The organism is Brevundimonas sp. TSRC1-1 (assembly GCF_049898245.1).
GTDB classification, from domain to species: Bacteria; Pseudomonadota; Alphaproteobacteria; order Caulobacterales; family Caulobacteraceae; genus Brevundimonas; species Brevundimonas mediterranea_A.
In genome coordinates, this window is the sequence record NZ_JAFCXI010000001.1 from 277,359 (window position 1) to 331,370 (window position 54,012).

General features: G+C 67.8%; 58 protein-coding genes, 1 other RNA gene and 1 pseudogene (1 of these 60 cut by a window edge). 24 read left to right on the plus strand and 36 right to left on the minus strand.

All coding sequences use genetic code 11. The features are described from left to right. The 4 genes from ACP7CK_RS01390 to ACP7CK_RS01405 all read right to left on the minus strand — a co-directional run. Window positions 1–577, minus strand: the beginning of a protein-coding gene (locus ACP7CK_RS01390; RefSeq protein WP_426024897.1) for a tryptophan halogenase family protein. It extends 962 nt beyond the left edge of the window; the window shows 577 of its 1,539 coding nt (coding positions 1–577); it begins with the start codon at window positions 575–577; the stop codon falls past the left edge of the window. A 71-nt stretch (window positions 578–648) separates the two neighbouring features. Further along, window positions 649–3,813: a TonB-dependent receptor gene (locus ACP7CK_RS01395; protein WP_426024898.1), complete on the minus strand. Its 3,165-nt coding sequence runs from the start codon at window positions 3,811–3,813 to the stop codon at window positions 649–651. A 49-nt stretch (window positions 3,814–3,862) separates the two neighbouring features. After that, window positions 3,863–6,166, minus strand: coding sequence for a beta-glucosidase (locus ACP7CK_RS01400; protein ID WP_426024899.1), 2,304 nt, complete (start codon window positions 6,164–6,166; stop codon window positions 3,863–3,865). Window positions 6,167–6,614: 448 nt separating this feature from the next. Further along, window positions 6,615–7,406 (minus strand): PhoH family protein, encoded by a 792-nt coding sequence (locus ACP7CK_RS01405; protein ID WP_154725752.1) that lies wholly within the window; start codon window positions 7,404–7,406, stop codon window positions 6,615–6,617. 311 nt (window positions 7,407–7,717) lie between these two features. Between ACP7CK_RS01405 and ACP7CK_RS01410 the strand changes: the two genes are divergently transcribed. Then, the gene (locus tag ACP7CK_RS01410; protein WP_035305583.1) at window positions 7,718–8,245 is read left to right on the plus strand and encodes a gamma carbonic anhydrase family protein; all 528 of its coding nucleotides are present in this window, start codon (window positions 7,718–7,720) and stop codon (window positions 8,243–8,245) included. A 37-nt stretch (window positions 8,246–8,282) separates the two neighbouring features. Here ACP7CK_RS01410 and ACP7CK_RS01415 read toward each other — a convergent pair whose 3' ends face one another. The 4 genes from ACP7CK_RS01415 to ACP7CK_RS01430 form a co-directional block, all read right to left on the minus strand. After that, window positions 8,283–9,212, minus strand: a complete 930-nt coding sequence (locus tag ACP7CK_RS01415; RefSeq protein ID WP_372705039.1) for a bifunctional riboflavin kinase/FAD synthetase — start codon at window positions 9,210–9,212, stop codon at window positions 8,283–8,285. Continuing rightward, window positions 9,212–9,673 (minus strand): MaoC family dehydratase, encoded by a 462-nt coding sequence (locus tag ACP7CK_RS01420; RefSeq protein WP_008263736.1) that lies wholly within the window; start codon window positions 9,671–9,673, stop codon window positions 9,212–9,214. Before ACP7CK_RS01420 ends, ACP7CK_RS01415 begins: the two co-directional genes overlap by 1 nt. 39 nt (window positions 9,674–9,712) lie before the next feature. Then, complete coding sequence (locus tag ACP7CK_RS01425; RefSeq protein ID WP_426024900.1) at window positions 9,713–10,582, minus strand: TIGR01459 family HAD-type hydrolase; 870 nt, start codon at window positions 10,580–10,582, stop codon at window positions 9,713–9,715. A gap of 74 nt (window positions 10,583–10,656) precedes the next feature. Continuing rightward, a complete protein-coding gene (locus ACP7CK_RS01430) occupies window positions 10,657–11,931 on the minus strand; it encodes an EAL domain-containing protein (protein WP_008258738.1) in 1,275 nt (424 codons plus the stop codon). A 108-nt stretch (window positions 11,932–12,039) separates the two neighbouring features. Here ACP7CK_RS01430 and ACP7CK_RS01435 point away from each other — a divergent pair, with 108 nt between their 5' ends. Further along, window positions 12,040–12,810 carry an SDR family NAD(P)-dependent oxidoreductase gene (locus ACP7CK_RS01435; RefSeq protein WP_008260395.1) on the plus strand — a complete coding sequence of 257 codons (771 nt, stop codon included), beginning with the start codon at window positions 12,040–12,042 and terminating at the stop codon, window positions 12,808–12,810. A gap of 79 nt (window positions 12,811–12,889) precedes the next feature. After that, window positions 12,890–13,819 carry a lysophospholipid acyltransferase family protein gene (locus ACP7CK_RS01440; protein ID WP_154725749.1) on the plus strand — a complete coding sequence of 310 codons (930 nt, stop codon included), beginning with the start codon at window positions 12,890–12,892 and terminating at the stop codon, window positions 13,817–13,819. Here ACP7CK_RS01440 and ACP7CK_RS01445 read toward each other — a convergent pair. The 6 genes from ACP7CK_RS01445 to tkt all read right to left on the minus strand — a co-directional run bounded on the left by ACP7CK_RS01445 (window position 13,762) and on the right by tkt (window position 20,796). Continuing rightward, the gene (locus ACP7CK_RS01445) at window positions 13,762–14,271 is read right to left on the minus strand and encodes a response regulator (protein WP_035305571.1); all 510 of its coding nucleotides are present in this window, start codon (window positions 14,269–14,271) and stop codon (window positions 13,762–13,764) included. The two genes, ACP7CK_RS01440 and ACP7CK_RS01445, sit on opposite strands and share 58 nt — an antisense overlap. Before the next feature lie 67 nt (window positions 14,272–14,338). Then, complete coding sequence (locus ACP7CK_RS01450; protein WP_426024901.1) at window positions 14,339–15,202, minus strand: M23 family metallopeptidase; 864 nt, start codon at window positions 15,200–15,202, stop codon at window positions 14,339–14,341. After that, the gene (locus ACP7CK_RS01455; protein ID WP_008261088.1) at window positions 15,199–15,396 is read right to left on the minus strand and encodes a DUF2093 domain-containing protein; all 198 of its coding nucleotides are present in this window, start codon (window positions 15,394–15,396) and stop codon (window positions 15,199–15,201) included. The genes ACP7CK_RS01450 and ACP7CK_RS01455 overlap by 4 nt, the downstream gene beginning before the upstream one ends. A 43-nt stretch (window positions 15,397–15,439) precedes the next feature. Then, window positions 15,440–16,708 carry a cation:proton antiporter gene (locus tag ACP7CK_RS01460; protein WP_052004674.1) on the minus strand — a complete coding sequence of 423 codons (1,269 nt, stop codon included), beginning with the start codon at window positions 16,706–16,708 and terminating at the stop codon, window positions 15,440–15,442. 707 nt (window positions 16,709–17,415) lie between these two features. Next, window positions 17,416–18,627 (minus strand): formate-dependent phosphoribosylglycinamide formyltransferase, encoded by a 1,212-nt coding sequence (gene purT / locus ACP7CK_RS01465; protein WP_426024902.1) that lies wholly within the window; start codon window positions 18,625–18,627, stop codon window positions 17,416–17,418. A 177-nt stretch (window positions 18,628–18,804) separates the two neighbouring features. Next, window positions 18,805–20,796 (minus strand): transketolase, encoded by a 1,992-nt coding sequence (gene tkt / locus ACP7CK_RS01470; protein ID WP_426024903.1) that lies wholly within the window; start codon window positions 20,794–20,796, stop codon window positions 18,805–18,807. 95 nt (window positions 20,797–20,891) lie between these two features. Here tkt and ACP7CK_RS01475 point away from each other — a divergent pair, with 95 nt between their 5' ends. The 7 genes from ACP7CK_RS01475 (at window position 20,892) to ACP7CK_RS01505 (ending at window position 23,894) form a co-directional block, all read left to right on the plus strand. Further along, window positions 20,892–21,170 (plus strand): hypothetical protein, encoded by a 279-nt coding sequence (locus tag ACP7CK_RS01475; RefSeq protein WP_292147820.1) that lies wholly within the window; start codon window positions 20,892–20,894, stop codon window positions 21,168–21,170. After that, on the plus strand, window positions 21,170–21,490 hold the full coding sequence (locus ACP7CK_RS01480) for a cell division protein ZapA (RefSeq protein WP_008263136.1): 321 nt from the start codon (window positions 21,170–21,172) through the stop codon (window positions 21,488–21,490). Before ACP7CK_RS01475 ends, ACP7CK_RS01480 begins: the two co-directional genes overlap by 1 nt. Window positions 21,491–21,557: 67 nt before the next feature. Continuing rightward, window positions 21,558–21,720: non-coding RNA, 6S RNA (gene ssrS / locus ACP7CK_RS01485), on the plus strand. Window positions 21,721–21,837: 117 nt separating this feature from the next. Next, window positions 21,838–22,395, plus strand: a complete 558-nt coding sequence (locus ACP7CK_RS01490) for a 5-formyltetrahydrofolate cyclo-ligase (protein ID WP_372706031.1) — start codon at window positions 21,838–21,840, stop codon at window positions 22,393–22,395. A gap of 31 nt (window positions 22,396–22,426) precedes the next feature. After that, complete coding sequence (gene vapB / locus ACP7CK_RS01495) at window positions 22,427–22,660, plus strand: type II toxin-antitoxin system VapB family antitoxin (protein WP_008264254.1); 234 nt, start codon at window positions 22,427–22,429, stop codon at window positions 22,658–22,660. Then, window positions 22,657–23,076 (plus strand): type II toxin-antitoxin system VapC family toxin, encoded by a 420-nt coding sequence (locus ACP7CK_RS01500; protein ID WP_154726295.1) that lies wholly within the window; start codon window positions 22,657–22,659, stop codon window positions 23,074–23,076. Before vapB ends, ACP7CK_RS01500 begins: the two co-directional genes overlap by 4 nt. Next, entirely contained in the window at window positions 23,073–23,894 is an 822-nt protein-coding gene (locus tag ACP7CK_RS01505; protein WP_426024904.1) for a TIGR00282 family metallophosphoesterase, read from the plus strand. Before ACP7CK_RS01500 ends, ACP7CK_RS01505 begins: the two co-directional genes overlap by 4 nt. A gap of 2 nt (window positions 23,895–23,896) precedes the next feature. Here ACP7CK_RS01505 and ACP7CK_RS01510 read toward each other — a convergent pair whose 3' ends face one another. The 6 genes from ACP7CK_RS01510 to purL all read right to left on the minus strand — a co-directional run bounded on the left by ACP7CK_RS01510 (window position 23,897) and on the right by purL (window position 31,285). Next, window positions 23,897–25,462 carry an alkaline phosphatase D family protein gene (locus ACP7CK_RS01510; RefSeq protein ID WP_426024905.1) on the minus strand — a complete coding sequence of 522 codons (1,566 nt, stop codon included), beginning with the start codon at window positions 25,460–25,462 and terminating at the stop codon, window positions 23,897–23,899. 98 nt (window positions 25,463–25,560) lie between these two features. After that, window positions 25,561–26,568: a glycosyltransferase family 4 protein gene (locus tag ACP7CK_RS01515; RefSeq protein ID WP_426024906.1), complete on the minus strand. Its 1,008-nt coding sequence runs from the start codon at window positions 26,566–26,568 to the stop codon at window positions 25,561–25,563. 169 nt (window positions 26,569–26,737) lie between these two features. Then, window positions 26,738–28,123 (minus strand): cytochrome P450, encoded by a 1,386-nt coding sequence (locus ACP7CK_RS01520; protein ID WP_426024907.1) that lies wholly within the window; start codon window positions 28,121–28,123, stop codon window positions 26,738–26,740. 98 nt (window positions 28,124–28,221) lie between these two features. Beyond that, complete coding sequence (locus tag ACP7CK_RS01525) at window positions 28,222–28,725, minus strand: hypothetical protein (protein ID WP_426024908.1); 504 nt, start codon at window positions 28,723–28,725, stop codon at window positions 28,222–28,224. A gap of 2 nt (window positions 28,726–28,727) precedes the next feature. Next, a complete protein-coding gene (locus ACP7CK_RS01530) occupies window positions 28,728–29,072 on the minus strand; it encodes a DUF305 domain-containing protein (protein ID WP_426024909.1) in 345 nt (114 codons plus the stop codon). Further along, window positions 29,069–31,285, minus strand: a complete 2,217-nt coding sequence (gene purL, locus ACP7CK_RS01535) for a phosphoribosylformylglycinamidine synthase subunit PurL (protein WP_426024910.1) — start codon at window positions 31,283–31,285, stop codon at window positions 29,069–29,071. Before purL ends, ACP7CK_RS01530 begins: the two co-directional genes overlap by 4 nt. A 67-nt stretch (window positions 31,286–31,352) precedes the next feature. Here purL and ACP7CK_RS01540 point away from each other — a divergent pair, with 67 nt between their 5' ends. The 4 genes from ACP7CK_RS01540 to ACP7CK_RS01555 are packed head-to-tail and all read left to right on the plus strand — an operon-like array spanning window position 31,353 to window position 32,456. Beyond that, on the plus strand, window positions 31,353–31,613 hold the full coding sequence (locus tag ACP7CK_RS01540) for a type II toxin-antitoxin system VapB family antitoxin (protein ID WP_426024911.1): 261 nt from the start codon (window positions 31,353–31,355) through the stop codon (window positions 31,611–31,613). Beyond that, entirely contained in the window at window positions 31,613–32,002 is a 390-nt protein-coding gene (locus tag ACP7CK_RS01545; protein WP_426024912.1) for a type II toxin-antitoxin system VapC family toxin, read from the plus strand. The genes ACP7CK_RS01540 and ACP7CK_RS01545 overlap by 1 nt, the downstream gene beginning before the upstream one ends. 59 nt (window positions 32,003–32,061) lie before the next feature. Continuing rightward, window positions 32,062–32,205 (plus strand): hypothetical protein, encoded by a 144-nt coding sequence (locus ACP7CK_RS01550; protein ID WP_008260671.1) that lies wholly within the window; start codon window positions 32,062–32,064, stop codon window positions 32,203–32,205. After that, window positions 32,205–32,456: a Tat pathway signal protein gene (locus ACP7CK_RS01555; RefSeq protein ID WP_426024913.1), complete on the plus strand. Its 252-nt coding sequence runs from the start codon at window positions 32,205–32,207 to the stop codon at window positions 32,454–32,456. The genes ACP7CK_RS01550 and ACP7CK_RS01555 overlap by 1 nt, the downstream gene beginning before the upstream one ends. On the opposite strand, the gene ACP7CK_RS01560 is transcribed toward ACP7CK_RS01555, so the two are convergent. Next, the gene (locus tag ACP7CK_RS01560; protein ID WP_426024914.1) at window positions 32,453–33,244 is read right to left on the minus strand and encodes a hypothetical protein; all 792 of its coding nucleotides are present in this window, start codon (window positions 33,242–33,244) and stop codon (window positions 32,453–32,455) included. The two genes, ACP7CK_RS01555 and ACP7CK_RS01560, sit on opposite strands and share 4 nt — an antisense overlap. Before the next feature lie 123 nt (window positions 33,245–33,367). Here ACP7CK_RS01560 and ACP7CK_RS01565 point away from each other — a divergent pair, with 123 nt between their 5' ends. The 3 genes from ACP7CK_RS01565 to ACP7CK_RS01575 are packed head-to-tail and all read left to right on the plus strand — an operon-like array spanning window position 33,368 to window position 35,130. Continuing rightward, window positions 33,368–33,760 (plus strand): hypothetical protein, encoded by a 393-nt coding sequence (locus ACP7CK_RS01565; RefSeq protein ID WP_292147837.1) that lies wholly within the window; start codon window positions 33,368–33,370, stop codon window positions 33,758–33,760. A gap of 55 nt (window positions 33,761–33,815) precedes the next feature. Next, window positions 33,816–33,998, plus strand: a complete 183-nt coding sequence (locus ACP7CK_RS01570; RefSeq protein WP_154726307.1) for a hypothetical protein — start codon at window positions 33,816–33,818, stop codon at window positions 33,996–33,998. A gap of 43 nt (window positions 33,999–34,041) precedes the next feature. Further along, window positions 34,042–35,130: an aspartyl/asparaginyl beta-hydroxylase domain-containing protein gene (locus ACP7CK_RS01575; RefSeq protein ID WP_426024915.1), complete on the plus strand. Its 1,089-nt coding sequence runs from the start codon at window positions 34,042–34,044 to the stop codon at window positions 35,128–35,130. A 16-nt stretch (window positions 35,131–35,146) separates the two neighbouring features. On the opposite strand, the gene ACP7CK_RS01580 is transcribed toward ACP7CK_RS01575, so the two are convergent. The 5 genes from ACP7CK_RS01580 to ACP7CK_RS01600 form a co-directional block, all read right to left on the minus strand. Further along, complete coding sequence (locus ACP7CK_RS01580) at window positions 35,147–35,998, minus strand: hypothetical protein (RefSeq protein ID WP_426024916.1); 852 nt, start codon at window positions 35,996–35,998, stop codon at window positions 35,147–35,149. Between the two features lie 31 nt (window positions 35,999–36,029). Next, window positions 36,030–36,692, minus strand: a complete 663-nt coding sequence (purQ, locus tag ACP7CK_RS01585) for a phosphoribosylformylglycinamidine synthase subunit PurQ (protein WP_426024917.1) — start codon at window positions 36,690–36,692, stop codon at window positions 36,030–36,032. A gap of 11 nt (window positions 36,693–36,703) precedes the next feature. Beyond that, entirely contained in the window at window positions 36,704–36,955 is a 252-nt protein-coding gene (locus ACP7CK_RS01590) for a hypothetical protein (protein ID WP_426024918.1), read from the minus strand. A gap of 18 nt (window positions 36,956–36,973) precedes the next feature. Beyond that, window positions 36,974–38,200 (minus strand): MFS transporter, encoded by a 1,227-nt coding sequence (locus ACP7CK_RS01595; RefSeq protein WP_426024919.1) that lies wholly within the window; start codon window positions 38,198–38,200, stop codon window positions 36,974–36,976. Window positions 38,201–38,271: 71 nt separating this feature from the next. Next, complete coding sequence (locus ACP7CK_RS01600) at window positions 38,272–38,751, minus strand: YbhB/YbcL family Raf kinase inhibitor-like protein (protein WP_426024920.1); 480 nt, start codon at window positions 38,749–38,751, stop codon at window positions 38,272–38,274. Between the two features lie 114 nt (window positions 38,752–38,865). Here ACP7CK_RS01600 and ACP7CK_RS01605 point away from each other — a divergent pair, with 114 nt between their 5' ends. After that, window positions 38,866–40,029: a class I SAM-dependent methyltransferase gene (locus ACP7CK_RS01605; RefSeq protein ID WP_426024921.1), complete on the plus strand. Its 1,164-nt coding sequence runs from the start codon at window positions 38,866–38,868 to the stop codon at window positions 40,027–40,029. A 10-nt stretch (window positions 40,030–40,039) separates the two neighbouring features. On the opposite strand, the gene purS is transcribed toward ACP7CK_RS01605, so the two are convergent. Both purS and purC read right to left on the minus strand, forming a co-directional pair. After that, the gene (purS, locus tag ACP7CK_RS01610) at window positions 40,040–40,276 is read right to left on the minus strand and encodes a phosphoribosylformylglycinamidine synthase subunit PurS (protein ID WP_426024922.1); all 237 of its coding nucleotides are present in this window, start codon (window positions 40,274–40,276) and stop codon (window positions 40,040–40,042) included. After that, the gene (gene purC, locus ACP7CK_RS01615) at window positions 40,276–41,034 is read right to left on the minus strand and encodes a phosphoribosylaminoimidazolesuccinocarboxamide synthase (protein ID WP_008263270.1); all 759 of its coding nucleotides are present in this window, start codon (window positions 41,032–41,034) and stop codon (window positions 40,276–40,278) included. Before purC ends, purS begins: the two co-directional genes overlap by 1 nt. A gap of 285 nt (window positions 41,035–41,319) precedes the next feature. On the opposite strand from purC, the gene ACP7CK_RS01620 reads away from it, so the two are divergent. Beyond that, window positions 41,320–41,643, plus strand: a complete 324-nt coding sequence (locus ACP7CK_RS01620) for a DUF1476 domain-containing protein (RefSeq protein ID WP_196066380.1) — start codon at window positions 41,320–41,322, stop codon at window positions 41,641–41,643. A 184-nt stretch (window positions 41,644–41,827) separates the two neighbouring features. On the opposite strand, the gene ACP7CK_RS01625 is transcribed toward ACP7CK_RS01620, so the two are convergent. From ACP7CK_RS01625 to gcvA, 5 genes and pseudogenes are all read right to left on the minus strand, one after another. Continuing rightward, a complete protein-coding gene (locus tag ACP7CK_RS01625) occupies window positions 41,828–42,433 on the minus strand; it encodes a fasciclin domain-containing protein (RefSeq protein WP_426024923.1) in 606 nt (201 codons plus the stop codon). Between the two features lie 106 nt (window positions 42,434–42,539). Continuing rightward, a pseudogene (gene purU / locus ACP7CK_RS01630) lies at window positions 42,540–42,656 on the minus strand (formyltetrahydrofolate deformylase); the annotation flags it as partial. After that, window positions 42,650–43,180: a DNA-deoxyinosine glycosylase gene (locus ACP7CK_RS01635; protein ID WP_426024924.1), complete on the minus strand. Its 531-nt coding sequence runs from the start codon at window positions 43,178–43,180 to the stop codon at window positions 42,650–42,652. The pseudogene purU and the gene ACP7CK_RS01635, both read right to left, overlap by 7 nt. After that, window positions 43,177–44,478 (minus strand): adenylosuccinate lyase, encoded by a 1,302-nt coding sequence (gene purB / locus ACP7CK_RS01640; RefSeq protein ID WP_426024925.1) that lies wholly within the window; start codon window positions 44,476–44,478, stop codon window positions 43,177–43,179. Before purB ends, ACP7CK_RS01635 begins: the two co-directional genes overlap by 4 nt. A gap of 50 nt (window positions 44,479–44,528) precedes the next feature. Continuing rightward, entirely contained in the window at window positions 44,529–45,458 is a 930-nt protein-coding gene (gene gcvA, locus ACP7CK_RS01645; protein ID WP_426024926.1) for a transcriptional regulator GcvA, read from the minus strand. Window positions 45,459–45,580: 122 nt separating this feature from the next. On the opposite strand from gcvA, the gene cysG reads away from it, so the two are divergent. From cysG to ACP7CK_RS01670, 5 genes are read left to right on the plus strand one after another with little or no spacing between them, the layout of a single operon-like run. After that, window positions 45,581–46,969 carry a siroheme synthase CysG gene (gene cysG / locus ACP7CK_RS01650; protein ID WP_426024927.1) on the plus strand — a complete coding sequence of 463 codons (1,389 nt, stop codon included), beginning with the start codon at window positions 45,581–45,583 and terminating at the stop codon, window positions 46,967–46,969. After that, a complete protein-coding gene (locus ACP7CK_RS01655; protein ID WP_426024928.1) occupies window positions 46,966–47,241 on the plus strand; it encodes a DUF2849 domain-containing protein in 276 nt (91 codons plus the stop codon). The genes cysG and ACP7CK_RS01655 overlap by 4 nt, the downstream gene beginning before the upstream one ends. Then, window positions 47,241–48,911, plus strand: coding sequence for a nitrite/sulfite reductase (locus tag ACP7CK_RS01660; RefSeq protein WP_426024929.1), 1,671 nt, complete (start codon window positions 47,241–47,243; stop codon window positions 48,909–48,911). Before ACP7CK_RS01655 ends, ACP7CK_RS01660 begins: the two co-directional genes overlap by 1 nt. Further along, on the plus strand, window positions 48,895–49,974 hold the full coding sequence (locus ACP7CK_RS01665; RefSeq protein WP_426024930.1) for a phosphoadenylyl-sulfate reductase: 1,080 nt from the start codon (window positions 48,895–48,897) through the stop codon (window positions 49,972–49,974). Before ACP7CK_RS01660 ends, ACP7CK_RS01665 begins: the two co-directional genes overlap by 17 nt. Before the next feature lie 35 nt (window positions 49,975–50,009). Continuing rightward, window positions 50,010–51,008, plus strand: coding sequence for a cysteine synthase A (locus tag ACP7CK_RS01670; protein WP_426024931.1), 999 nt, complete (start codon window positions 50,010–50,012; stop codon window positions 51,006–51,008). A gap of 154 nt (window positions 51,009–51,162) precedes the next feature. Here ACP7CK_RS01670 and ACP7CK_RS01675 read toward each other — a convergent pair whose 3' ends face one another. The 3 genes from ACP7CK_RS01675 to ACP7CK_RS01685 all read right to left on the minus strand — a co-directional run bounded on the left by ACP7CK_RS01675 (window position 51,163) and on the right by ACP7CK_RS01685 (window position 53,990). After that, window positions 51,163–52,956 (minus strand): DUF885 domain-containing protein, encoded by a 1,794-nt coding sequence (locus ACP7CK_RS01675; RefSeq protein WP_426024932.1) that lies wholly within the window; start codon window positions 52,954–52,956, stop codon window positions 51,163–51,165. 63 nt (window positions 52,957–53,019) lie between these two features. Beyond that, window positions 53,020–53,517 (minus strand): hypothetical protein, encoded by a 498-nt coding sequence (locus ACP7CK_RS01680; protein WP_426024933.1) that lies wholly within the window; start codon window positions 53,515–53,517, stop codon window positions 53,020–53,022. 11 nt (window positions 53,518–53,528) lie between these two features. Continuing rightward, entirely contained in the window at window positions 53,529–53,990 is a 462-nt protein-coding gene (locus tag ACP7CK_RS01685) for a hypothetical protein (protein ID WP_426024934.1), read from the minus strand. Window positions 53,991–54,012: the final 22 nt, after the last annotated feature.

Sequence of the window (54,012 nt, forward strand, 5' to 3'; positions counted from 1 at the left end):
CCGAGCGGATCCGGGCGTCGATCCGGGCGCAGCCCCCGGCCTCGGCATAGGCGCGCAGATGCTGGGCGAACAGGCCGGCGTCCAGATGCAGGGCCCAGTCGAACACCGACAAAGACGACGGCGGATTGGGCGAGGGCAGGGTGAACTTGCCGCCGGCGGCCAGCGACGCCCCCAGGGAATAGGACGCCAGCGGCGCGGCGTCGCCCGCGCGGTGCTGCTTCAGCCAGTAATGATGAAACCCGATCCCTTTGACGTCCTGACCATACAGGCCGAAGGGATGGATGAAGTCCGAGCCGGGCCCGGACCAGTCGATGAAACGGATGCCCAGTTTGCACGTCGCCTGGGTGGCGCGCATCACGTCGTCATCGTGCAGGCCCAGCTGCGCATAGAACCGACGGAGGGTGGGAATGGTCGCCTCGCCCACGCCGATCGTGCCGATGTCGGAAGACTCCACCACGGTGATCTTCAGCGGCGCAGTGCGGAAATGCTGGACCAGGGCCGCAGCCGTCATCCAGCCGGCGGTGCCGCCGCCGACGATGACGACAGAACGGATGCGAGGATCGTCGATCTCATCCATGGCCGAATACCAATACGCGAAAAAAGAGGCCGGCGACACGAATGTCGCCGGCCAGTCTGCTCAGGAAGAGATCAGAACCGAGCGCGAACGCCGATGGTGTAACGCGGCTCGAACTCGTTGCGGGCCTGGAACTGCTTCGCGCCGTCCTTGAACTCGAGGTAGTATTCCTCGATTTCGCCCAAGACGTTCGAGCCGTTGGCGTAGACCGTGACCATGTCGTTGACGTCATAGGTCACGTTCACGTCCACGTATTGCGACGTGTCCTGGTAGATCGGGATGAACACCTGCTTCCCGTCGAGGGTTGTGCCCATGGTGCCGTTCAAGCGAGGCGTCCGATAGTTCCAGGCGACCCGAGCCTGAAGCTTGTCGCCCTGGTACCAGACCGCAGCGTTCAGCGAATGCTCGGAGTTGTCCATGAACGGCAGTTCGCTGCCGTCCAGGGCCGGATCATTCGATGTGCTGTCGGAATAGGTGTAGCTGCCGTCGAAACCAAAGTCGGACCAGATCGGGGTGTCGATGAAGTCGGACAAACCGATCTTGGCGCCCAGCTCCACGCCTTGCAGCTGCCCGCCTTCACCCTGCACCGGGCGGTTGACATCCACCAGACGACGGATGACCCCATCGCCGTCGGCATAGGATCCGCTTTGCGGGACCGTACGACGCGTGACGAAGCTTTCGATATCCAGGCGGAAGATCGCGGCGTTAAACATCGTCGCGGGCCCGTGGTAATATTCCAGGGCGAGATCGTAGTTTGTGGATCGCCAGGGGTTCAACTCCACCGTTCCGCCCAGAGTTGCACCCGTGACCCGACGAACGCCGACGGGAGGACGGGTGGGATCGGGGGTTTCGCCCGGTTGCAGTTCGGGCGTATCAGCCGTCGAGATCGTGACGCCCCCGCCGTAGTTGCCCAGATCCAACGGGATCATGGTCTTGGCGTAAGCCCCGCGCAGTCGCAGTTTGTCGGTGAAGTCGTAGGCCAGGTTCGCCGTCGGCAGCCAGTCGTCGTAGCTGCGGCTGGAGATGCTGTCGCCGACGTCGTTGTTGGTGTCGCCATAGGCGCGGGTTTCGCCCGTCAGGTTCTGACGCGCCCGCAGTTCCGTACGGACGTACCGAACCCCGATGTCGCCGTGCAACTGGCCGAACTCGATGGCGCCGTTTAGATAGGCGCTGTCCTCATAGAGATCGACGTCATAGGAGTTGCCGGGGATGATCACGTCATAGGCGTTTCCGAACACCCGTTCCTGGAAGGCGCGAGGATCGTCGAAGTCCCGGGGGTCCGCCACCCACACGCCAGGAATGCCTGACGCGACCGAGCCGAAGTCGGTCAGGAAATAGGTATTGTTGTTCTCACGCAGCAGCGTCGGCCGGTTGACCGTATAGCCTTGGAAGCAGGTCGGGGTGTTGGCGACCGCACCATTGGTGCAGGAACTGGGCGTTGCAGCCACAGGCAGTGCGGCGTTGAAGCCGGGATTGGAGACGAACTCACCCGCCCGGCACTGCGATTGGTCCATCACGACATCGATGGCCTTCCACTGGGCCGAGCAGCCCGCTGGATTGCCTTCGCCCTGTCCGGCGTAGAAGTCCGAGAACAGGTGGAAGCTGGTGATCGACACTTCGCGCGCGCTGTGGCGGACGCCGGCGTCTACGCGGGTCAGGAAACCGAAGGCCGGCGTTTCCTGGAACTCATAGGAACCGTCGAAGCGGACGACGGTCAGGTCCGAGCTGTTGCGCTGGTTGCCTTCCGACGAATAGGCGCCGACCGTATAGCTGTCGAGGTTCGACATATACTGGCTCAGCGGAACATTCCCCAGGCCGCCGACGATGTTGTTTTCGAAACCGCTCCAGGCCAATTTTGATCCGCCGGTGTCGATGTGCAGTTGCGGATCCGCCCCGTAGCCAAACGGGTTGGGACTGATGTAGCGACCGCCCTCGCTGCCGACCACGCCGTTGGAGAAACGCGACGCAGGATACATGGCGGCGATCGAGGCGGGGTAGAAGGTGCCGCGCGTGCGGTCCGCGCCCTGACGGAACAGGGTGAAGGCTCGGTCCGACCCATACTCCCAGTTCGACAGGTCGCCCTGAACCTGACCGTTCATGCTCAGCAGAGAGGCTTCTGCCTTGATGGCCCGGGCGTTGAAGGTGAAGGGGCCGCCCTTGTCGTAGTCCAGCTCAAGGTTGAAGTTCTTGGCTTCGTTGTTTGTGACGCGGTTCACGGTGAAGGAGTTCACCCACCAGGCGTCGACGTCGTATTCCTCGACGTCCAGCCAGCCCAGGCCGGTGTCGGTCGACTCGGTCGGCGTCAGCCAGCCCAGGCCGCTCCAGCGGTTTGAGACGTTAAGGCCGGCGGCGCGGTTATATTCGTCCTGCTTGGTGTAGAAGGCTTCGGCCGTCAGGCGGATGCCGTCCTCGATGTCGAACTGGAAGGCGGCGTTGAGGCCGACCCGCTCGCGCTCGACGACGCGGTTGAACATCTCATAGCCATGCGGCGCGAACCAGGCGTTGCCCGAGCCGCCCCAGTCGTTGCTGCCGAGCAGGCTGCCGGCCGAACCGGCGTAGTTGTTGCCCAGGTTCGAGGTGCTCATGACGCCCGAGATCATTGCGCCCATCCGGTCACCGCGCCAGTTCAGCAGGCCGTTGATCAGATAGTCGTCCTGACGGGTGCGTTCCCCGGTCTGGTATTCGGCGGCGCCTGTCACGGTCGTGCCGTAGCTGAAGTCCATCGGCCGGCGCGTGCGCAGGTCGATGGTGCCGGAGATGCCGGACAAGGCGTTGGACACGTCCTGCGACTTGAACACGACGATCGAGTTCATCAGCTGCGACGGCACGTCGTTCAGGTTCGGCTGGGCGCCGCCCAGGTTGCCCGGGCTCAGATATTGTTCGCCGTTCAGCAGGGTCACGACCTGTGGCAGGCCGCGGATGTTGACGGTCGAGCCTTCACCGGCGGAACGTCGGATCTGGATGCCCGCGATACGTTGCAGGGCGTCGGCGACGGTGACGTCGGGCAGTTTGCCGATGTCTTCGGCCGAGATCGCATCAACCAGCGCCGTCTCGTTGCGCTTGACGTTGATCGACTGGGTCTGCGACGCGCGGATGCCGGTGACGACGATTTCGCCGATCTCGGTCGGGTCTTGGGGCGCCGGGATCGGCGCCTGTTCCGCGGTCTGGGCATAGGCCGGCGCGACAAGCGCCGAACTCGCCATCAAGGCCGCCAGCATGGGCCTCTTGTGGATTCTCATCTCGGTTTCCCTCCTCATTGGCGCCGCGTTTTTGTTGTGCGGCATTGGCTCAAGGCTTGATGATCGACCCTGAAAGCGTGACGTTCGCGCTCAACCCCGCCTCGGCGGCGTCGCGGGCGACGGTGATGCGGTAATCGCCCGGTGCGATGCGCCAGCCGGGCAGTGCGGTGTCATATTCGGCCAGGATGCGCGGCTCGGCCTTCAGCACGATGCGACGCGTCTCGCCCGGCGACAGCGTCATCCGCGCAAAGGCGGCCAGACGCCTGGGCTGGTCGGCCGAGGCGACATACAGCTGGGCCACCTCGGCTCCCGCCCGGTCGCCACTGTTGGTCACATCGACGGCGACGCTCAGACCCTGGGTGTTCGAGACCGCCAGGTTGGAATAGGCGAAGCTTGTGTAGCTGAGGCCGTAACCGAACGGGAACAGGGGTTTGCGCCCCTCGCGTTCGTACCAGCGATAGCCGACGTCCGACCCCTCGACATAATCGACGGCGAAGGGCTGCAGCCCGGCCCCCTGCGGCGCCCCGGGGTTGGAGGCGGCGGCGGCGTCCACGGCCTTCATCTCGGCCAGGCCTGGCACGGTCGGGCGCGGCGCCTGGTCGGCCGAGGCGGGGAAGGTGATCGGCAGGCGGCCGGACGGATTGACCTCGCCGAACAGGATGCGGGCGATGGCCTCGCCCCCCCGCTGGCCGGGATACCAGGCCTGGATCACCGCCGGGGTCTTTTCCAGCCAGGGCATCAGCACCGGCCCGCCGGTCTCCAGCACCACCACCGTCCTGGCGTTGGCGGCGGCCACGGCCTCGATCAGTCCGTCCTGGTCGTCCGGCAGCGACAGGCTCTCGACGTCCTGGGCCTCTGTGGTCCACTGGGTGGCGAAGACGACCGCGATGTCCGCCGCGCGCGCCGCCGCAGCCGCCGCCGCAGCATCCCTGCCATCGACATAGGTCACGGTCGCGTCCGGCGCGACGGCGCGAATGGCGTTCAGCGGCGACGAGGCATGCCAGGTGACCCGCGCGAAAGACGCCGCAGCGCCTGAGGTCAGCGGAATCTCGACCGGGGCGCCGTCCACCGACCGCACCTGGGACGACCCGCCGCCCGACAGGACGCCGACGTCGGCATGGCCGCCGATCAGCACGATCCGTTTGGCCGTCCTGGCCAGGGGCAGGACCCCGCCCTGGTTCTTCAGCAGCACGATGCCCGCCTCGGCGGCGCGCTGGGCCACCTCGGCGTTCCGGGCGTAGTCGATGGGCTGCGGGGTCGTGACCACCGGCGCATCCAGAACCCCGGTCTCGATCAGGCCGACCAGCAGACGGCGCACCATGTCGTCCAGCCGCGCCTCGGGAATCCGCCCGGCGTCCAGGGCTGCACGGAACGGCGCGTCGAAATACAGGGCCCGGTCCAGTTCCTGGCCCGAAGCCTGGTCCAGACCCGCCAGCGCCGCCTTCTCGGTCGAATGGACCGCGCCCCAGTCGGACATGACCCAGCCGTCGTACTTCCAGTCGCGCTTCAGCACCTGGTTCAGCAGGAAGTCGTTCTCGCAGGCCCAGTCGCCGTTGACCTTGTTGTAGGCGCACATGACCGAGCCGGGATTTCCCCGCTCGATGGCGATCTGGAAGGCCAGCAGGTCGCTTTCGCGCAGGGACGCCTCGTCCAGGCGCGCGTCCATGATCATCCGCCCGGTCTCTTGCGCGTTGAAGGCGAAATGCTTGATGGTCGAGACGATCTTGTTCGACTGGACGCCGCGGATATGGTCCCCGGCCATGACCCCGGCCAGCAGCGGATCCTCGCCCAGATATTCGAAATTCCGTCCGTTCCACGGATCGCGGGTGAGGTTCACCCCGCCGGCCAGCAGGATGTTGAAGGTCTTGGCCCGCGCCTCGGACCCGATCATGGCCCCGCCGACATAGGCGATCTCGGGATCGAAGGTGGCGGCCGTCGCCAGGCTGGAGGGCAGGGCGGTGGCGACGTCGCCCTTGCGCTGTTCGACCTGGTTGGCGACGCCCAGGCTGGCGTCGCTTTCGCGCAGGGTCGGTATGCCCAGGCGGGGTATGCCGGGGATATGGCCGGCCGAAGGAATCATGTCGGCGACGGGAGCGCCGGGCGTCTGCGCGGCCATCGGCGGGAAATAGCCGTGTATCAGCTGCAGCTTCTCGTCACGCGTCATCCGGGCCAGCAAGGCGTCGGCCCGGGCGGCGGCTTCGGTTGCGTCGACTTCGGTTGCGACGGGGGTGGCCGAGGCGGGTTCGCTCGAGACTGGCCGGCCGTCCGTCTGGGCGAACACCGCGACAGGCGTCATGCCGATGGCCGTCGCCAGGGCGAGACGACTGATCAGCGACAACGAGAGGAAATTCATACCGGCTCCCAAACTCATCCAGAGACGGCGACGGCCGTCAGAACAGAAGTTGGGACGCGGCGCACACCATCGGGGATGACGGCGGGCAGCCGACATCGTTGCTCGCCGAGGCGAGCTTTTCGATCATGTTTGCGGATGGCGTTTGTCGCGCCGTGGTTCGCCGGCCCGAATGGCCGATGATCGTTCCGCTCCCTGCACGGAGGATCTTCGTCCCCTCGCACGCAAAGGAAAGCACGGATTGAGAGCGTTCACAATACGAAATGGATGTAATGGAACGGCGTTATGCCTGATGGGCGGATCACAAGTCGTTTCAGTCAGAGGTCCAGTCAAACGCCGCAGCGCAAGTCCGCCCGGGCGCACCCAAGCGTAAAACCCAGGCGCGCACTGCGCCTGGGTTCGCCGGTCCGTCTGACGACATAGAGAAGCTTGGATGCAGGGCGGTTCGGGCTCAGATCACCCCGATCATAGAGGCCACCAGCGGGTGGCGCACGATGTCGCGTTCGGCGAGGCGCACCACGGCGATTTCGTCGATGGCCTCCAGACGGGCCGAAATATCGGCCAGGCCGGAAATGCCCGGCAGCAGGTCGGACTGCTGCGGGTCGCCCGTGACCACCATGGTCGAATGCCAGCCCAGCCGCGTCAGCAGCATCTTCAGTTGCACATAGGTGCAGTTCTGGGCCTCGTCGACGACGATGAAGGCGTTGTTCAGGGTGCGGCCGCGCATATAGCCGATGGGCGCGATCTCGATCAGGCCCTCCGCCATCAGGGCCTTGACCCGCTTCATGCTCAGCCGGTCCGAAAGGGCGTCGTAAAGCGGGCGCAGATAGGGGGCCAGCTTGTCCTCCATGTCGCCGGGCAGGAAGCCGATCGACTCCCCGGCCTCGACAGCGGGGCGGCTCAGCACGATGCGGCCGACCTTGCCGGCCTCCAGCGCCTCGACCGCCTTGGCCACGGCCAGATAGGTCTTGCCCGTGCCTGCCGGGCCCAGCGCCATGACCAGATTATGCGCGTCGATGGCCGCCATCATTTCCGTCTGGCCCTCCGACTTCGGCTTCAGCGTCTTCAGATAGCCCTGCTCGCGGTCGTCGTTCGAGGAATGGGGCGACCATCCCGACCGTTCGTTATGGGGGGCGTGGAGCCGACGCACCTTCGACTCCTCCATGAACTCCCGCGAATCCAGGATTCCGTTTTCACGGGACTGACGCTTCATTGCCGCACGCTTTGTCATGGACGTCTCCAGGGCATGAAAAAAGGCGGCCCCATACGGGTTCCGCCTTGGCTGGTCTTGGGGAGGAAAAGGCCGTGGCCCGTGTCGTGACGGCCGCCCGGATCGACAGCTTGGGCGTCAGAAACGGGACTGACCCGCCGCCCAACAACCGAACCCGGATCCCAACGCGCCACGCGAAGCCCCGACTAATGACCGGATCGGGCTTGATCCGGCTTCGGATCCGGGGCCGAAATGGCGACCCACGAATCGCATCAACACTCTGATGCTAACGTGGTTAGAAATCTGTTAAAGCCCTCGTTTTTAGAAGATTAGGCGGCGTTCTGATGACCATTTACACATTGGGCGACAGCAAACCGCAGTTTCCCGCGCCCGGCGAATACTGGGTCGCGCCGAGCGCATCGGTGATTGGGAACGTGATTCTGCACCCCAACGCCAGCGTCTGGTTCGGCGCGGTGCTGCGTGGCGACAACGAGCCGATCACTGTGGGGCCCGACAGCAACATCCAGGACGGCAGCGTCCTGCACACCGACATGGGCTCGCCCCTGACCCTGGGCCGGGGCGTCACCGTCGGCCACCAGGCCATGCTGCACGGCTGCGAGGTCGGCGACTACAGCCTGATCGGCATCGGGGCGGTGGTGCTGAACGGGGTGAAGATCGGCCGCAACTGCATCATCGGCGCGAACGCCCTGCTGACCGAGGGCAAGATCATTCCCGACAACAGTCTGGTCGTGGGCCAGCCGGGCAAGGTGGTGCGAGAGCGCGATCCCGACCAGATCGCCGTCCTGCAGATGTCGGCCGAACATTACGTGCAGAACTGGAAACGGTTCGCGGCGGATCTGCGCGCCCTCTAGTCTCCGCTCAACCCGGCTTGCGCCGGGATGCGCGGGATCAGGAAGTTAGTATCCTTCGCGCCGCATCGGCGTCCTTGTCGATCTGGGCCTTCAGGGCGTCCAGTCCGTCGAAGCTTTCCTCGCCGCGCAGCCAGGCGACCAGTTCCGTCTCGATGACCTGCCCGTACAGGTCGCCGTCGAAATCGAACAGCCAGACCTCCAGCAGCGGGGTCTCCAGCGCATACATGGGCCGCACGCCCAGGCTGGCGACGCCGTTGACGACCCGCCCGTCCGCCAGACGGCTGCGGGTCGCATAGACGCCGTAGGCGGGGCGCATGTAATCGCCCAGCGCGATGTTGGCGGTCGGCACGCCGATGGTGCGGCCGCGCTTGTCGCCGTGGATCACCTCGCCCTGAAGAGCGAAGGGGCGGCCCAGGATGGCGGCGGCCCGGTCCATGTCCCCGGCCTTCAGGGCTTCCCGCACGGCGCTGGATGACAGTTTCAGCCCGTCGGCGTCATCCAGCCGCTCGGCCACCGAAACCGTGAAGCCCAGCCGCTCGCCATAGGTCTTCAAGGCTTCGGGCGAGCCGGACCGCCCCTTGCCGAAGGTGAAGTCGAAGCCGACGGCGGCATGGCGCACGCCAAGCCCCCGCGCCAGCACCTTTTCGGCGAAGTCCGCATCGCTCATGCCCGCCATCTCGCCGTCGAACGGCAGCAGATACAGGATGTCGACCCCCAGGGGCGCCAGGGCCTGGGCCATCTGGTCCGCCGTCATCAGGCGAAAGGGCGCCGCCTCGGGCTGGAACCAGCGGCGCGGATGGGGATCGAAGCTGACCACGCCGAGCGGCGCGCCCAGCCGTTCGGCGGCGGCCTTTGCGCCCGCAATGACCGCCTGATGCCCCCGGTGCACGCCGTCGAAGGCGCCGACCGCGACCGCTGCGCCCCTCAGGGCGTTCGGCAGGTCGCGCCAGTCGCGGACGATCTGCATCAGCGCTGGGAGGGCTTGCGCCGGCGCGGAACGCGGACGACGGCGACGCCGTCCATGATCATGGTCTCGCCGACAAAGCCTTCGCAGCTCAGCTTGACCCGCGCGCTCTCGGCCTCGACCTCGATCACCGTAATCAGGATGCGGACGACGTCGTCGATCCGCACCGGCTGATGAAAGGCCAGGGTCTGGGAGATGTAGATCGACCCGGCGCCCGGCAGGATGGTGCCGACCACGGCCGATCCGAACGAGGCGCTCAGCAGGCCATGCGCGATCCGGCCGCGATAGGCGGTCTTGGACGCAAAGGCCTCGTCCAGGTGGACAGGGTTGAAGTCGTCGGACGCCTCGGCGAACAGCCGAATCCGGTCCTCCGTGGCGACCACGATTTTCTCGGCGGCCATGCCGACGTGAAGTTCGTCCAGGATGTAACCACCGGACGGATGCTGCTGTACCAATTCGACCATGCTGCAGGCTTTAGCTGCGGTGCGACAAAATGGCGAGCCTTACCAGGCGAGTTCGAGCGCGGCGTATCGCGCATATGTTGTTTCAGCCTTCAGCAGATCGCCGGCGCGGGCGGGATCCAGCGTCCCGTCCTCGCCCCGGGCCTGGTCGCCGTGGATGCCCTGGGCGATGAACAGGCAGTCCAGGGCCTGGGCGTTGGCCCCCATGATGTCGGTGACGACGCCGTCGCCGATGCACAGGACGCGCGACCGATCGACCGGCCGGCCCAGCAGCGTCTGCGCCTCCTTGATCGCCAGATCATAGATCGGGGCATAGGGCTTGCCGGCCATGACGACCCGGCCGCCCAGCGACTCGTACAGGTCGGCCAGCGCCCCGCCGCAGTAGATCAGCTGGTCGCCGCGCTGAACCACCCGATCGGGGTTGGCGCAGATCAGCTCCAGATCGCGCGCCGCGCCGACCGCGAACCGCTCGCGATAGTCCTCGGGCGTCTCGGTCGTGTCGTCCACGGGGCCGGTGACGGAGATGAAGGCGGCGTCCTCTGCGCCGGCGGCGCGGTCCAGACCCAGCCCGGCGTAGAGGGGGGCGTCACGCTCTGGCCCGACGATCCAGGCCGGGCCGGGCGCCCGCTTGGCCAGTTCGGCGCGCGTGGCGTCCCCGGAGGTGACGAAGGCCTTCCAGGCCTCGCGCGGCACGCCCAGGCCGTCCAACTGGGCGATCACGTCCGAGGCCGGCCGGGGCGAGTTGGAGATCAGCACCACATGCCCGCCCTCGCGGTTGAACCGCGTCAGAGCCTCGCACGGGGTCGCCCAGCTTTCGCGCCCGTTGTGGATCACCCCCCAGACGTCGCAGAGCAGGATGTCATAATCGCCGGCGACGGCGCCGAGGTGGGGCAGGGCGTGGGGGAGGGTCATGGCGTCTGAGTAGCCGCTCGGACGCCATGACGAAAGTCTCCTCCCCATGAAATGGAGGAGGCAGACAGGGCGGTTCAGCTGAACCGACGCCTTTGTTCGGCGCTGCGCAGGGTGGAGCGCAGGAAGTCGGCGGGCGGGTCGGTCTCGGCCAGAACCTGTTCCTTGATGGCGCGGGGTTCGCCGAACAGGTGGCCCTGGCCCATCGCGACGTCCAGCTCGAGGATGTCGACGACCTGACGCTCGTTCTCGACCTTTTCGGCGATGACCTCGACGCCGTAGCGGCGGGTCAGGGCGGCGAAGTCGGCGGCCTGGATGTCGGGCATGGAGCGCAGCGGCGCCCCGCCGTCGAGATCCAGAAGCTGTTCGATCAGCAGGTCGGCCGACACCTTGATGAACTTGACGTCCGCCCGCTGCAGGTCGGCGAAGTCGAGGTCCAGCGTCTGGACCTTGTCCAGCGAGAAGCGGAAGCCCATGTCGGCCAGCCGCGCCATGTTGCGCGCCTCCACGGCGCCGCGCGCGTCGAAATTGGCCTGGCCCAGCTCGAAGATCAGGGCCTGGTTCAGGTCGCGGTTCTCGCTGAGGAACTCCAGGAAACGCGGGAAGAAGGTCTCGTCGCCCAGCGAGGTCAGGGCCACGTTGCAGAAGACCCCGACCTTGCGGTCCTGGCGCGCCAGCCGGCGCACGATCTGGGCGCAGCGGAACAGCAGCAGATTGTCGATGGCGGGCACCAGGCCCTCGCCCTCGGCCAGCGACAGATATTCGGCCGGCATCATGACCCGGTCGGTCGCGTCGCGCAGGCGGGTGAAGCTCTCGTAAAAGATCGTGCGGCGCTGGGGCAGGGATACGACGGGCTGAAGATAGAGGTCCACCCGACCCTCGCTGAGCGCCTCGTGGATGGTGCGCAGCAGGACGTTGGACTGGGCCTGGCGCCGGCCTTCGAAGGTCTCGACCCCGATGCTGGGGGCGGCCGACAGCCGGTGGTCGATGCTCTCGCTCATCTGCTGGACCAGGGTCTCCAGCATTCGCACTTCGCCGGTCAGGGCGTCTGTGTCTGACAGGGCGCCGCTCTCGATGGCGTGGGCCAGTTCGGTCAGGGCGCCCTGGGTCGACTCCATCGCATCGGCCAGCAGGCGGTGGGCCTCGCGGACCTGGTCGATCTCCTTCTTCAGGGCGCGACGGGCGGCGACGCCCGTGACGATGCCGTGGAAGGCGCCCAGCAGACCCAGCGCCCCGAGCGCGCCCGCCACGCCCGCGCCGGCGCCCAGGCCCGCACGCCACAGGAACGCCCCCACGGTCATGCCGAGGAACAGATAGGCGAAGTACAGAAAGCCCGTGGTCAGGTTACGCATCGGCTGGCGGTGGCCACTCCCGGATGGAATCGCCTGAGTATCAGGCTATCAATGTCGTTCGGCTAGAGCCGGGGCGCAAATAACCCGGCGGAACTCAAGGGAAACCCAATGGAACTGTTCGATCTCACCGGCAAGGTCGCCATCATCACCGGCTCGTCGCGGGGCATAGGCAAGGCGATCGCCGAGCGGCTGGCCGAACACGGGGCCAAGGTGGTCATCTCCTCGCGCAAGGCCGGGCCGTGCGACGAGGTCGCCGCCGAGATCAACGGCAAGTACGGCGAGGGGCGCGCCATCGCGGTTCCCGCCAATATCGCCTCCAAGGAGGATCTGCAGCGGCTGGTGGACGAGACGAACGCCGCCTTCGGTCAGATCGACATCCTGGTCTGCAACGCCGCGACCAATCCCTACGCCGGGCCGATGGGCGGGATCGCCGACGATCAGTTCGAGAAGATCCTGCAGAATAACGTCATCTCGAACCATTGGCTGATCCAGATGGTCGCGCCGCAGATGGTGGAGCGCAAGGACGGGGCGATCCTGGTGATCTCGTCCATCGGCGGCCTGCGCGGCAACGCCCTGATCGGCGCCTACAATATCTCCAAGGCGGCCGACATGCAGCTGGTGCGGAACCTGGCGGTGGAGTGGGGCCCGTCGAACGTGCGGGTCAACTGTATCGCCCCGGGCCTGGTCCAGACCGATTTCGCCAAATATCTGTGGGAGAATCCGGAGCTGCTGAAGACGGTGACGGAGCCCGCGCCGCTGAAAAGGATCGGCCAGCCGGATGAAATCGCCGGCACGGCGGTCTATCTGTGCAGCCCCGCCTCGGCCTATGTGACGGGGCAGACCCTTGTGGTGGACGGTGGATTGACGATTGCCTGGTGAAAACACGCGAGAAGAGCCGAAGTTTGAGCGCGCCTCAGAGGCGCGCTCAAACAGCCCGAAGGGCGGCAGCGCCACAAGCGTGCGGCAGGACCTGATCTGGCGCCTGCAGGCCGTCGCCTTCCAGGCGCTGTTTTCGTTCCTGCGCCTGCTCGGGGTCGAGCGCGCCTCGGGCCTGGGCGGCTGGCTGTTGCGGACGCTGGGACCGAAGACGGGCACCCAGAAGACGGTGATGCGCAATCTGCGGATCGCCTTCCCCGACATGACGGACGCCCAGCGCGAGGCCCTGGCGCTGGAACAGTGGGACCGGACGGGTCGGACCTTCGCCGAACTGGCGGTCATGGATCAGCTGACGCCCGAGGGCGGGCGGGTCGAGGTGGTCGGGATGGAGCGGCTGCACGCCCTGCGTGACAGCGGCAAGGCGGCTGTGCTGATCTCGGGCCATCTGGCGAATTTCGAAGTCATGGCGGCGGTGATCATGGCCTCGGGCCTGCCGTGCCAGGTGACCTATCGGGCGGCGAACAATCCCTATGTGGACGCCCTGATCCGCCAGAGCCGCGAGCGCTACGGCATTCGCCTGTTCGCGCCCAAGGGCGACGGGACGCGCGAGCTGATGGCGGGGATGAAGCGGGGCGATTCCATCGCCCTGCTGGTCGATCAGAAATACAATCAGGGGCCGGAGGTCGAGTTCTTTGGTCAGCCGGTCAACGCCTCGCCGGGGGCGGCGCGGCTGGCGCTGAAGTTCGGGGCGGTGATCCAGCCCCTGTCGGTGGTGCGTCTGCCCGGCGTGCGGTTCCGGGTGACGGCGCATGAGCCGATCATGATCCCCGAGACCGCGGACAAGGCGGCTGACGTGCTGGCGGGCGTCCAGGCGGTGAACCGCTTTGTCGAGGATCGGGTTCGCGAGGTTCCGGAGGACTGGTTCTGGGTTCACCGGCGCTGGCCGGACAGGGTCTATGCGGCCCTGGGCGATCGCCTGGAATCGGCCGCGCGGCGGAACGGCCCGGCATAGGCCTCGACGTCGCGACGTCGGCGGCAGGGACCGCAGTAGGCGCTCGTCTTGATGAAGGCGCGGGGCTTGAGGATGACCGCGTTTATCCGGTCGAGGATGGCCTTGGCGGTGATCGGCTTGACCAGGAATTCGGTGACGCCGGCGTCGCGGGCCGCATAGATGCGGCTCTTTTCGGCATGGCCGCTCATCATGATGATGGGCAGGTAGATGTTGGCGCTGTCCGGGCCGGTGCGGACCAGCCGCGTGAACTCGACGCCGTCCAGCGGGAACATGTTGTAATCGACGATGGCCAGATCGACGGGCTGGTGGCTGAGAATGTCCAGGGCGACGGCGCCGTCGGGCGCTTCGTGAACCTTGTGGATGCCAGCGGAATTCAGCACGGCCGAGGTGATGGCGCGCATATGCTGATTGTCGTCCACCAGCAGAACGGCCAGCGATTGAAGCGATGACATCGGAGCCCCCGAAGCGAGGCGGGGAAGCTACGTGTTTATCCTTACTCTCGCAAGCTGAGCCATAAAATCAGGCCAGACGCCGGGGCGCGCGGGCGCCGACCAGCAGGGACGGGTCCAGATTGCGGTCGCGCCATTTCAGGCGCCAGCACAGATGGGGGCCGGTGGCGCGGCCCGTCATGCCGACGCGGCCCAGGGGATCGCCGCGCCGGACGGGCTGGTTCGGGGTCACGTCCAGTTGCGACTGGTGCAGATAGGCGCTGATCAGGCCCTGGCCGTGGTCGATCAGGGTCAGACCGCCCTCGAAATGCATGTTCGGGCGGGTGAAGACGATGCGGCCGTCGGCCGGGGCGCGGATCACGGTCCCGGCCGGGGCGGCCAGATCGACGCCGTAGTGGGGCCGCGCCGGGGTGCCGTTCAGGATACGCTGGGCGCCCCATTCGCTGGAGATGCGGTAGGTCTCGAGCGGCCAGATGAAGCCGTCGCGGAAGTCGTCGGCGTCGGCCCGGCTGGCGAAGGCCTCGGTCTTGAGGGCGACCTCCTGGCGGATGCGGTCCAAAAGCGCCGGATCGCTGGGTTCGACCGTGGCGGGGGGCAGGCCGTCCACGCGGGTCGAGGGAAAGGCGTAGGGCGCGACGTCCAGGACGCGGCGGGTGGATCGGGCGCCGGATCGGACCTCGATCTCGGCCAGGGCGGGGGCGTCGCGGTCGAAGCCGACGATGAAGAGGCCGTCGGTCGAGGCGGTGGACAGGGCCTCGCCGTCCACGAGGATCAGGGCGCGCGGCTCGGTGCGGCCCAGGGCGTAGCCGCCCTGACGCCAGGCGCCGTTCAGGACCAGATCGACCGCGCCCTGAGCCGGGGCCGAGGCGCCCAGCATCCGCGGGGTCGCCAGGGCCGCGCCGAAGCCGAGCAGCAGCGGGCGGCGGCCGATCAAGGGGCGGTCATCCGGGCGATGAACTCGGCCGGGCCGAAATAGGCCTCCTGCCGGGTCGGGCTCCAGTAGCGCAGCACCTCCAGCGGGATCGGCTTTTCCGTGACGGCGCAGCGCACGAACCGTCCCGGTTTCAACACCGCGAATTCGCCGTCGCCATAGTGGAGGGCGGCCTGTGTCGTGTTCGTCGCGTCCATGGGGTCAGTTAACGATGATCGGGGTTCGAGGCCAAGGACAGTTTCACGCCGTCGCCGGGTTGGGGCCGGCCATTTCGGCCTTGTGATCGATGGCGGCCTGTTTGGCCTCGGGCGAGCCCGAAACCGGCGGGCGGGGCCGGCCGCCCATCCGGTCGGTGAACAGGAAGACGAAGGGGTTCAGCGAGATCGACAGCAGGGCGGCGGCCAGGATCAGGTCGTGGGTCTCGCGGCTCATGGCGCCCAGGCTGACGCCCAGGGCGGCCAGGATAAAGGAGAACTCGCCGATCTGGGCCAGGGAGGCGGCGACGGTCAGGCCGGTGGAGCGGTCCAGCCTGAAGACGCGGGCGATGGCCAGGGCGGCCAGCGACTTGCCGATGATGACGATGCCGAGGACGCCCAGAACGGCCCAGGGCTGGCGCACCAGGATCATGGGGTCGAACAACATGCCGACCGAGACGAAGAACAGCACGGCGAAGGCGTCGCGCAGGGGCAGGGACCGTTCGGCGGCGTTGTGGCCCAGCGGCGAGGCGTTCATCACCAGGCCGGCCAGGAAGGCGCCCAGGGCGAACGAATGGAACAGATAATAGGCCAGCCAGGCGATGCCGAGGGCGATGGCAAGGACGCCCAGGGTGAAGAGCTCGCGCGAGCGGGTGTGGGCGATGCGGACCAGCAGCCAGGGGATCAGCTTGCCGCCGACGACCAGCATGCCGGCGACGAACAGGCCGACCTTCAGCAGGGTCCAGCCGATGCCCATGCCCAGGGCGGCGAGATCGGTCTGGGTTCCGGCGGGGACGATGATCATGGGCAGCATGACCAGGGCGATGACGATGACCATGTCCTCGACGATCAGCCAGCCCACGGCGATGCGGCCGACCTCGCCCTTGACCTGTTTGCGCTCTTCCAGGGCGCGCAGCAGGACCACGGTGGAGGCGACCGACAGGGCGAAGCCCATCAGCAGGGCCTCGACATCCCCCAGGCCCAGCACCACCCGGCCCAGGGCCCAGCCCAGGACGGTGGCGACGGCGATCTGGACCAGGGCGCCGGGCACGGCGACCTTGCGCACCTGCATCAGATCCCGGGGCGAGAAGTGCAGCCCGACCCCGAACATCAGCAGGATGACGCCGATCTCGGCCAGTTGCGGCGCCAGTTCGGTGTCGGCGACGAAACCGCCCGTATAGGGGCCGACGGCGACGCCGGCGACCAGATAGCCGACCAGGGGCGACAGCTTCAGCCGATTGGCCAACATGCCGAACACGAAGGCGAGGACGAATCCTCCGACCAGGGTGAGAATCAGGCTGTCGGCATGCGGCATCAAGGCTCCTGTCGCGGGCGAAGGGGTGATTTTTGGATAGGTTCAGGTGGGGCGCTTTGCCCCGTCTGACAAGATGACGCAGTGTCGCGTCGGGTTGAATTGGCGTCATCTTCGCGCTTTCGCTGCGAAGTTCATGGAGGGCTGGGCGGGGCGCCGGGCCTTCGCCCGGAGTTTTGTGTTTTGAGTACCGTTTTGACGAAGGTTTGACGCCCCGCGCGAATGGTTGGCCTGCAAGCTCGGGGCGCCGAGCGGTGGCGGTCTTATCGCCTAACCCCATAAGCCTGCGACGGGTCGGCGGGGTCTGCGAACCCCGTCCCGAGTACGGCCGAGTATCCCCCTCGACCCTCCGGCGGCGTCCTGAGACGTCGTCGGCGCGGAGGGATTGCACCCCCGCTCCCGTTCCATCCGCTCCCGCCGCCGCAAGGTCGCAGGCCAAGCGAGCCCTCCAAGCGACGAGACCGAGGCGGATTATAGGGGACGGGGAAACCCAGGCGGGGAAGTCGGGGCGATAAACTGACAAGGGGTTGGAATCATTGGAGTCAGACCAGCGTCATTGTGACAGTTGGCGCCGTTCGGGCCCCCTCCGTCTCGCCGGCTTCGCCGGCGATCCACCTCCCCCAGGGGGGGAGGAATGGGGTGACGGAGATCCTCCCCCCTTGGGGGAGGTGGCGCGGCGCGGAGCGCCGCGACGGAGGGGGCCCGTGAGGCTAGCCCCGCACCACCTTCACGCATCCCGCCGCCTCGCGCGCCCGTTCGCGGGCCTGGTCCACGTCGGCGCCCCGGGCGACGGCGACGCCCATGCGGCGGCGGTCGAAGGCTTCGGGTTTGCCGAAGAGGCGCAGGTCGGCGGTCGGGACGGACAGGGCTTCGGCGACGCCTTCGAAGGCGACGCCTTGCGCCTCCAGGCCGCCGTAGATGACGGCGCTGGCGGCGGGTTCGCGCTGGGTGACGTCGACGGGCAGGCCCAGGATGGCGCGGGCGTGGAGGGCGAACTCGCTCAGGGTCTGGCTGGCCAGGGTGACCAGGCCGGTGTCGTGGGGGCGGGGCGAGACCTCGGAGAACCAGACCTGGTCGCCCTTGACGAAGAGTTCGACGCCGAAGACGCCCCATCCCTTGTTGTCTGGGCCGCCGAGCGCCTCGGTGACCTTGCCGGCGATGTCCTGCGAGGCGGCGAGGGCGGCGGGGCTCATGGCCTGGGGCTGCCAGCTCTCGACATAGTCGCCCTTGACCTGGCGGTGACCGATGGGGGCGCAGAAGTCCGTGCGGGTCGAGCCGTCGGCGGCGCGCGAGCGGACGGTCAGCAGGGTGATCTCGAAATCGAAGTCGATCCGGCCCTCGACGATGACGCGGGCGCCGGCGACACGGCCGCTGTCCTGCGCATAGGTCCAGGCGTCGGCGATTTCGTCGGGGCTTTCGACGAAGGACTGCCCCTTGCCGGACGAGGACATGACCGGCTTGACGAAACAGGGGTAGCCGACGGTTTCGGCGCCGGCGGCGAGTTCTTCGGCGCTGCCGGCGAAGGCGTAGGGGCTGGTGGGCAGGCCAAGCTCTTCGGCGGCGAGGCGGCGGATGCCCTCGCGGTTCATGGTCAGCTGCACGGCGCGGGCGGTGGGGATGACGACGGCCAGGCCGGCGGCCTCGATATCGGCCAGGACCTCGGTGGCGATGGCCTCGATCTCGGGCACGATGATGTGCGGGGCCTCGGCCAGGATGACGCCGTTCAGCACCTGGGGGTCGGTCATCGGGATGACGTGGCTGCGATGCGCGACCTGCATGGCGGGGGCGTTGGGGTAGCGATCGACGGCGATCACCTCGACACCCAGCCGCTGAAGCTCGATGGCGACCTCCTTGCCCAGTTCGCCGGAGCCGAGAAGCATGACGCGGACGGCGGTGTCGGAGAGGGGGGTGCCGAGTTTCATCGACGTGTTCCTTTCGTCATCCTCCGGCGAGCGCAGCGAGACCGGGGGACCCAGCGGCGCCGAAGGCGAAATGGTTCAACAGCACCAGCGGCGGCGTGCGCGACAGGTTCGCGCTCTCGCGCGCCGCTGGGTCCCCCGGTCTGCGCCGCTTCGCGGCTTGCCGGAGGATGACGAAGATTACAGCCGGGCCTTGACCGCCGCGACGACGGCGTCGGCGGTGATGCCGAACTTGTCGTAGAGGATTTCGGCGGGGGCGGAGGCGCCGAAGCCGGTCATGCCGATGAAGGCGCCGTCTTCGCCGATGAAGCCTTCCCAGCCCTGTTTGATGGCGGCTTCCACGGCGACGCGGATCGTGCCGCGGCCGATGACCGAGGCGCGGTAGGCGGCGTCCTGTTGTTCGAACAGTTCGAAACAGGGGACGGAGACGACGCGGGTCGGGACGCCTTCGGCCTCGAGGGTCTCGGCGGCCTTGAGGGCCAGGGCCAGTTCCGTGCCGGTGCCGAACAGGGTGGCCTTGGCCTCGCCCGACGCGGCCTTGATCTCGTAGGCGCCCTTGGCGGAGAGGTTTTCCGTGCCCGCGACGGTGCGGACGGCCGGGGTCTTCTGGCGCGACAGGGCCATGGCCGAGGGGGCGGTCTTGGTCTCCAGCGCGATCTTCCAGCATTCCATGGCCTCGACCGTGTCGGCGGGGCGGAAGACCAGGAGGTTGGGGATGGCGCGCAGGGCGGCCAGGTGTTCGACCGGCTGGTGGGTGGGGCCGTCCTCGCCCAGGCCGATGGAGTCGTGGGTCAGGACGTGGATGGCGCGGACCCCCATCAGGGCGCCCAGACGGATGGCCGGGCGGCTGTAGTCCGAGAAGACCATGAAGGTGCCGCCGTAGGGGATGACCCCGCCGTGCAGGGCCAGGCCGTTCATGGCCGCGGCCATGCCAAACTCGCGGATGCCCCAGTTGACGTAGCGGCCCTCATAGGACGGGGCGTCCAGGATGGGGGTGCCGGCGACGAAGGTGTTGTTCGAACCGGTCAGGTCGGCCGAGCCGCCGACCAGTTCGGGGATGGCGGCGAAGACCTGGTCCAGGGCGGCGCCCGAGGACTGGCGCGTGGCCTGGGCGGGCTGGGTCTCGATCAGTTCGGCGATCTTGGCGTTCAGGGCGTCGAAGGCGCCCTCGGGCAGGTCGCCCTTCATGGCGCGGGTGAAGTCGGCGGCCTGACCGGAGGCGGCGAGGCGGGCCTCCCACTTCTTGCGGTCCTTGGCGCCGCGACGCCCGACCTTGGCCCAGGCGTCGGCGATGGTCTGGGGCATTTCGAAGGGTTCGTGATCCCAGGCCAGACCCAGACGGGTGGCGGCGATCTCGGCGGCGCCCAGGGCGGCGCCGTGGGTCTTGTGGCTGCCTTCCAGGGTGGCGGCGCCCTTGCCGATCTTGGTCTTGCAGGCGATCAGGGTGGGCTTGTCCTGGCGGGTCGCCCATTTGAGGGCGGCCTTGATCGCATCCATGTCATGGCCGTCGATGGCCTTGACCGCCCAGCCGGCGGCCTTGAACCGGGCCTTCTGGTCGGTCGTGTCGGACAGGGAGACCTTGCCGTCGATGGTGATCTCGTTGTCGTCCCACAGGACGGTAAGCTTGTTCAGCTTGTAGCGGCCGGCCAGGGCGATGGCTTCCTGGGACACGCCCTCCATCAGGCAGCCGTCGCCGGCGACGACCCAGGTGCGGTGGTCGACCAGGTCGTCGCCGTATTTGGCGGCGAGGTGACGTTCCGCCATGGCGAAACCGACCGAGGTGGCCAGACCCTGGCCCAGGGGGCCGGTGGTGACCTCGACGCCGGGCATGTGGCCGTATTCGGGGTGGCCGGCGGTCTTGGAGCCCCACTGGCGGAAGTTCGACAACTCCTCCTTGGTCGCGGCCTTGTAGCCGGTCAGGTGCAGCAGCGCGTAGATCAGCATCGAGCCGTGGCCGGCCGACAGGATGAAGCGGTCGCGGTCGGCCCAGTCGGGGCGGCTCGCGTCGAACTTCAGGAACTTGGAGAACAGCACCGTGGCGACGTCGGCCATGCCCATGGGCATGCCGGGGTGCCCCGACTTGGCCTGTTCGACGCCGTCCATGGCGAGGACGCGGATGGCGTTGGCCATCTGCTGGGGCGTGGCCTTGGGGGCGGATTTGGCGTCGGTCACGGGGGAAGACCTTTCGGCGGAAGCGGAAATTCAGAAGCGCGCCGCTTTACCCCGGCGCGTCCTCGGGTTCTATACGCAATTTGAAGGAGCGACCGATGGCAGACGCCACCACGGCCGCACGGGCCCGTATCGACCGGGCCCTGGCCGAACTTGAACGCAAGATCCTGGAGCTGAAGGCTCGCCCGGCCTCCGCGCCGGTGATCGCCGACGACGACCTGTTCGCACCCAGAGCGGGGAACGGGGCGGATGCGGCGCGGGTGGCCGAGCTGGAGGTGGCCGGGCGCGAGGCGTCGCAGGCCTTGGCCCGGGCGGCCGCCGCCGTGCGCGAGGTGCTGGATCAGGACGACGAAGAGACCGAAAGCGAGGCCCGCTGATGGCGACGGTGACGGTGGAGGTGAACGGCCGACCCTATGCGGTGGGCTGCGCCGACGGGCAGGAGGAGCGGGTCCGCATCCTGGCCAAACAATTCGACAATCAGGTGCGCCAGGTGGCCCAGGACGTGGGTCATGTGGGGGACCTGCGGCTGTTCCTGATGTCGGCCCTGATCCTGTCGGACGAATTGCACGAGGCGCGCCTGAACGGGGGCGGAGGTCCTGCGCCCCAGACAGCCGCCGCGCCGCCGACCAGCGACGGGGTGGCCGAGGCGCTGAACGCCGTGGCCGCGCGGATCGAGAAGATCGCGCAATCTATCTGATCACGGTCAATCTCTGATCACGGCGCTTGAGAAGGCGGGGCGTAGCGCCTATCTTGTCAGACGGCGGGTCCTGCTGCGGCCCTCGTCGAAGGCATACATTTCCTCGCGACCTTAATTCACTCAAAGGGATCTGTCCCTGTCCGGGCTCGAGGGCCTGGGCATATGGAGCCCACCTGGCTACCCAGGTTCGAGAGGATTTAAACGCCCTTCACGGTTCTTGCGGCGCCGCCAACCTCTCTCTTTTTGTCGCTACCGCTCGCCGCGCGGCGGCTCGCTGCTTGAGCGAGGCCAGCATGCGAGGGGCATGGTCTCTGTGCGGAACCGGATGGGGCGTGTAAGCCCGCGTCATGACCCTTGAGAAGCATGAACTCCGGTCGGCCGCCCGCGCGCGGCGCAAGGCTCTGGCCGAGGCCGATCCGATGGCCGCCCGGCGCGCCGCCGACCATGCCGAGGCCCTGCCGCCGGGGCAGGTGGTGGCCCTGTACAGCGCCATGGGGTCCGAACTGGACGCTGAGGCCCTGGCCGTGGCGCTGGAGGCGGCGGGGCGGCGGCTGTGCCTGCCGGTGGTGCTGGAGCGGGACGCGCCGATGATCTTTCGCGCCTGGTCGCCGGGCGAGCCGCTGGAGATGGACGCCGCAGGCTGCCCCGCGCCCCTGCCGCTGGCCGAGGTGTTGGAGCCGGATCTGATCCTGACGCCACTGCTGGCGTTCGATGCGGCCGGCGGACGGCTGGGGCAGGGCGGCGGGTTTTATGATCGCACCTTTGCGGCGCGGCCCGAGGTGATCCGGGTCGGCTTCGCCTATGCGGGACAGGCGGTCGAGGCGCTGAGCCTGGAGGCGCACGACATGCGGCTGCACGGGGTGCTGACCGAGGCGGGGTATCGGGATTTCGGCATATCCCATTGACATATACGTTAGTCGGGCCGATAGCGAACTCATGAGCCCGCCGCTGAAAGCCACAGTCTTCAAGTCGAACCGCTCGCAGGCTGTGCGCCTGCCCAAGGCGGCCGCCTTTCCGGATGACGTGAAGGAGCTGCGCGTCATCAAAGAGGGCAAGAGCCTGCGCCTGGTGCCGGTCAACGCCCTGTGGGACGACTTCTTCGACCGGCCCGGCATTCCAGACTGGCCGGATCGGGATCAGCCTGAGATGCAGAAGCGGGAGGAGTGGTGACCGGCTTCATGCTGGACACCAGCATCTGTATCGAAATTCTGCGGGGCCGCAGCGCTGCGCTGAATGATCGTTTGAAGAGCGAACAGGCACCGTTACATGTTTCGACGGTGGTCGTCATGGAATTGGCGGTCGGCCCGAACAAGCTGGCCGATCCGCGACGACGCGATTTGCTGGAGGCGTTTCTGGCGCGTCTGGAAATTCTTCCGTTCGATGAGGACGCCGCGCGCCACACGGCGGAAATCCGCGCCGTGCTGGAGCGCCAAGGCCGGCCCATTGGACCCTATGATTATCAGATCGCGGGCCACGCCCGCAGCCAGGGACTGACCGTGGTCACCCGCAACATCGGCGAATTCGAGCGTGTAGCCGGCCTCAGGGTCGAGCACTGGTCGGATCCTAGTAAAGGCGTACACGAATGAGACTGGCCTTCTTCGGCGACGTCATCGGCAAGTCCGGCCGTGACGGGATCAGCGATCATCTTCCGGGCCTGAAGCGCGACCTGAAGCTGGACTTCGTGGTGGTGAATGCGGAGAACGCTGCGGGCGGTTTCGGCATCACCGAGAATACGGCGCGCGAGCTGTTCATGGCGGGCGCCGACTGCCTGACCCTGGGCAACCACTCGTGGGATCAGCGCGAGGCCCTGACCTATATCGTGCGCGAGCCGCGCCTGATCCGGCCCGCCAACTATCCGCGCCTGATGGATGCGCCGGGCGCCGGGGCCAATCTGTTCGAGACCGACACGGGCCGCACCGTCCTGGTGATGAATGTGCTGGGCCGGGTGCATATGGACCCGATGGATGATCCGTTCGGAGCGGTGGAGCGCGAGCTGGCGGCCGCGCCCCTGGGCGCCGTGGCCGATGCGGTGATCGTGGACATGCACTGCGAGGCGACCAGCGAGAAGATGGCCATGGGCCATTTCTGCGACGGGCGAGCGTCGCTGGTGGTCGGCACCCATACCCACGTTCCGACCGCCGACTGCCAGATCCTGCCGGGCGGCACGGCCTATCAGACCGACGCCGGCGGCTGCTGCGACTATGACAGCGTGATCGGCAACGAGAAGGAAGAGCCGCTGCGCCGCTTCACCACCCGGATTTCGGGCGGGCGCTACATGCCGGCGTCCGGCCCGGCGACGGTGTGCGGCGTGTTTGTCGAGACCGACGACAAGACCGGGCTGGCGACGCGGGTCGAGCCGATCCGGGTCGGCGGACGGCTGAGCCAGGCGGTGCCGGTTCTCTGACGTCAGGCCAGGTTGAGCGTGTTCGATCCCGCCTCGATTGCGAAGGTCTGACGGGTCGTCAGCGCGCCGGAGCGGGTCGAGACCTTGTCCAGGACCTTGAACTGGGTAGTCCACAGGTTCGGGATCGCTTCGCAGATCAGATAGCCGCGCTGGGTGTTGCGGAACTTCAGCTGGGGATTGGCCGACAGGAAGCGGTCGTAGTCGGCGCCGCGGTCCGAGCCGTCGCCGCCGGAGCTGATCGAGGTGCCGACGAATTCGACGGCGATGGGGGCGCCCTCGGGCTGGCTGCCGTCCAGCCACAGGCCGCCAGCGTAGTTCTGATGCTCGTCGCCGGTCAGGACCACGACATTGTCGATGCGGCGGTCGCGGATGTGACGCAGCAGACGGTTGCGGGGCACGCGATAGCCGGCCCAGCTGTCGGTGTTGACCCCTTGGCCGCCCGAGGTGTTGCGGTTCAGGTCCATCATCATGACCTGCTGGGCAAAGGTCTTCCAGCGCGCCTTCGAGCGGTCGAGATTGGTCAGCAGCCAGGCCTCCTGGGCGTCGCCCAACACCTGGGCCGTCGTCGCCTCTATGCCGGGGCAGGTGGCGTTGTAGCGGTCGCCGCAGGGCTGGTCCGTGCGGTACTGGCGGGTGTCGAGGAAGGCGATGTCCAGCAGGTCGCCGTACTGGGCCCGGCGATAGGCCTGCATGCCCGCGCCGCGCGGGAAGGCCGACTTCCGCATCGGCATGAACTCGTAGAAGGCCTGCATGGCGGCGGCGCGACGCAGCAGGAAGACTTCAGGCGGCGCGCCGTCCTGATCGATGTCGCCGACCCAGTTGTTGTCGACCTCATGGTCGTCATAGGTGCAGAACCAGGCCGCCGAGGCGCGCGAGGCCTGAAGATCCGTGTCCATCGTGTACTGGGAGTAGCGGCGGCGATAGTCGTCGAGGCTGTAGATCTCGCCGCCCAGGTGGACGCGGGTGTTGTCCTGGGGGCCTGAACCCGACTGGTAGATCGGGTTGCCCCGGCCTTCGTAGATGTAGTCGCCGTAGCAGAAGATGAAATCCAGATCCTCTTCCGCCATCTTGCGGTGGGCGGTGTAGTAGCCGCTCTCATAGGCCTGGCAGCCGGCGACGCCGAAGCGGACGGCCGAGACGGCGTCGCCGGCCAGGGGGGTGGTCTTGGCGCGACCGACGCCGCTGCGCTCGGTCCCGCACTGGAAGCGGTAGAAATAGAGGCGGGCGGGCTCCAGTCCCTCCACCTCGACATGGACGGAATGGCCCAACTCGGGCCGGGCGATCGCCTCGCCGGACCGGACGACGGTGTTGAAGCCGCGGTCGGCGGCGACTTCCCATTTCACCGCGACGGGCGCCTTGGGCATGCCCGAGCCGTAGGCGACCGGGTCGGGGGCCAGACGCGTCCAGATGACGAAGCCGTCAGGCAGGGGATCGCCTGCGGTCACGCCCAGCCGGAAGGGGTTCACGTCGAAGACGGCCTGGGCCAGGGCGGGGCCGGTGTTCGACAGGGCCAGGCCGCCCCCGAAGGCGGCGAGCATGGACCGGCGGGAGAGGGCGAGCGTGGTCATCGAAAATCCCCGAACTGGAGCCCGGCTCTATCGCCGCGATGTGACAGATTTTCCAGCCGTATCCGCATCCGCCGGGGCTCGGCACGCCGCCTCGGGCGTCAGGCGGCGAGGCGACGTCCCGACAGGACGACCGCCTTGCGGATCTGTTCCAGTTCGGCGGCGCGTTGTCGGGGCGTATGGGCGGCCATCACATGACGCTGTCCGGCGAGGGCCAGGGCTGTGCGTTCGTCCGGGTTGCGGATCAGGCGCTCCATCGCCTCGGCCAGGCTTTCGGGCGTGATCTCGTCGACATAGAGGGCGTGGTCGCCGCTGGCCTCGCGCAGGCCGCCCCGGCCGGACGAGATCAGGGCCGCGCCCGCCGCATGGGCCTCGACCGCCGTCAGGCCGAAGGGTTCGTCCCAGACCGAGGGGGTCAGGGCGATGGCGGCGGTCTTCATGATGTCGCGTACCTCCGACAGGGGCGCCGAATGCAGGGCGGCGACCCGGGGGCCGTACCGCTCAAGCGGGGCGAGGTGGGGCCCGGCCCAGGCGGCGTGCCTGTCCCAGTCGTTCAGCATCAGCACCGCACGCCAGTCGGGGTGGGCGTCGAGCACGGCGGGCAGGGCGGCGCACAGGACGTCCAGACCCTTCTCCGGCATGGCCCGACCGGCGAAGGCGATCACCCGCTGCCGGTCGTCGGGCGAGGCGAACCAGGCGGCCGCGTCGATGGGGTTGGGCAGGGCGTAGGCGCGGTCGGCCAGGCGGGGATAGGTGCGGGCGAAGGCGTTCCGCTCGGCGGCGCTGACGAAGATGAAGCCGTCCATTCGGCCATATCGGGCCGCGTAGCGCCAACGGTCGATCCGATGGCGCGCAGGCTTCAGCGCATTATGCCGATAAAGAACATGGACGGCTTGGGGAAAGCGTGACGATACGGACAGGGCCTGTTTCACCTGCTGGTGGTGTTCGATCAGATCCGGCCCGAAATCGCGCAAGGCGTCGATGAGACCTTGCTGTGTATTGCGGCGCGGCAGGGTGGTCACCATGCCCGGCGCATTATGATCCTGGGCGCCCTCCAGGCAGAAAATTCGCGTGTCTGCGTCGCCGTTGAAGAGGGCGAGAGTCCGCACGACCGTCTCCATGGAGTTGGGGCGGGCCTCGGAGAAGAGCGAGCCCGGAGGCAGCAGAATGGCGGTGCGCAGCGCGATGTCCCCGGAGATAATTAGCCAGCGAGGGCTCGCCTGATCGGCGAGACCGACTGTCAAACGCTCCAGGTCGGGAAATCCGTCGCCGAAATCGTCAGCGTCTGCGCGCTCGCAGCCGCAGCCGCATCGCCTCGCGGCTGCGAAGGGTGATCTGATGCACCGGCCGGGGTTCGATCGTCGTGACGGGCTCGATCTCGGCGGCGCGCAGGATGGAGGCCAGGGCGATCACCGCCTCCTGGATGGCGAAGGCGGCGCCGATGCAGACGCGGGGGCCGGCGCTGAAGGGGATGTAGGCGTAGCGGTCGATGGATTTGCGGTTCTGCGGCAGGAAGCGTTCCGGCTTGAAGGCGTCGGGGTCGTCCCACAATAGGCTGTGGCGCTGCAGGATCCACGGCGAGATGATGACGGTGGCGCCGGCCTTGATGGTCTGACCGCCGATCTCGTCGTCGGCCAGGGCCTTGCGGGCCATGGTCGGGGCGGGCGGGAACAGGCGCATGGTCTCGTCCAGAACGGCGCGGGTCCAGGGCAGGGCGTCGGCCCATCTGGGATCGGAGACGTCAAAGGCGTCGGCCTCGGTTTGCAGGCGGGCCAGGTATTCGGGCTGGCGCGACAGCAGGTGCAGGGTCCAGCCCAGGGCGCGGGCCGTGGTCTCGTGCCCCGCCAGGATGAAGGTCAGGATGTTGGCGGCGACCTCTTCGTCGCTCAAGCCGGGGCCGCCGTTCTCGTCGCGGGCCAGAAGAAGGGCGCTGAGCAGGTCCTCGGGCGGGGCGTCGCCGGATTCAATGCGGGCGCGGCGGGCCTCGACCAGTGTGGTGACGCGCTGTTCGAAGAAGCGGGCCGAGCGGAAGCTGGCCAGACGGCCCAGGCGCGGGGCCCAGTCCGGCGCGCCCAGGACGTCCAGCGGATCAATGCGGGCGCCATTGGCCAGGAACTGGTTCAGGGCGCGCTCGAAGCCGCGCGCCTCGCCGCCCAACTCGTCCGAGAACATGGTGGCGGACAGGATGTCGAAGGTCAGGCCGGACATCTCGCTGTCGATATCCAGCACCCGGCCACGCGCGGACAGGGACCAGCCGGCGACGCGGGCCTGGCAGACCTCGGCCATGCGGGCGTTCAGGGTGGCCATCTTGGCCGGGGTGAACAGGGGGGCCAGGATGCGGCGGGCGCGGCGCCAGACGTCGCCCTCGGTCAGCAGCAGGCCCTCGGCCAGCATGGGCCCCAGGACGCGGCGTTGCAGGTCGCCCTTTTCATAGTTGGCGGCGTTTTCGGTCAGGACGTGGCGGACGCCCTCGGGGTGGCTGACCACCAGGATCTCGCCGAAAGCGCTGTTGCCGTGCAGTTGCGGCTCGGTGAAGTGCCGCTCGGACCACATACGGAGGGGGTCGCGCCAACTGATCCAGAGGAAGGGCAGCAGCGACAGGGGCTTGCCCGTCCGTCGAGGCGGTATGGCGGGGCGGAAGATGTCGGTCGCGGTGGCGTCCATTAGACGCTCCTATGCAAATCGCCCGTCAGCCAGGCGCGTGGTTCGTAAACGCTCGATCTGGTGCGTGCGTTCACGAAGCATAGTGGACCAGCACGACGTCAACGAGAAGGCGACGTCCTGCCGATGGCGCCCAGCAGTCGCGCCATGTCTTCAGCGGCCAGATCCTTCGCGCGTTGGCTTGAGGTCGCGGGCTTCGAAACAGGGGCCGACGGCGCCGCTGGAGCCGTTTGAGACGCCCTCTTCTTTTCGCGCCGCTCGAACAGAAAGCGTTGAAGCCCCCAGACAAGGTGAGGCGTCCACGGTTGGTCGCAGGCGGTTGTCTTTCCCGCCTTGTTCAGCAGGCCGGCGACCTCGTTGGGCCTGGTGAAGCCGCTCTTGAAACAGGCACGGAGCAGAGGGTCGAGCTCATCCAGGAACGCCTCTTTGGAGCGGTCGCGAAAGGCGAAATGCTTCAGTTCGTCCCTCGTGATCTGGGAGGGCTTGGACGGCGCGCGTCCGACAGGCCGCTCCGGCTTCTGCTCCCGAGAGCGTCCGGGCGGCGTCGCTTTGGCCTTGGGGGAACCCGCCCGTTTTCCACCGCCGAGATAGGATCCCTTAGCCATGCTCAGTTCGCCGCCGGAGCGGGGGGCGGCGCCCAGGCCTTCAGCTCGGCGATCTCGCGCGTCTGGGCATCCACGACGCTCTGGGCCATGCGCCGGATTTCCGGATCGCGGCTGTCGCGCAGAGCGACCCGGGCCGTGGCGACGGCGCCTTCGTGATGGGCGATCATCTTGGCGACATAGGCCTGATCCGCGGTCTGAGACGCGGCCTGTATTTCCGCTGTCGTGCGGGTGGCCGCCGCCTGGTTGGCGGCCGAGGTTTCACGCAGCGCCTGCTGCACCGGATCGCCGCCGCCGTCGCAGGCCCCTAGCACGAGGAGCAGCGCGATCGGCGGGGCGGTGCGGATCATGCGGCGACGCCGAGCCAGCCCGGCATCCAGCCTTCGTGCCATTCGCGCAGGTGGGCGACGGGGATGCTGAACAGCTCGCCCTTGTCGCCCTTGGAGGCGAAGGCGTCGCCGCCGGCCTGGCCGACGACCGAGGCGTGCAGGCCGGCGGCCTGGGCCTTGGCGATCAGGGCGTCGGCGTCAGGGACCGCGACCAGGTAGCGGGCCTGATCCTCGCCGAACAGGAAGATGTGGGCGTGGGCGGCGCTGGAGGCGTCCAGGGTCACGCCGACGTCGGAGGCCAGGACCAGGTCGGCGGCGGCGCCGATCAGGCCGCCGTCGCTGAGGTCGTGGACCACGGTCAGGTCACCGGCCTCGATCAGGTCGCGGACGAAGTCGCCGGTCTTCCTTTCCAGCTTCAGGTCGACGGGGGGCGGGGCGCCGTCCTCGCGGCCCAGGACCTCGCGCAGATAGATGGAGGCGCCCAGTTCGCCGACGGTCTGGCCGATCAGGACCAGCGTATCCCCGGCCGCCATGGTCGAGAAGTTGGTCACGACGTCATAGTTGGGCAGCAGGCCCACGGCGCCGACGGTCGGGGTGGGCGGAATGGCGACGCCGTTGGTCTCGTTATACAGGCTGACGTTGCCCGAGACGACGGGGAAGGACAGCTCGCGGCAGGCCTCGGCCATGCCGTCGATGGCGCGGACGATCTGGCCCATGATCTCGGGGCGCTGCGGATTGCCGAAGTTCAGATTGTCGGTGATGGCGATGGGGCGCGAGCCGACGGCGGTCAGGTTGCGCCAGGCCTCGGCCACGGCTTGCTTGCCGCCCTCGTAAGGGTCGTTCTGGACGTAGCGGGGGGTGCAGTCCGAGGTCACGGCCAGACCCTTGTCCGTGCCGTGGACGCGGACCACGCCGGCGTCGGCGCCGGTGGCCGAGTCCTGCAGCGTGTCGGCCATGACGTGGCGGTCGTACTGTTCCCAGATCCAGCGCTTGGAGGCCATGTCGGGGCAGGCGATTACCTTCATCACCGCATCGGCCCAGTTTTCGGGGGCGGGGACGTCGGCGGGGCTCAGCTTCGGTTGCAGCTCCGGCTGGACCCAGGGGCGGTCGTACAGGGGGGCGTCGTCGAACAGGGGCGCCAAAGGCACGTCGCAGACGGTCTCGCCGTGATGCTTCAGCACCAGACGGCCGGTGTCGGTGGTGACGCCGATGGTGGCGGCGTCGAGGCCCCATTTCTTGAAGATGCGTTCGCCGTCGGCCTCGCGGCCGGGCTTCAGGACCGCCAGCATCCGCTCCTGGCTTTCCGACAGCATCATCTCATAGGCGGTCATGCCCTCTTCGCGCTGGGGCACGGCGTCCATGTTCAGCTCGATGCCGACGCCGCCCTTGCCGGCCATCTCGACCGAGGAGGAGGTCAGGCCCGCCGCGCCCATGTCCTGGATGGCGGCGACGGCGCCCGAGGCCATCAGTTCGAGGGTCGCCTCGATCAGCAGCTTCTCGGCGAAGGGGTCGCCGACCTGGACGGTGGGGCGTTTCGATTCCGACTCATCGTCGAACTCAGCCGAGGACATGGTGGCGCCGTGGATGCCGTCGCGGCCGGTCTTGGAGCCGAAATAGACCACCGACAGGCCCGCCGAGGGCGCGGCCGAATAGAAGATGCTGTCGGCCTTGGCCAGGCCCACGCACATGGCGTTGACCAGGATGTTGCCGTTGTAGCCGGCGTGGAAATTGGTCTCGCCCGCCACGGTCGGCACGCCGACGCAGTTGCCGTAGCCGCCGATGCCCGAGACGACGCCCTTGACCAGGCGTTTGGTCTTTTCGTGCGACGGATCGCCGAAGCGCAGGGCGTTCAGCAGGGCCACCGGGCGGGCGCCCATGGTGAAGACGTCGCGCATGATGCCGCCCACGCCCGTCGCCGCGCCCTGATAGGGTTCGATGTAGGAGGGGTGGTTGTGGCTCTCCATCTTGAAGATGCAGGCGTCGCCGTCGTCGATGTCGATCACCCCGGCGTTCTCGCCCGGGCCGCAGATGACGCGGTCGCCGGTGGTGGGGAACTTGCCCAGGTGGATCTTGGAGGATTTGTACGAGCAGTGCTCGGACCACATGACCGAGAAGACGCCCAGTTCGACATGGTTGGGCTCGCGGCCCAGCCGGTCGAGGACGACCTGATATTCATTCGGGGCCAGGCCGTATTCGGCGGCCAGATCGGCCATGGTCTTTTGAGGAGCGGTCATGGGCGGGGCTTCTAGCCGCAGATGGGCCGATAGGCTATATTCTAGACAGTATTTTGGGAGTTCTAGAATGGGCCTCAGCATCAAGCGCGCCGAGACGGAGCGCAAGGCGCGCGCCGTCGCCGAGCGGCTGGGGGTCAGTCTGACCGAGGCGATCGACATCGCTCTGGACAAGACCTGGAAGGAGCTGACCGCCGAAGAGGGCGCGGCGGAGCGGGCGAGCAAGCGCGAGGCCCTGTTCGCCTATCTGCGGACCCTGCCGCGCGGCGATGGCCGCTCTCTTCAGGAAATTGACGACGAGATGTACGACGAGCACGGTCTTCCGCGCTGATGGTCATCGACACCTCCGCCTTCGTCGCCATTGTTCTGAGAGAGCCGGAAGCGGCCGCGTTCGATGAGCGGATTCGTTCGACGACGACGCGCCGGGTCAGTGTCGCGACCTGGGTGGAACTGGCGGCGGTGCTGACGTCCCGGCTGGGCGTGGACGCCCGGCCCGTGCTCGAGCGTCTTGAAGACGAGTATCGGCTCGACTTGGTCCCCGTCGATCAGGCGCAGATGCGGATCGCCTGCGAGGCCATGGTGCGGTTCGGCAAGGGGCGGCGTCCGGCGCGGCTGAACTATGGCGACTGTTTCGCCTATGCGCTGAGCCTGAGCAGCGGCGAGCCCCTGCTGTTCAAGGGCGAAGACTTTTCGAAGACGGACGTGGCGATCACGATCTGAGTAGGGGGGAACGTCCAGAGGCTGGGCGTCATTTCGTGTGTAGCAACACGGAGTTCACCATGACCGACACCCCCATCGACCCGGCCGCGACCCCTGAAGATGAAGACCTGCCCGAGATTGCGGCCGACGACGCCGGCGCCTCGGCTATGGCCGAGCAGGCCCAGAACGAAGCCGAAGTCAAAGACGAGGGGGAGGGCATCTGATGCGCTCCACCCCCTCGACGAAGGTCACGCCGGCCACCGGCCAGCAGATGGATCGGTCCAATGATCCCGCCACGACGCGCGAGATGGACGAGGCTGCGCCCGAGCAGGCGATGATCAGCCGGCGGCAGCGGCTCACCGGACAGGCGACCGGGATCGGCAGCGTCGGCTTTCAGGAGGCCGGCGCCTTTGACGTCGGCGCCGGGGAAGATGCGGCGATCGATACGCCCGTGACGCCCGGCAAGAAGCCCTAACGCTCGACCCCCGGCTTCAGCCGGAAGGCCAGCAGCACCCCGCCGACCAGCAGGACGATGGCGCCGGCCAGGGCGGTGAAGGCGACGGCGGGCTTGTCGGTCTGTTCGGCGACGAAGGCGCCCAGCAGGCCCCAGGCGGTGGGCAGGGGATAGGCGAGGGTCCGCAGGCTGGCGGTCACCGCCAGGGCGACGCCGGTTGTTGCGATGATGGCCAGAATGGCCCAGGCCTCGGGCGACAGGGGGGCCGGCAGGGCCTCGAAGGCGGTCAGGGTGGTGATCAGGTTCAGCGGCGCGGCCACTGTCAGCCAGCCCGCGAGCGCCGCCAGGGGCCAGACCAGTAGCAGTCGGTCGCGATCCGTTCGGCTGAGCGCCCGGATGGAGCCGGAATAGGCCACCAGCGGCGCGAGCAGGGCGATCAGGGAGGCGAAGATGACGATGACGCTGGCCGCCTTCAGGTTCAGGGCGGCGACGACGATCCACATGCCGATGCCGAAGAAGGCGACGGCCGACGGCCAGCCCATCCGGTTGATCAGGGGGCTCTCGCCCGTCTGGGGCAGCACCTGACGGACGGCGTAGGCCAGCAGGCCTAGATAGATCAGGCCCCAGATCGAGAAGGCGTAGCCGGCGACGCGCAGGGTGCTGTTTCCATCCGCAGCGAACTCGGCCTGGGTCAGGCCCAGGCCCGCCAGGTTCTGGACCAGCGGGACCACGATGGCGAAGACGGCGGCGGCCAGCACCACCAGTCGGCGGGTGCGCTGGGCGGGCGTGGGACGAAGGATCGAGGACATGCGGATTCCGATACGACGGTGTTCAGGTGGAATGTACGCGCCGGACGGCGGTAAGGTTCACCGTTGCAGCGTGAAAAGTGAAGCTTGCCTGCGCCACGCCCTCTGTGCTGCTTGTCATCGGGCATGACGAACGCCGCCGGACGCTGGATTTTCTGCCTGATCGCTATGGCCGCATCGGCCGTCGCAGGCGTGGGTCACGCCCAGACAAGTGGAGCGACTGTCGTTCTCACCCAGCCGTCGCAGGACGCCTGGGCGCGCGTTCGCCAGGCGCTGACGCCCGAGCAGCAGGGGTTGGAGGTGCGCCGCTTTCTGTCGGCCCTGGCCGCGGCGAACGGCAGACCGATAACGCCCGCCCTGGACGCGCGACATATTGCTTCGGGTCGCGCCGTGTCGCTGGACGATCCGGCGCTGCTGCAGCGGCCGCAGGCGCATGAGGTGACCCTGACGGTCGATGGGCGGTTCCTGGTCTTTCGTCCTTTGTCACGCGCGAGTCTGGACCCCTTCCTGGGGCGTTAGAGGAACCGCCTGTCATGTGGTCGGTTGTTCAAGCCCACACGAACTGGAGATGACCATGGCTGACCGCGACGACGAAACACCCATCTTCGAAACCAACGAGGTCGAAGCCAACCTCGCCATCGAACACGGTCAGGGCGTCGGCGCCCGCGAACTGGCCGCCCAACGCGATCCGGGCGGCGTGGTCACGGCCGACGAGGACGAAGACCTGGAGAACGGACAGGCGGCGCGTCCGGAGTGAACGCGCCCCTGTTTGCTTGACTGCGGTTCGATGATCGTCGTTCATGCAGTGCATGAACGCAAACGCCCCCGTCGCTCTGGAGACGCTTCTTCAGCACGCCCTGTCCGCTCGAGCGGGCGGAAATCCCGACGCGGCGCTCGCGGCGGCGGAGCGGGTGCTGGGTGTCGATGGACGCAACGTCCTGGGGAATATTCTCAAGGGCGACGCCTTTGCCGCCCGGGGCGATGCGCGGTCCGCCTCGAGTTTTTACGGCGCGGCCCTGGCCAGCGCGCAACAGCGCGGGGCAGATCCCGAACTGAAGGGCGAGTTGCGGCGGGTGCAACAGGCGCTGGCGGACATGAAGCGCCGGTTCGAGGAGGAACTCCTGGCCGGGATCAAGGCGCGTGGATTTGACGAAGCCCGGTCCAGCGAGCGGTTCGCCCTGTCGCTGGACCTGCTGACAGGACGAAAGCCGCTGTATCACCAGCAGCCGAAATCCTATCTTTTCCCAGGCCTGCCTCAGGTCCAGTTCCAGCCCCGCGCCGACACGCTCTGGCTGGCGGAGATCGAGGCGGCGACGCCCGCCATCCGCGCCGAACTGGAGGCGGTGCTGGTGGAACCCGCCCTGTTCGCACCCTATGTCGAGGACCGCTCGAACCGACCACGCAGCGGACAGGCCGGCATGCTGGAAAACCCCTCCTGGAGCGCGGTCTTCCTGTGGAAGGACGGCGCGGTGGTTCCCGAGGTCGCCGCGCGGTGCCCGCAGACGCTCAAGGCGCTGGAGGCCGCGCCGCTGAGCATAATTCCCGGGCGGTCGCCGTCGATCCTCTTTTCGAAACTGGCGGCCGGGGCGCGGATTCCGCCGCATCACGGCCTGATCAACACCCGCCTGATCTGCCACCTGCCGCTGGTGGCGCCGCCGGGGTCCTGGTTCCGGGTGGGGTCGGACCTGCGTCAGTGGGAGGAAGGCAAGGCCTGGGCGTTCGACGACACGATCGAGCATGAGGCCTGGAACGACAGCGACCAGGACCGGACGATATTGATCTTCGACGTCTGGAAGCCCGAGATCACCGAGGAAGAGCGAGGGCTGATCTGCGCCCTGTTCGACGCCATCGACGCCGGGGGTGGGGCGACGCCGAAGCTGGGGACCTGACCGGGCCGACGATCCGTCAGTTTTCCATTCTGAAGTTCACGCTGAACACGATCAGGCGGCCTGCCAAAGGCCGCCCGCTGGCCGCGGCTTCGTCCGTCAGCTTCAGGCGCGCGCGCGGAAGAGACCTTTGAACCGCCAAGCCCAGATGGTAGCCGGGCGGTTGCTCGCTCTCCGTCACGCACTCGGTCAGGCCGCCGTCGTCCTCGGCGACGCACGAAAGCACGACATAGCCCATGCGGGGGCTTCGGCCCCTGACCGATTCCGGAAAGGTGGGGCGAGGCATGGTCCGCCACATCACGGCGGCGGGCAGCCCGTCCTGGCCATTGCCTTCGATCTGATCTGCACGCTCCTCGCGCGGGTCGATGACAGGGCGGCCGCAGGCCGTCAGGGTTTCGGCGATGGCCTGGCTGGAGGGCTCTACATCCATGACGTAGCGGGTGCGCGGACCACCCGGGCGGTCAGCCGGAATCACGACCTGCAGCTTTCCGCCTTCAGCCAGGTCCCGCGCGACCAGGGCGGGGATGCGACTGAACGCCATCGTTCGCTGCGATCCTACCGTCCAGACTGTCGTTTTTGATTCGCCTTCATCGCCGACCTGAATCCCCAGCTCTCGTGTCGGCTGATTCTTGGGCGCTTCCGGCAAGCCGCTGATCATCAGATCGTACACGCCGCCTTGACACCTCGCGATGAGGTTGAGGCCGGACGTAAAACCAATGGTAGCCACTACGGCGTCGTGCTCGGGAAGACGCGCCAGGGTCCAATCCTCCCGTGCGGAATCAACCGGCGCGGGGGGCTGCGAGGCCTCTTGAGCCCAGGCTGTAGAGGATGACAGGCAAAGGAACAGGACGGCGGAGATGGAGCGAAGCATTGCGTTACTTCGCCTCAACGACAGATTGCCGTCAAGCCGCCGCGTAGATGCTCTGGAACAGCACGGCGCCGTCGGCGGAGCCCAGTTCAGCCTCGAAGGCGCGGTCGGGGTGGGGCATCATGCCGAGCACATTGCCGCGTGCATTCTGGATGCCGGCGATGTCGTTGACCGAGCCGTTCGGGTTGTCGACGTAGCGGAAGACCACCTGGCCTTCGCCCTCGATCCGGGCCAGGGTCTCGGCGTCGGCGAAGAAGTTTCCGTCGCCGTTGCCCTGGGTCATGACCACCTCGCGCTGGCCCTGGTAGCCGGCGGTGAAGCGGGTCTGGCCGTTGGAGACAGTCAGGGCGATGGGCTTGCAGACGTATTTCAGCCCCTTGTTGCGCAGCAGGGCGCCGGGCAGCATTCCGGCCTCGCACAGGATCTGGAAGCCGTTGCAGATCCCGACCACGGCGACGCCGTCGTCTGCGGCCTTCTTGACCGCCTGTATCACCGGGGACTGGGCCGCCATGGCGCCGCAGCGCAGATAGTCGCCGTAGGAGAAGCCGCCGGGAATGACGATCAGGTCCAGGCCCGAAGGCAGTTCGGTCTCGGCGTGCCAGACCATGGAGACGGGCTCGCCAGTGGAGCGTTCGACGGCGACCTTGCAGTCGCGATCACAGTTGGAACCGGGGAAGACGATGACGGCTGCGCTCATGGCGCGGGCCTCTAGCACCGTTTTCGGGAAATGTCAGTGCGCGGGTTCAAGAAGTCCGAGGCGGGTCTCGATCCGGCCGAGGCGGGCGTCCTGACGATCGACAATCTGATACAGGTTGGAGACGTCCTGGTCAGGCCGTTGAGGTGGAGGCGCATGGCCTGAAGTTCGCCTCTCACGCCGGCGACATTGCCGTCGATCCGGTCCAGGCGTGTCTGCATGGACTTCAGCACTTCGTAGATGAGGTCGTTGGTGACGTCGGCCATGAGTTCATACTACCATAGTTACGCCAAACGCTTGGACGCGGCGCGTCTCCGTCCCTCCGCCCACGCCGCCACGAAGATCGCGAAGCCGCCCAGCGACAGCCCGACGCCGACCCAGCCGGTCGAGGTCCAGCCGTAGCCGGCCGCGATGGCCATGCCGCCCAGCAGGGGGCCGATGGCGTTGGCGGTATTGAAGGCCGAGTGGTTCAGGGCGGCGGCCAGGGTCTGGGCGTCGCCGGCGACGTCCATCAGCCGGGTCTGCAGCACCGAGCCCAGGCCGCCGCCCCCGCCGATCAGGAAGACGACGATCATGACGGCCCACAGGTGCGGGGCGGCGAAGGGATAGAGGGCCAGGGCCGCGGCGCTCCACAGCAGAAGGCCGCCCGCCGCCGGGAAGCCGACCCGGTCGGCGGCCCAGGCCCCCAGGATATTGCCCAGGAACATGCCGACGCCGAAGACGGCGAAGACCCAGGGCATGATTTCCGGCCCCACGCCGGTCACGGCCTGAAGGGTCGAGGCCAGATAGGCGTAGACGGCGAACATGCCCCCGAAGCCGACGGCGCCGACGCCCAGGGTCAGCCAGACCTGGCTCCGCTTCAGGGCGCCCAGTTCGCGCACGGGACTGGCGTCCGGATGGGCCGGGTCGCGCGGGGCGAACAGGGCGACCAGACCCATGGTGGTCACCGCCAGGACGCTGACGATGGCGAAGGTCCAGCGCCAGCCGAAAGCGTGGCTGATCATATTGGCGAAGGGCACGCCGATGACCGTGGCGACCGTCAGACCCATCAGGACGGTCGAGACGGCCCGGGTGCGGAGATGCAGCGGCACGACCGACGCTGCGACCAGGGCCGCCACGCCGAAATAGGCGCCGTGCGGCACGCCGCTGAGGAAGCGGAAGACCAGCATCCATTCATAGGTCGGCGCCAGGGCCGACAGGCCGTTGCCGACGGCGAACAGGGCCATGAAGCCGATCAGCAGCAGCCAGCGCGGGCTGCGAGCGCCCAGCACCGCCAGGATCGGCGCTCCCACAACGACGCCGGCGGCGTAGGCGCTGATGACATGGCCGGCGGCCGGGGCGTCGACGCTCAGGCCGGCGGCGAAGTCGGGCAGGATGCTCATGGCCGCGAACTCGGTCACGCCGATGGCGAAACCGCCCATGGCCAGGGCGATCAGCACCAGGGCCACCCGTCCGGCGGTCATGGGTTCGTTGGTGACGTCGGAATCGACGACGGCGCCGCCAGCGGCCATGAAAGCTATCCGTAAAGGTGGAGGGGGATGTTGCGATGCAACATAAGGAGCCTCCTCCTTGGATCAACGCCTCAGCCGCGGTTTTCGTAGGTCGCCGTGATCGAGGTCTTGGCCAGGGTGTGGAAGTGGAGGTTGAAACCGAAGACGGCGCCGGAATCGTCGGCGGTCACGTCCAGCCGCTCCACGTCCACGGCGAAGACGGTGAAGATGTAGCGGTGCGGGCCGTGGCCGGGGGGCGGGGCGGCGCCGCCGAAGCCGGCCTGGCCGAAATCGGTGCGCCCCTGGACCGCGCCGGAGGGCAGGTCGCCGCCGGGCGAACCGGCGCCGGTCGCCAGCTCGGTCACGTCGGCGGGGATGTTGGCGACGGTCCAGTGCCAGAAGCCTGAACCCGTCGGGGCGTCGGGATCATAGCAGGTGACGGCGTAGCTCTTCGTGCCTTCGGGCGCGCCGGACCAGGCGAGGTGGGGCGAGGTGTTTCCCTTGGCGTGGACCTGGGCCTCGGGCAGGACGCCGCCGTCCTGAATATCCCGGGATGTGAGGGTGAAGGTCATCGACGTCTCTCCGTTTCGTGATCGCCAGTTAAACGGCGTCGGGCGCCGGGGCGTTGCACTGCGACATTCTGTCACTAGCTGTAATGCGGATGCGGTCAAGCCAAGGCGGGTCGGATGCTTCAGTCCCTGATCGACAGGACGTTCCGGACACGGTCGATCGCCGTCCGGCTTCCTGGCGGCCGCACGCTGACGGCTGGTCCCGGAACGCCGGAACTGACCGTGGTCATCGACGACGCGCGGACGGCGCTGGCGATCGGTTCGAACCCCGAGCTGAAACTGGGCGAGGCCTATATGGCCGGCGCCCTTCGGATCGAGGGCGGGTCCATCTACGACTTCCTCGCGCTCGCCGCCTCTCAGCTGGCCAAGACGTCGCGACGTCTGGGCCCGGGCTGGCGTCTGCGCCGGGTGATCGAACAGGCCAACGACCGCGCCCACGCCCGGGCGAACGTACATCATCACTATGACCTGACGGTGGACTTCTACCGCCTCTTCCTGGACGCCGACCTGCAGTATTCCTGCGCCTATTTCGAGACGCCCGAGGCGACGCTGGAGCAGGCGCAGGTCGCCAAGAAGCGGCGGCTGATCGACAAGCTGGTGCTGTCGCCGGGCCAGAGGGCGCTGGACATCGGTTGCGGCTGGGGCGGTCTGGGCCTGTCGCTGGCCGAGGCGGGCGCGCATGTCACCGGCGTCACCCTGTCGACGGAGCAGCACCGCACCGCCAATGCGAGGGCGGCCGAGCGGGGGCTGGCCGACAAAGCCGATTTCCGGCTGCAGGACTATCGCGACCTGAACGAGCCGTTCGACCGGATCGTTTCCGTCGGCATGTTCGAACACGTGGGCGCGCCGAACTATCAGGCGTATTTCGATACGGTCGCGCGGCTGCTGACTGACGACGGGGTGGCGGTGATCCATTCCATCGGCCGCAAGGGGCCGCCCAGCCGCACCCAGCCGTGGATCCGCAAATACGTCTTCCCCGGCGGCTATATCCCCGCCCTGTCCGAGGTGCTGCCCGCCGTCGAGCGCGCCGGCCTGTGGGTCACGGACATGGAGGTGCTGCGCCTGCACTACGCCGAGACGCTGAGGGCGTGGCGCACGCGCTTCCTGGCCCGCCGCGACGAGGCCCGGGCCATGTACGACGAGCGTTTCTGCCGGATGTGGGAATTCTATCTCGCGGTCAGCGAGGTCGCCTTTCGCGAACTGGGCCAGATGGTGTTCCAGCTTCAGCTGACGAAGCGGCCGGACGCCGTGCCGCTGACGCGCGACTATCTGTGCCGATGAGGCGGCGGCTTCACGCCGCCTCGATGCGGTAGCCTTCGATCACCGTATTGGCGAGCAGTTGCTCGCACATCTTCTTGGTCTCGGCCTGGGGGTCTGCAACGCCGTCGAGGTCGAACTCGATCAGCTTGCCGACGCGGGCGTTCGACACGCCGGCCCAGCCCAGACCCTGCAGGGCGCCTTCGACGGCCTTGCCCTGGACGTCCAGGACGCCGGGCTTGAGGAAGACGTGAACCTTGACCTTAGCCATTAATGCAGCCCCCCTTGGATCACCGTCGGCATGCCCTTCATGATGCCCAGGCGACGCGCGACTTCGGTGTAGCTTTCGATGACATTGCCCAGATCGCGGCGGAAGCGGTCCTTGTCCATCTTCTCGCCGGTCGTGGCGTCCCACAGGCGGCAGCTGTCCGGGCTGATCTCGTCGGCCAGGATGACGCGGCTGAAGTCGTTTTCCCAGATGCGGCCGAACTCGATCTTGAAGTCGACCAGGGTGATGCCGACGGCGCCGAACATGCCCGACAGATAGTCGTTGACCCGCACCGTCATGGCCAGGATGTCGTCCAGTTCCTGGGTCGAGGCCCAGTTGAAGGCGGTGATATGCTCTTCGGTGACCATCGGGTCGTTGAGCTCGTCCTTCTTGTAGTAGAATTCGATGATCGAGCGGGGCAGGGGGGTGCCTTCCTCGATGCCCAGACGCTGGCTCATCGAGCCGGCGACGATGTTGCGGCACACCACTTCCAGCGGAATGATCTCGACTTCGCGGATCAGCTGCTCGCGCAGGTTCAGGCGCTTGATGAAGTGATTGGTCACGCCGATGCCGTTCAGGCGCGACATGATGAATTCGCTGATCTGGTTGTTGACCACGCCCTTGCCTTCGAGGACGGCCTTCTTCTGCGCGTTGAACGCGGTGGCGTCGTCCTTGAAGTACTGGATCAGGGTGCCGGGCTCGGGTCCTTCGTACAGGATCTTGGCCTTGCCTTCGTAAATCTTCTTGCGCTTGCTGTTCATATTCCGGTCCCGGCCTACGGGCGCCCTCCAAAAACAAAAATCGCGCGGCCATGATGGAAAGGGGAAGACCCGGTCCTGGCGGCGCGTTTCGGAATCGTTCGGGCAGTCAATCTCGTTCGGCGACTCCTTAGCCGAACGCGGCCTCCGATACAAATGAGGCGAAACCGAAATGCGGGAGGGAGGAGGAGGGGATGCGACGGAAGTCATGTTGCGTTCAGGCGCGGTCGGGCTATAGACGGCGCTTGCCCCGAGGTTAGCGGGGCGTTCGGAGCTATGCTGAGCGACATGACGACCTTCGACGATCGGGAAAAAGGCTACGAGGCCAAGTTCGCCCTCGATCAGGAGCAGGAATTCAAGGCCATCGCCCGGCGCAACAAGATGTTGGGCCTGTGGGCGGCCGAGAAGATGGGCCTGTCGGCTGAAAGCAGCGACCAGTACGCGGCGGCCATCGTGCGCGCCGACATGGAGCAGCCCGGTGACGAGGACGTGTTCCGCAAGGTCGCCGGCGACTTCAAGGCCTCGGGCCTGTCGGTGTCGGAAGGCGAGATTCGCTCCAAGATCGACGAACTGGCCTCCATCGCGCGCGAGCAGATTCGCGCCGGGGAGTAGACGTCCGGCCTAAGGGCGGGTTTGAGAATTCGAAAGGGCCGCACCCGGGGGAAAGTGCGGCCCTTTCTTTTTGCCGGGGACGTTGGGGGATGTCTCACCCGGCGTACTGTGCGTCTCGCGCCCCTGAAGAACACGGCGCGCGAGATTTGGTTTCAGCCCGTTCCGACCGGACTGTAATTATTTTTTACGGCATCAGAACCGCATCGACGACGTGGACCACGCCGTTCGACTGGGCCACGTCGGCCTGGGTGATGGTGGACTTGCCGCCCTTGGCGTCGGTGATGACCCAAGTGTCGTTCGGACCGGCCGCGACCTTCAGTTCCTCGCCCTGAACCGTCTCCAGCGTCGCGGTGCCGCCGTCGGCCTGGGCCTGGGCCGCGATGTCGGCGGCGGTCAGACGTCCGGCGACCACGTGATAGGTCAGGATCTTGGTCAGATCGGCCTTCATGGCCGGCTGCATCAGGGCGGTGCGGGTGGCCTCGGGAATCTTGTCAAAGGCGGCGTTGTCGGGGGCGAAGACGGTGAAGGGGCCTGGGCCCTGAAGCGTCTCGACCAGGCCGGCAACCTGAACCGCGGCGACCAGGGTGGACAGGTTCGACGCCTTGGACGCATTGGCGACGATGGTCTCGTTCGGGCTCATGGCCGCGCCGCCCACCATGGGATCGGCCGCCATCGGGGCCATGGCGGTGGAGTCTGCGGGCGTGGGGGTTTCGTTGTTGTTGCAGGCGCCGAGCGCCATCAGCGCCCCGCCGGACACGGCGACGAGCATGAGCGTGCGAATATTGGTCATGGAGTTTCGTTCCCTATTGGCCCGCGTTGTCGCGGTCACGACAAGGTTACGTTCGGCATGACCTAAAGGATGCGTGTCGCGCGACAAGATAGCGCAGATTGACCGTTCAGTCTTCGAACACGACCGTCTTTGTGCCGTGCAGCAAAACGCGATCTTCCAGATGGCGTCGCACCGCGCGGGCCAGAACGCGACGTTCGATGTCACGACCTTTACGGATCAAATCTTTAGCCGCCCCTTCTCGGGGAGAAAGTCGCCCAGTACGGCCCAGTCCGCCGCCTTTGCCGATAAGGATACTGCGTGGGCCGGGCTCGAGGACGGAAGGTCGATCAGGGCGACCCCGTCGCGGTTGGCCAGGATCCGCCGGCCCATCCTGGCGGCCAGCTTGCCGTTGAAGGCGACCGCGCGCAACTCGGACAGGCTCTGGATCAGTCCGCGAAGATCGGCCGCCTCGGGCGACCGGATCGCCGCGTCCAGGCTGCCGGATCGCTGGGCTGAGGCGATCACGTCCCACAGGCCAACGCCGCGCGCTCTCAGGCGATCCAGGCGGTCGGGGTAGGGCAGGGCGGTCAGGGGCTCGTCCAGCACACCGCCGATCAACGGCCAGAAGCCGTTGCGCGGGTGGGCGTAATATTGGGCCGCCTTCAGCGAGGCGTCGCCGGGCAGGCTGCCGAGAATCAGCAGGCGGGTGTCCGCATCGACGACGGGGGGAAAGCCGATGCGGCGGTCGTCTTGCGGCTGGGGGATCACCCCTCGCCGAACACCCGCTTGAACACCACGTCCACATTCTTGGTGTGATAGCCGAGGTCGAACAGGGCCTCGAGCTGTTCGGCGGGCAGGGTGACGCGCTCGTCGGCCTTCAGGAAGTCCAGGAAGGCGCCTTCGCCGCGCCAGACCTTCATGGCGTTCTCCTGCACGGCGGCATAGGCGGCCTCGCGCGAGATGCCCGCCTGGGTCAGGGCCAGCATGACCCGTTGCGAATGCACCAGACCGCCCAGGCGGTCGATATTGGCCTGCATGTTCTCGGGATAGACGTTCAGCCGCTCGACCACATTGGCCAGACGCTGCAGGGCGAAGTCCAGGTGGATGGTGGCGTCGGGGCCGATGCCGCGCTCGACCGACGAATGGCTGATGTCCCGCTCATGCCACAGGGCGACGTTTTCCATCGCCGGGGTCACGGCCGAGCGGACCAGACGGGCCAGGCCGGTCAGGTTCTCGGTCAGGATGGGGTTGCGCTTGTGCGGCATGGCCGACGAGCCCTTCTGGCCCTTGTCGAAGAATTCTTCCGCTTCCAGCACCTCGGTGCGCTGCAGGTGGCGGATCTCGATGGCGAGCCGTTCGACCGAGCTGGCGACGACGCCCAGGGCGGCGAAGAAGGCGGCGTGACGGTCGCGCGGGATGACCTGGGTCGAGACCGGTTCGACCTGAAGCCCCATCTTGTCGGCGACATATTGCTCAACCGCCGGATCGACATTGGCGAATGTGCCGACGGCGCCGGAGATGGCGCAGGTGGCGATCTCTTCCTTGGCCGTGATCAGGCGGCGCTTGGCGCGCTGGAACTCGGCGTGATAGCCGGCCAGCTTCAGGCCGAAGGTCACGGGCTCGGCGTGGATGCCGTGCGAGCGGCCTACGGTCGGGGTGTATTTATGTTCCTTGGCGCGGGTCTCCAGCGTCGCCAGGACGCGGTCCACGCCGTCGATCAGCAGGTCCGAGGAGCGGGCCAGCTGGACCGCGAAACAGGTGTCCAGCACGTCCGACGAAGTCATGCCCTGGTGCAGGAAGCGCGCCTCGTCGCCGACGATCTCGGCGACGTGGGTCAGGAAGGCGATGACGTCGTGTTTGGTGGTGCGTTCGATCTCGTCGATGCGGTCGGCGTCGAAGGTCGCATCCTTGCCCTTGGCCCAGATGGCGTCCGCCGCGTCCTGCGGGATCACGCCCAGTTCGGCCATCTTGGCAGCCGCGTGGGCCTCGATCTCGAACCAGATCTTGTACTTGGTCTCTTGCGACCAGATGGCGGCGGCGACGGGGCGGGAATAGCGCGTGATCATGGGCCGGTCGTGTCGGTCCGGCCGCCGCCGGAGTCAAGGTTTGCGGCGACCTAAAGCTGACCCATCGTATTGTCGTGATCGACCGCCTGCCGTTTCAGCCAGGCGACGAAGGCGGTGGCGCTGGGCGAGGGGGGGCGGTCGCGGGGCTGGACGACGGAATAGGCGAAGCCGACCGCTTCCGAGCCGTCGGGGAAGGGGGCGACCAGACGGCCAGAGGCCAGGTCCGCCTGGGCCAGGGTGCGTTTGGCCAGGGCGACGCCGCGGCCGGAGACGGCGGCCTCGATCAGCAGGCTGGACTGGTTGAAGCGCGAACCGCGGCGCGGGTCGGGGTGGCGCACGCCGCGCGCCTTCAGCCACATGGCCCAGTCCGGGCGGCTGGGGTCTCCGTCGTTGGACATGTCGTGCAGCAGGATGTGGCGCACCAGGTCGGCGGGTTTGCGGATCGCATGTTCACCGTCCATCAGCGATGGGGCGCAGACGGGCAGGACCGTCTCGGTCATCAGCCGGTCCACGGTCAGGCCGGGATAGTCGCCGGGGCCATAGCGGACGGCCAGGTCCACCTTGCCCTCGGTCAGGTCGGCCGGCTCCATGTCCGCCGAGATCCACAACTCGATCTCGGGATGGGCGGCGTGGAAGTCGTCCATGCGCGGCATCAGCCATTTGGAGGCGAAGCCGGGGGCGATGCTGATCGACACCTGTTTGCGGCGCGGCGGTTCGCGCAGCAGGGCCGAGGCGTCCATCAGCCGCTCGAACCCCTCGCGCAGCAGGGGGACGGAGGAGCGGCCGAGATCGGTCAACTGGAGGCCGCGCGCCTCGCGCACGAACAGGGGGTCGCCGACGATGTCCTCGAGCAGGCGGATCTGCTGGCTGACGGCGCCCGGCGTGACCGACAGCTCGTCGGCGGCGCGCGAGAAGTTCAGGTGACGCGCGGCGGCCTCGAAGGCGCGGAGAGCGTTGAGCGGGAGCAGGGAACGGGCCATCGCCGTTAGAAATCCTATCAGCGCGCCAAAGGCAATCTGGTTTGCGGGTCTGGGCGGGGAAGCCGATGGTTCGCGCTCTGCCGTCGTCCCCTCCTTCCCCTGATGACGGCCCTGAAAGCAAGATGATGCGTGTATTTCTCGCCTCCATTCCGCTTGAGGCCGCCAGGATCGTGATCATAGGCGGCGGCGAGCCCGCCCTGGCCAAGCTGCGACTGTTTCTGAACACGCCGGCCGAGCTGCTGTGGTTCGCGCCCGACGGCGCGCCGCCGAAGATGGAGACGCCGTTGACGGCGCCGGAGCCGGTGCTGCGCGCGCCCGAAGCCGAGGATTTGGCGGGTGCGCGGCTGGTCTTCATGGCGCTGGATGATGCGGATGAGCTGACGCGGCTGGGCGCCCTGGCGCGGGGGGCGGGGGCCCAGGTCAATGTGGTGGACAAGCCCCATCTGAGCGACTTCCAGACCCCCGCCCTGATCGACCGCGACGAGGTTGTGATCGGGGTCGCCACCGGCGGATCGGCGCCAATCCTGGCGCGCGACGTGCGCTCGCGGATCGAAGGCGTGCTGCCGGCGGGTCTGGCCAATGTGGCCCGGCTGGCGCGGGAGTTGCGCGACACGGTCAAGGCCAATGTGCCCGACTTCATGGCTAGGCGTCGGTTCTGGGAGAAGGCCTTCCGGGGACCGGCGGCCGATCTTGCGGCGGCAGGCCGCACGGCCGAGGCGCGGCGCGAGATGCTGCGGCTGCTGAATTCGGCCGCGCCGGAACAGGGCGTGGTCCATATCGTCGGGGCGGGGCCGGGTGATCCGGAGCTGCTGACGCTGAAGGCGCTGCGGGTGTTGCAGGACGCCGACGTCATTATTCACGACCGTCTGGTGCCGGACGCCGTGCTGGAGCGGGCGCGGCGCGACGCTAAACGTCTGTATGTCGGCAAGGCGCGCGGCGAACATTCGGTGCCCCAGGACCAGATCGAGGCCCTGATGATCGAGGAAGCCAAGGCCGGCCACCGGGTCGTGCGGCTGAAGGGCGGCGATCCCTTCGTCTTCGGTCGCGGCGGCGAAGAGCTGGAGGCGATGCGGGCGGCGGGCGTGGCGGTCTTTGTGGTGCCGGGCGTCACGGCGGCCCTGGCCTGCGCGGCCTCGGCGGGGATTCCGCTGACCCACCGCGACCATGCCCAGGCGGTCACCTTCGTGACGGCCCAGGCCAAGCCCGGCGGGGTCGAGGCCGACTGGTCGCGACTGGCGGGACCGAACCACACCCTTGCCATCTATATGGGCACGGACCGGGCCGAAGAGACGGCTGATCGTCTGATGGCCGCCGGGCGGTACCCGTCGACCCCCGTGGCCGTCGTCGAGAACGGCAGTCGGCCGGACGAACGGGTTCTGACCGGCCGGCTGGACGGGCTGGGCGCCTTGGTGCGGGGCGCAGACCTGAGCGGGCCCGCTCTGCTGTTCGTCGGCGAGACGGCGGCGTTCTCGACGGTTCAGATCGACGCGCGAGACGAGGTCGCAGCGTGAAGATCCTAACGGCGAACCGCCTGTCGGACGGCCGCGTCATCTATGCGGGCGCTGACAATCAGCCGGTGGAGCAACTGGCCCAGGCCTCGGTGCTGGATGAGGCGACGGCGGAGATCGTGCTGGCCGAGGTCGCTGCGCGACCCGACATCTTCGTGAACCCCTATCTGTTCGAGGTTGAGGACCATACGCCTTCGGGCCGGGACCGGCTGAAGGAGCGTATCCGCGCGACTGGACCGACCGTGGGCAACAGCCTGGTGCGGGAGCCCGCCTGATGTATCGCTATGACGAGTTCGACCACGCCCTGGTGCGTGAACGGGTCGAGGAGTTTTCTGACCAGGTGGCGCGCCGCGCGTCCGGCGCCCTGAGCGAGGACGAGTTCAAGCCGCTGCGGCTGATGAACGGGGTCTATCTGCAGCTCCACGCCTATATGCTGCGGGTCGCCATTCCCTATGGGACGTTCAACAGTCGGCAGATGCGCCAGCTGGCCCATATCGCCCGCACCTATGACAAGGGCTACGGCCATTTCACCACGCGGACGAACATCCAGTACAACTGGCCGGCACTGACCGACCTGCCCGCGATCCTGAGCGATCTGGCCGAGGTCGAGATGCACGCCATCCAGACCTCGGGCAACTGCATCCGCAACACCACGACCGACGTCTTCGCCGGCGCCGCCGACGACGAGCTCGAGGATCCGCGTCCCTGGTGCGAGATCATCCGCCAGTGGTCGACGATCCACCCGGAGTTCAGCTTCCTGCCGCGCAAGTTCAAGATCGCGGTGATCGGGGCCGAGAAGGACCGGGCGGCGATCCGAACCCATGACGTGGGGCTTCAGATCGTGCGCGGCGCGGATGGCGGGACCGCCTTCCGCGTCTTCGTCGGCGGGGGGCAGGGGCGTCTGCCCCATATCGGGCAGGAGATCGCATCAAGCGTGCCGGCGGCGGACCTGCTGGCCTATCTGACCGCCATCCTGCGGGCGTGGAACCTGCTGGGACGGCGGGACAATATCCATAAGGCGCGGATCAAGATCCTGGTCGCCTCGGTCGGGCTGGAGGCCTTCCGCGAGGAGGTGGACAAGCACTACGCCACCCTGCGCCACGAAGACCTGCGGATCCCTGAGGACGAGGCCGAGCGGATCAAGGCCTATTTCGCTCCGCCGCCGTTCGAGGATCTGCCCAAGGCCAGCGCGCCGTTCGACCGCGCCCTGCTGGCCGACCCGGACTTCGCCCGGTTTGCGAGGAACAATGTGCGGCGGCACCGGCAGGCGGGCTATGCCTCGGTGGTGGTCTCGCTGAAGCCTGTCGGGGGCGTGCCGGGGGACATCACGGCGGACCAGATGGACGCGGTGGCGGATCTTGCCGAACGCTACGCCTTCGACGAACTGCGCGCCGCCTATGAGCAGAACCTGGTCCTGCCGCATGTGAAGCTGGACGATGTGCCGGCGCTGTGGCGGGCGTTACGCGAGGCGGGGTTGGCGACCGCCAACGCCGATCTGGCGACCGACGTCATCGCCTGCCCAGGGCTGGACTATTGCAGCCTGGCCAACGCCCGGTCGATCCCTGTCGCCCAGGCCCTGTCGAAGCGGCTGGCCGACATGGACTATCAGGAGCGGCTGGGGCCGGTCCGCATCAATATGAGCGGCTGTATCAACGCCTGCGGCCACCACCACGTCGGCCATATCGGCGTGCTGGGCGTCGACCGGAAGGGCGAGGAATACTACCAGATCACCGTCGGCGGTTCGCCCGACGAACAGGCGGCGCTGGGCGACATCGTCGGCAAGAGCCTGCCGGCCGACGAGGTGGCGCCCGCCATCCAGCGGACCCTGGACCGCTATCTGCAAATCCGCGCCGAGGGCGAGCGGTTCATCGACACGGTGCGCCGCGTCGGTCCCGATCCTTTCCGCGACGCCATCTATGAGACGCTCGATGCTGCAAACGCTTGAAGGGGTTCAGAACGGACCACGGCTGTCGGTCACCACGCCGCTGGAGGAGGTCGAGGCGGCCGCCGCCGCGACCGACGTCCTGGTGCTGGAGTTCGACGCTTTTCGCGACGGGCGCGGTTTCTCGCTGGCGGCGGTGCTGCGCGAGCGGGGCTATGCCGGGCGGCTGATCGCGGCAGGCAAGGTCCTGCCGGACCAGGCGCGGCATCTGCGGCGCTCGGGGTTCGACGCGGTGGAACTGGCGCCGGGCGCGGACACGGCGGCCTGGGCCCGGAAGGATCAGGCCTTCAGCGGCTCCTATCAGCCGGCGGTCGATCCGGCCCCGACCATCTGGCAAAGGCGGCGGGCGGCGTCGAACGATCGCGATCTGCAGGCCCTGGCCGACCGGCTGAACCGCGAGACCGAGGGCAGGGACGCTTCGGAGATCCTGAAGGCGGCGCTGGACCCGGCCCTGGGGCTGCGCGTCGGCGCCATATCCTCGTTCGGGGCGGAATCGGCGGCCCTGCTGCACATCGTGGCCGAGACCAACCCGGACGTGCCAGTCGTCTTCCTGGAGACCGGCCAGCATTTCCTCCAGACCCTATCCTATCGCACTCAGCTGACCAGGACCCTGGGGCTGACGGACGTGCGTCTGGTCACGCCGGATGCGAACGAGAAGGCGACCCTGGACGCCCGCGACGACCTGTGGAAGACCGACGCCGACGCCTGCTGCGACCTGCGGAAGGTGCGGCCCCTGGCGAGGGCGACGGTCGGGTTCAACGCCCTGATTACCGGACGCAAACGCTATCAGGCCGCCACCCGCGCCGAGCTGAAGCCGTTCGAGGTGCTGGACGGGGTGCTGCGGATCAATCCGCTGGCGGACTGGGACGCCGAGGACGTCGAGGCCTGGCTGGAGGCGCACGACCTGCCGCGCCACCCCCTGGTCGAGCAGGGCTATCGCTCCATCGGCTGCTGGCCCTGCACCCGCGCGGTCCAGGACGACGAAGAGGCGCGCGCCGGACGCTGGTCGGGGATGGACAAGGTCGAGTGCGGCATCCACCTAGGGCGACGTCAGGTCGCCGCCTGATCCCCTCCCGATCGATTTCCCCTGAAAGCTGAAACGTGTCCGTCACACCGTCCGTCATCGACCTGATCGGCCATACGCCGCTGGTCCGCCTGAACCGCCTGTCCGACGAGACGGGCTGCGAAATCCTGGGCAAGGCCGAGTTCATGAACCCCGGCGGCTCGATCAAGGACCGCGCCGCCCTGTCCATCGTCCAGGGTGCGCGGGCGTCCGGCGCGCTGAAGCCCGGCGGGACCATCGTCGAGGGCACGGCGGGCAACACCGGCATCGGCCTGGCCCTGGTCGGGGCGGCCCTGGGTCATCCGGTGGTCATCGTCATTCCGCGCACCCAGTCGGAAGAGAAGAAGTCGGCCATCCGTTCGCTGGGTGCGCGCCTAGTCGAGGTGGACGCCGCCCCCTTCTCCAGTCCCAATCATTTCGTCCATTATTCGGGCCGTCTGGCGTCTGAACTGAACGAGAGCGAAGAGGCCGGGGCGATCTGGGCCAACCAGTTCGACAACACCGCCAACCGCGACGCCCATTATACGACGACCGCGCCGGAGATCTGGGAGCAGACGGGCGGCAAGATCGACGCCTTCGTCTCGGCCGTGGGGTCGGGCGGCACCATCTCGGGCGTCGCCGCCTATCTGCGCGAGAAGAAGCCCGAGGTGACCATCGCCCTGGCCGACCCCGCCGGCGCGGCCCTGTTCAACTGGTTCACCAAGGGCGAGATGACGGGCGAGGGCTCGTCGATCACCGAGGGGATCGGGGTGGCGCGGATCACCGGCAATCTGGAGGGGTTCAAACCCGACCACGCCTATCGGATCGAAGACGCCGAGTTCCTGCCGATCCTGTTTGACCTGGTGAAGCACGAAGGCCTGTCGCTGGGCGGATCGGCCGGGGTCAATATCGCCGGCGCCGTGCGGCTGGCGCGCGAGATCGGGCCGGGCAAGACCATCGTCACCTGCCTGTGCGATCCGGGGTCGCGCTATGCGTCCAAGCTGTTCAATCCGGAATTCCTGACGTCGAAGGGCCTGCCGGTTCCAGGCTGGGCTTGAGACCCTCTCCCGCTTGCGGGAGAGGTGGCCCGGCGTCCGCGCAGCGGACTAGGGTCGGAGAGGGGAGTCTCGTTTGAACAGAAGACTTCCCCCATCGTCAGGCGTGTCGCTGCGCGCCACGGCCTGACACTTCCCCCGCGAGCGGGGGAAGGTCCTATTTCTCCTCCGCGATCCAGGCATCCATCCGCTGGTCCAGCAGGGCGAGCGGCAGCGGGCCCTCCGTCAGCAGGGCGTCGTGGAAAGTGCGGATGTTGAACTTCGGTCCCAACTCGCGCTCGGCGCGGGCGCGAATCTCGCGCAGGCGGATCTCGCCGATCTTGTAGGCCGTGGCCTGGCCCGGCCAGCCGATATAGCGCTGAAGCTCGGTCTCGATATTGTGGGGCGCCAGGGCCGAGTTGTCGCGGAAACAGGCACGGGCCTGCTCTTCTGACCAGCCCATCCAGTGCAGGCCGGTGTCCGCGACCAGCCGACAGGCGCGCCACATCTCGTAGGACAGGCGGCCGAACCGCTCGTAGGGCGTACGGTAGAAGCCCATCTCCTCGCCCAGATATTCGGCGTACAGGCCCCAGCCCTCGGTGAAGGCGCTGACATTGGCCTGACGGCGGAAATAGGGCTGGCCCTCGGCCTCCTGTTGCAGGGCGATCTGGATATGGTGGCCGGGGACCGCCTCGTGCAGGGTCAGGGCCGGCAGTTCGTACAGGGGGCGCTGGTTCAGCTTCGACGTATTGACCACATAATGGCCGGCGACGCCGTTCTGCATCGAGCCGCCGTTGTAGCGGCCGGTGGTGTAGTTTTCCTCGATCTGCGGCGGGACCGGCTGCACGTCGTAGGGCAGGCGGGGCAGGGTGGCGAACAGGGCGGGCAGGCCGCCGTCCGCGCGCTTGGCCATCTCCGACGCCTTCTCGATCAGGGCCTCGCGCGTCTGGGCGTAGAACTGGGGATCGGTGCGCAGGAAGGCCAGGAAGCCGGCGAAGTCGCCGGTCCAGCCGGCGGCCTTCATTTCCACATCCATGCGGGCGCGGATGCGGGCGACCTCGGACAGGCCGATCTGGTGGATCTGGTCCGGCGTCAGGTCGGTGGTGGTGTGGCCCCGCACCAGATAGGCGTACATTGCCTTGCCGCCGGGGCGGTTTCCCAGACCGGGTTCGACCGGGGCCTTGGGCCGGTATTCGGTCTCGAGGAAGCTCAGCCAGGCCTGGCGAGCCGGGACGATGGCCTGTCCCACGGCCGCCGCCGCCTGGGCCGTCAGACGATCCCTGTCCGCCTGGGACACGGTCGGGGGCAGGGTGGACAAGGGTTTCAGCAGGGGCTCGGCGTCGGGCGTGATCGCCACGTCGTTGCGCGCCCCGGCCAGGGCGCTCTCGGTCACGGAACGGGCCTGGACCAGGCCGGTGGCCAGGCCGCGCCGGGCGTTGTCGGTGGTCTGGGCGTAGATGTGTCCGAAGCCCCGGATGCGGCGGACATAGGCCTCGGCCTCGGCGACGGAGTTCAGGCGGGTGCTTCCGCCGATATAGAGGGCCCAGGTTCCAGGGCCGCCCTCGCTGTCGAAGGCCAGGCGCGAGGTGTCGTAATCAAGCCCCTCGAGGCTGCGGTTCAGGCTGTAGATCAGGAAGGCGTGGTTGACGCCGCCGGCGTGGGAAAGACTTGCCGGGTCGATGGCCCCGAGCCGGGCGACGAAGGCCTCCAGCGGCGCGCGCTGGGCCAGTTCGAAGCTGCGCGACAGGTCGGGAACCCGGCCCATGGCCTCGACGTCGCCCTCGCTGCTGGCGGCGAAGGGGTCGATCGACTTCAGATAGGCCTCGTAATCGACGATCAGGGCGTCGAGGGCGGCGTCAGCCGGACTGGGGGCGAGGGCGGCGGGGGCAGGCGTCGCCGAGGCTTGCGCCATGGCCGCCGCCGGCGACGCCGCGGCGAGCAGGGCCGCGACGGCCAGGTAAGAGATCTTCATGACGCCCTCCAGAACAGCCCGTACAGGCAAGCCGAGCCGGCGGGGCGCGTCAAGCCGTCGGGATCAGTCGCAGGCGACGAAGAAGCGTTCGATGTCGGCGCGCGTCTGGGGGTGGGCGGCGTAGGTCCGCCGCCGGTCGCTGTCCCAGACCGCGATCCAGCCCAGACGGCGAAAGCGCTGGAAGACCGGATCGCGCGTGCGGGCCTTGGCCTCGGCGTAGTGGCCGTCGGTGACGCCGGCGTCTTCGGAAGTGGCCGGATAGTTTTCGGTGTCGCCGCCGGATTCCAGATGAAGCTGCCGCGACGGCTTCTCCAGGACGGCGGCCAGCTCCAGCGCGCCGGAGCCGGAGCCGCAGAACAGTTTCAGCTTCACCTCGTCGCTGTTGGCGACGCCGTAGGCCAGGGTGTTTTCCCGGGCCTCCTGGTTGAGGAACCAGTCATAGTTCGGCGTCGGCGCCGGGGCGCCGGCGTCCGCCATGGAGGTCGAGACCGGCGCCGGCGTGGCGCAGGCGGCCAGGGCCGACAGGGCGAGCAGGGACGACAAGGGCTTCAGCAGACGCATGATCGGTGTTCCTATCCGGCGCAACGATCCGCGAAGCGGCGAAGCTTGGCAAGATGGGGGCGTTCGACCTTGACCGCGCCGGTCCGGTCGCCCGTCATGATCACCATGTCGCCGGAGCCGACAAAGGCCGCGAACAGGGGATGATCGGTGCGTAGCGTGACCTCCAGCCTTCCGCCGCGCCCGATTCGCGCCGCGCTGGTGGTCGAAGCCGCGCCGGACGTCAGTCGGGCGAAGCCGGGCTGGGTCTCCGGCGCGGACCTGGCGTCGGTGTCGTAGAGAGTGACGGTCGCGACGTTGGATCGGGGCGCACACTGCAGCGTGGCCCTGAGCGCCGGGGTGTCGGTCACCTCATTGGCCAGAACGACAGGGCCTTCGCTCTCGTAAAGGGTCCAGGTCCAGGCCAAGGGGGGTGAAGGCGGCGGGGCGGCCGCCTGCAGGCCCGCCGCCAGAGCGACCGCGAGAACAAGGTTCATGGATCAGCCCCCGCTGATGGCG

Bases quoted from the DNA above. Each gene is read 5' to 3' on its own strand.
- ACP7CK_RS01395 (WP_426024898.1), bottom strand. From the start codon at position 3,813: ATGAGAATCCACAAGAGGCCCATGCTGGCGGCCTTGATGGCGAGTTCG.
- ACP7CK_RS01400 (WP_426024899.1), bottom strand. From the start codon at position 6,166: ATGAATTTCCTCTCGTTGTCGCTGATCAGTCGTCTCGCCCTGGCGACG.
- ACP7CK_RS01410 (WP_035305583.1), top strand. From the start codon at position 7,718: ATGACCATTTACACATTGGGCGACAGCAAACCGCAGTTTCCCGCGCCC.
- ACP7CK_RS01415 (WP_372705039.1), bottom strand. From the start codon at position 9,212: ATGCAGATCGTCCGCGACTGGCGCGACCTGCCGAACGCCCTGAGGGGC.
- ACP7CK_RS01420 (WP_008263736.1), bottom strand. From the start codon at position 9,673: ATGGTCGAATTGGTACAGCAGCATCCGTCCGGTGGTTACATCCTGGAC.
- ACP7CK_RS01425 (WP_426024900.1), bottom strand. From the start codon at position 10,582: ATGACCCTCCCCCACGCCCTGCCCCACCTCGGCGCCGTCGCCGGCGAT.
- ACP7CK_RS01430 (WP_008258738.1), bottom strand. From the start codon at position 11,931: ATGCGTAACCTGACCACGGGCTTTCTGTACTTCGCCTATCTGTTCCTC.
- ACP7CK_RS01435 (WP_008260395.1), top strand. From the start codon at position 12,040: ATGGAACTGTTCGATCTCACCGGCAAGGTCGCCATCATCACCGGCTCG.
- ACP7CK_RS01445 (WP_035305571.1), bottom strand. From the start codon at position 14,271: ATGTCATCGCTTCAATCGCTGGCCGTTCTGCTGGTGGACGACAATCAG.
- ACP7CK_RS01455 (WP_008261088.1), bottom strand. From the start codon at position 15,396: ATGGACGCGACGAACACGACACAGGCCGCCCTCCACTATGGCGACGGC.
- ACP7CK_RS01460 (WP_052004674.1), bottom strand. From the start codon at position 16,708: ATGCCGCATGCCGACAGCCTGATTCTCACCCTGGTCGGAGGATTCGTC.
- purT (WP_426024902.1), bottom strand. From the start codon at position 18,627: ATGAAACTCGGCACCCCCCTCTCCGACACCGCCGTCCGCGTCATGCTT.
- ACP7CK_RS01475 (WP_292147820.1), top strand. From the start codon at position 20,892: ATGGCAGACGCCACCACGGCCGCACGGGCCCGTATCGACCGGGCCCTG.
- ACP7CK_RS01480 (WP_008263136.1), top strand. From the start codon at position 21,170: ATGGCGACGGTGACGGTGGAGGTGAACGGCCGACCCTATGCGGTGGGC.
- ACP7CK_RS01490 (WP_372706031.1), top strand. From the start codon at position 21,838: ATGACCCTTGAGAAGCATGAACTCCGGTCGGCCGCCCGCGCGCGGCGC.
- vapB (WP_008264254.1), top strand. From the start codon at position 22,427: ATGAGCCCGCCGCTGAAAGCCACAGTCTTCAAGTCGAACCGCTCGCAG.
- ACP7CK_RS01505 (WP_426024904.1), top strand. From the start codon at position 23,073: ATGAGACTGGCCTTCTTCGGCGACGTCATCGGCAAGTCCGGCCGTGAC.
- ACP7CK_RS01510 (WP_426024905.1), bottom strand. From the start codon at position 25,462: ATGACCACGCTCGCCCTCTCCCGCCGGTCCATGCTCGCCGCCTTCGGG.
- ACP7CK_RS01520 (WP_426024907.1), bottom strand. From the start codon at position 28,123: ATGGACGCCACCGCGACCGACATCTTCCGCCCCGCCATACCGCCTCGA.
- ACP7CK_RS01525 (WP_426024908.1), bottom strand. From the start codon at position 28,725: ATGGCTAAGGGATCCTATCTCGGCGGTGGAAAACGGGCGGGTTCCCCC.
- ACP7CK_RS01530 (WP_426024909.1), bottom strand. From the start codon at position 29,072: ATGATCCGCACCGCCCCGCCGATCGCGCTGCTCCTCGTGCTAGGGGCC.
- purL (WP_426024910.1), bottom strand. From the start codon at position 31,285: ATGACCGCTCCTCAAAAGACCATGGCCGATCTGGCCGCCGAATACGGC.
- ACP7CK_RS01540 (WP_426024911.1), top strand. From the start codon at position 31,353: ATGGGCCTCAGCATCAAGCGCGCCGAGACGGAGCGCAAGGCGCGCGCC.
- ACP7CK_RS01545 (WP_426024912.1), top strand. From the start codon at position 31,613: ATGGTCATCGACACCTCCGCCTTCGTCGCCATTGTTCTGAGAGAGCCG.
- ACP7CK_RS01550 (WP_008260671.1), top strand. From the start codon at position 32,062: ATGACCGACACCCCCATCGACCCGGCCGCGACCCCTGAAGATGAAGAC.
- ACP7CK_RS01555 (WP_426024913.1), top strand. From the start codon at position 32,205: ATGCGCTCCACCCCCTCGACGAAGGTCACGCCGGCCACCGGCCAGCAG.
- ACP7CK_RS01560 (WP_426024914.1), bottom strand. From the start codon at position 33,244: ATGTCCTCGATCCTTCGTCCCACGCCCGCCCAGCGCACCCGCCGACTG.
- ACP7CK_RS01565 (WP_292147837.1), top strand. From the start codon at position 33,368: ATGACGAACGCCGCCGGACGCTGGATTTTCTGCCTGATCGCTATGGCC.
- ACP7CK_RS01570 (WP_154726307.1), top strand. From the start codon at position 33,816: ATGGCTGACCGCGACGACGAAACACCCATCTTCGAAACCAACGAGGTC.
- ACP7CK_RS01575 (WP_426024915.1), top strand. From the start codon at position 34,042: ATGCAGTGCATGAACGCAAACGCCCCCGTCGCTCTGGAGACGCTTCTT.
- ACP7CK_RS01580 (WP_426024916.1), bottom strand. From the start codon at position 35,998: ATGCTTCGCTCCATCTCCGCCGTCCTGTTCCTTTGCCTGTCATCCTCT.
- purQ (WP_426024917.1), bottom strand. From the start codon at position 36,692: ATGAGCGCAGCCGTCATCGTCTTCCCCGGTTCCAACTGTGATCGCGAC.
- ACP7CK_RS01590 (WP_426024918.1), bottom strand. From the start codon at position 36,955: ATGGCCGACGTCACCAACGACCTCATCTACGAAGTGCTGAAGTCCATG.
- ACP7CK_RS01595 (WP_426024919.1), bottom strand. From the start codon at position 38,200: ATGGCCGCTGGCGGCGCCGTCGTCGATTCCGACGTCACCAACGAACCC.
- ACP7CK_RS01600 (WP_426024920.1), bottom strand. From the start codon at position 38,751: ATGACCTTCACCCTCACATCCCGGGATATTCAGGACGGCGGCGTCCTG.
- ACP7CK_RS01605 (WP_426024921.1), top strand. From the start codon at position 38,866: ATGCTTCAGTCCCTGATCGACAGGACGTTCCGGACACGGTCGATCGCC.
- purS (WP_426024922.1), bottom strand. From the start codon at position 40,276: ATGGCTAAGGTCAAGGTTCACGTCTTCCTCAAGCCCGGCGTCCTGGAC.
- purC (WP_008263270.1), bottom strand. From the start codon at position 41,034: ATGAACAGCAAGCGCAAGAAGATTTACGAAGGCAAGGCCAAGATCCTG.
- ACP7CK_RS01620 (WP_196066380.1), top strand. From the start codon at position 41,320: ATGACGACCTTCGACGATCGGGAAAAAGGCTACGAGGCCAAGTTCGCC.
- ACP7CK_RS01625 (WP_426024923.1), bottom strand. From the start codon at position 42,433: ATGACCAATATTCGCACGCTCATGCTCGTCGCCGTGTCCGGCGGGGCG.
- purB (WP_426024925.1), bottom strand. From the start codon at position 44,478: ATGATCACGCGCTATTCCCGCCCCGTCGCCGCCGCCATCTGGTCGCAA.
- gcvA (WP_426024926.1), bottom strand. From the start codon at position 45,458: ATGGCCCGTTCCCTGCTCCCGCTCAACGCTCTCCGCGCCTTCGAGGCC.
- cysG (WP_426024927.1), top strand. From the start codon at position 45,581: ATGATGCGTGTATTTCTCGCCTCCATTCCGCTTGAGGCCGCCAGGATC.
- ACP7CK_RS01660 (WP_426024929.1), top strand. From the start codon at position 47,241: ATGTATCGCTATGACGAGTTCGACCACGCCCTGGTGCGTGAACGGGTC.
- ACP7CK_RS01665 (WP_426024930.1), top strand. From the start codon at position 48,895: ATGCTGCAAACGCTTGAAGGGGTTCAGAACGGACCACGGCTGTCGGTC.
- ACP7CK_RS01675 (WP_426024932.1), bottom strand. From the start codon at position 52,956: ATGAAGATCTCTTACCTGGCCGTCGCGGCCCTGCTCGCCGCGGCGTCG.
- ACP7CK_RS01680 (WP_426024933.1), bottom strand. From the start codon at position 53,517: ATGCGTCTGCTGAAGCCCTTGTCGTCCCTGCTCGCCCTGTCGGCCCTG.
- ACP7CK_RS01685 (WP_426024934.1), bottom strand. From the start codon at position 53,990: ATGAACCTTGTTCTCGCGGTCGCTCTGGCGGCGGGCCTGCAGGCGGCC.